The sequence below is a fragment of the Bradyrhizobium sp. USDA 4369 genome, from assembly GCF_054056435.1.
Genome location: NZ_JBSRYH010000001.1, coordinates 1 through 57,671, shown reverse-complemented (window position 1 = coordinate 57,671; position 57,671 = coordinate 1). Strand labels below are relative to the sequence as shown.

Below are 57,671 nucleotides of genomic sequence, written 5' to 3'. Positions count from 1 at the left end.
CATAGATCGCCACCGACTCCTCGAGCGGCACCTTGCCGTCCTCGAGCCGCTTCACGATCGATTCCAGCTCCTCGATCGCGCGCTCGAACGACAGCTTCTTGACGTCGGTTACGGTGTTGTCCGCCATGCGGGTTCCCTGCAGATCACTCAACTCCGGGGCCGTGCTTTTACACGCCGGTCATGGCTCTGTCAGGTCCTGCCGACGTGGATCGGCTGGAACCTGGGGATTACGCCCCGGTCAGCGCGGCAACGTGGGCGGAGACGGATTCCTTCAGTCCCTGAAGGTCATAGCCGCCCTCCAGGACCGAAACGACGCGGCCGCCGGCGCATTTGTCGGCGAGATCCATCAGCTTGCGCGTCACCCAGCCGAAATCTTCGGCCCTGAGATTCAGAGATGCGAGCGGGTCGCGATAATGGGCGTCGAAGCCGGCCGAGATGATCACGAGCTCCGGGCTGAACTTGGTGAGCTGCGGCAGGATGAGATTCTCGAACGCCGAGCGGAACTCCAGGCTGCCATCCTCGGAAGCGAGCGGCGCGTTGACGATGGTGTCATGCTCGCCGCGCTCGCCGCGGGCGCCGGTGCCCGGGAACAGCGGCATCTGGTGAGTCGAGCAGTACATCACGCTCTTGTCGGCCCAGAAGATGTCCTGGGTGCCGTTGCCGTGGTGGACGTCGAAATCGATGATGGCGGCGCGCTCGATGCCGAACGTGCGCTGGGCGTAGCGGGCGGCGATCGCGACATTGTCGAAGAAGCAGAAGCCCATCGGCTTGGCGATCTCGGCATGATGGCCGGGCGGGCGCACCGCCACGAAGGCGTTGCGGTGGCGGCCGGACATCACCGATTCGGTCGCGGCCACGGCTCCGCCGACGCCGCGCATCACCGCTTCCCAGGTGCCTGGCGACATCGAGGTGTCCCCGTCGAGATAGATGACCCCCGAGGTCGGCGCCATCTGGCGCAATTCGGTGACGTAATGCTCATTGTGGCAGAGCAGCGCGAGCGCGATGTCTGCTTCCGGGGCCTCGTCGCGATCCAGCAGGGCGAAGCGTTCCTCGGTCAGGGCCTCTTCCACGGCGCGCAGGCGGTCGGCACGTTCGGGGTGTCCGGAGGGCGTGGCATGATCGAGGCAGGCTTCGTGAGAAAGATACAGCGTCGACATTGGGCTCTGCCACTCGCGCGTTACGGGAACGCCCAATCTATGCGCTGAACGCAGCCTCGGAAAGAGCCCTGACGGCGATAGGACCCGGTTTCGCGCCGCTCCGACCGGATCTCACTGCGCCCTGTTGAGGATGCGATCGCGCGGCGGCGGAGCGAGCGGGCTGTTCGCCTTGAGATAGGCGAACAGCGCCTCGTCGTCATAGGGACCGACGACCGGATCGCGGCCGCCCTTGAAGGCGGTGAAGCCGTCGCCGCCGAGCGCAAGATAGGTGTTGAGGGTGACGCGATAGGATGAGGCGGGATCGACCGGCTTGCCGGCCAGCATCATGCTGGCGGCATCGACGCGCGCCCCGGCCGGCTGTTTGGGATCGAACGCATAGCTGAAGCCGTTCGAGATCTGCAGGATGCGCGGCCGTGCGGGATCGAGCCATTGCTGCTCCAGCGCCGCCTTGATCTCGGCGCCGGTCAGGGTGACCGTCATCAGCTGGTTGCGGAAGGGCTGGCTGGCAAACACGTCGGCATAGGTCACCGCGCCGTCGTCGCGACGGGCGAGATCGGTGCGGATGCCGCCGGGATTGGTCATCGCGATGACCGCGCCGCCCTTGGCGGTTGCGGCGAGCTGGGCATCGGCGATGACGTCGCCGAGCGTGCTTTCGCCCGCACCATTCGGCACCCGCGAGAGCGGCTGCGCGATGGATCCGGCCGGCCGATTGGCGATCGGCGCGGCGACCTTCTCGTAGGCGTCGATCAGCGCGGTCTGCGCCGGGTCCTTCGGCAGCGTGGTGTCGACCACGATATTGGTCGCGGTGGCGCTGACCACGTCGCGCGTGGTGCGGTCGAGCTTGACGTCGATCGCGGTCACCAGGGTGCCGAACTTGTCGGCCGAGGTGACGAGGCGCTTGTCGATGGTGCAGACATAGGCCTGGTGGGTGTGGCCGGAAATGATGATGTCGACCGCGCTGTCGAGGTCCTTCACGATGTCGACGATCGGCCCGGACAGGCCCGGGCACTCGTTCATGCCGCCGGACGGCCAGCCGCCCTCGTGAATCAGCACGACGATGGCCTGCACGCCCTTTGCCTTCAATTCCGGGATCAGGGCGTTGATGCTCTCGGCCTCGTTGCGGAAATCGAGCCCGGCCGCGCTCGCCGGCGAGATGATCCCGGCGGTCGCCTTCAACGTCAGCCCGATGAACGCGACCGGAATATCCTCGAAGGTGCGGATTTCGTAGGCCGGAAACACCGTCTTGTCGGTGCCGGCGACAAATGTCGACGCGGCGAGGTAGTGGAATTTGGCGCCGGTGAAGGGCTGTGGCCCGCGGCAGCCCTCGGTCGGATGACAGCCGCCATTCTGCATGCGCAGCAATTCGTCCTTGCCCTCGTCGAACTCGTGATTGCCGACCGCCGACAAAGCGAGCCCCATGTCCGACATCGCTTCGATGGTCGGCTCGTCGTGGAACATCGCCGACAGGAACGGGCTGGCGCCGATCAGGTCGCCGGCCGACACGAAGATCGTGTTCGGCTGGCCGTCGGACAGTAGCTTCACCAGGCTCGCCATATGTTCGGCGCCGCCGGCCGGGACCATGCTGGTCTTTGCCGGGTCCGCGGGATCGGCGATCCTGATTCCGGCAGGCGGCGGCTTGAGATTGCCGTGGAAGTCGTTGATGGCCAGGATGCGCAGCGACACCGGCTCGTCCTCGGCATGGACGGGCAGGGCGGCAAGGCCAGCGGCGGTGAGGGCGGCGACGAGGCAGGCGGCAAGAACGCGGCTGAGACGACTCATGGCAGGATCACGTGTGATGCAGGGCGGCGGCGAGGTGCGATTGCCCCGCCATGGCGGCAATGACATAAGATAAAACAGATAAAATCAGAACAATGATACCGGGCAATCCGGGGAGGGTGTGATGAAAAGAATGCTGCTGCTCGTGGCGACCTTGTCGCTCGCCGCCGGCTCTGCTGCAGCGCAATCGCTGCCGGACCTCATGAAGCAGATGATCGCGGCGTGGAATAAGCCGACCGAGCCGTTCAAGGTGATCGACAACATCTATTATGTCGGCACCAACGGGCTCGCCTCCTATCTGATCACGACGCCGCAGGGGCACATCCTGATCGATACGGTGATGCCGGAATCTACCGCGCAGATCGAGGCAAGCATCGCCAAGCTCGGCTTCAAGGTCGCCGACATCAAGTATATCCTCAACACCCACGCCCATATCGACCATACCGGCGGGCTCGCGCAGATCAAGCAGGAGACCGGCGCGCAGATGGTGGCGGGCGCCAAGGACGTGCCGCTGCTCGAAGGCGGCTTCTATCCGGGCCGCGAGCAGGAGAGTCATTTGAACTTCCCGCCGGTCAAGGTCGACCGCGCCGTGCATGACGGCGACACCGTCACGCTCGGCGGCGTCACCTTGACCGCGCATGAGACGCCGGGCCATTCGCCGGGCTGCACCAGCTGGACCACCGATGTGAAGGACGGCGAGGCCACCCGCGGCGTCATCTTCTTCTGCAGCGCCACCGTCGCGCTCAACCAGCTGGTGGGCCGGCCGACTTATCCCGGCATCGTCGACGACTACAAGAAGACCTATGCCTGGGCGAAGACGGTGCATCCGGACATTCTGCTCGCGCCGCATCCGGAGATGTTCGACTTGGCCGCCAAGCGGGCGAAGATCGCCGAGGGTGGGCCGAACCCGTTCGTCCGGCCGGGCGAGTTCAACGCCTATCTCGACAGGCTCGAGACGCAGTTCAACGAGGGCCTGGCCAAGCAGACAGCGGCGCTGCAAACCGGCAAATAGCACTCAGGGGGCGGCGGCCAGCCGGTCCAGCGTAAAGCCGGAGAGATCGACAAGCGGCGTCTGGCCCAGCGCCATCGCCGCGAGCGCCTCGCCGACTGCCGGCGAATGCTTGAAGCCGTGGCCCGAGCAGGCCGAGCCATAGATCACCTCGGGATCGCCGGGATCGCGGTCGATGATGAAGCGGCCGCCGCTGGCATTGGTGTAGAGACAGACCTCGCTGCGCAGGCAAGTCGGGCCGAGATCGGGCACGAATGGGCGGACATAGGTCTCGTAGGTGGCCGCGATCTCGTCCGCCGTGACCTCGCGGCCGACGTGATCGGGATCGGTCTCGCCGGTTGTGACCTCGTTGGCGAGCTTGACGCCGTTGCCGGGCGAGCCGAGCCAGGGGAAGCCGTAGATGTCGGACGCAGCGCCGGCGCGGCCGGTGACGTCCCAGATGAAGACCGGCGCGTCCGGACCGAAGCGCTGCGGGTTGGACAGGATCTCGAACCAGTACAGCACCTGGCGGGTGATGTGGACGCGGCGGCGCAACGGCGCGATCAGCTCGGTGATCCACGGCCCGGTGGTGACGATCAGCGTCGTCGCGGAGGCGGTCGTGCCGTCGTCCAGCGTGACGGTGAGCACGCCGGCCGCGCGGCGGAACGCGGTCACGCGCCGTTCGGTCACGAGCTCCGCGCCATGGCGCGCGGCGACGACAAGCTCGGTGCGCACGCAATCCTCGACCAGGAGATAGCCGCCCTCGCGATCGAGAAAGGCGCGGTCGCCCGGCGCCGTGGCGAAAGCCGGATAGTCGGCGCGGAGCCGCTCCGCGGAGAGGGTCTCGCCGTCGACGCCGTGCAGCCGCGCCGCAGTCTCGATATTGGCGAAGAACTGCCCGCTGCTGACGCCATGGACTGCGCCGCCCTGCTGGCTCGGAATGAACAGGCAGCCGCATTGCTGGAACAGGTGCGTGCCGGTCTCGCGCTCCAGTTCGCGCCAGATCTGGTGCGAACGCTGCGCCAGCGGCGTGTAGTCGACGCCCTCGCCGATCGCCGCGCGGGTGATGCGGGTCTCGCCATGGGTCGAGCCGAAGCGATGCGGCGGCTGGAAGCGGTCGATGCCGAGCACGCGCCGCCCGGCCTTCGCAAGATGCAGCACGGCGGCGCTGCCGACCGCGCCGCAGCCGATCACGATCACATCATAATGCGGCATGGACGGCTCGACCGGCTGCGCTCATTTCTTCTTGCGCGACAGGAACGCCTTGAAGGCGCCGATCGCCTCCTCGGAGGTCATGCGTTCGGCGAACAGATAGCCTTCCTGGTCGATGCGCCGGGTCAACTCGTCCGGCGCGGTGCGGATCAGCCTGCGTCCGATCGCGACCGCCTCGGCCGGCAGGCGGCAGATGTCGCGCGCGACCTTCTGCGCCTCGATCTCGGTATGCCCCGGCGCCACCACCGTATTGACGAAGCCGGCGATGTGGGCATCCGCCGCCGTCATGGTGCGGCCCATCACCAGCATCGCAAAGGCGCGCTGATAGCCCATGGTCTGCGGCATCAGCAGGCTCGAGGCGCCTTCCGGCACCAGGCCGAGATGGATGAAGGGCGTCGCGAAGGTCGCGGTCGTCGAGGCCAGCACGTAGTCGCAGTGGAACAGCATCGTGGTGCCGACGCCGATGGCGACGCCGTCGACTGCGGCGATGATCGGCTTGACGTTGTGGGCCAGCGAATAGAGAAACTTCGTCGCGGCGGACGTGCGCATGGCCTCGTTGCCGGCGTTACCCGCCTGCAGGAAATCCTCGAGGTCGTTGCCGGCGGTGAATACGCCGGAGCCTCCCGTGATGATGATGCATCGCACCAGCGGATTGTTCTGCGCGGTATCGATCGCATCGCTCATGCCAAGATACATCGCCTGCGTGATGGCGTTCTTCTTCTCCGGGCGCCTGAGCTTGATCGTCCGGGTTTCGCCTTCGTCGGTGACGATCAGATGGTCGGTCATGTGGCCCTCGTGCGTGTGCGCCGGCCGCCGCCGGTCATGTGTCGAGTCGGTTGCTGCGCCCCAGCCTACATCATCCGCAGATCACGCCAAGCGCGGAAGCGGCCGGCGCTGTGCCGCGATCGCACATCGGGGACGCACGCCCGGCCATTCCCGGCCATGGTTTACGACTGGTTTGCAACCGCATTCGGCGCGAGCTGGTCTGCTGCGTCATGCTGCGTTGTCGCGAGGACGATTTCGTGATGAAGTCTGTTGCCGTTCTGATCGCGCTCTGGTTGTGCTGCGCCGTCATCGGCCGTGCCGAGGCCGCCGACGGCGATCGCGCGCTGCTGTCGCAGTTCTGCGCGCCCGAGGCTATCGCTGGTTCGACCTGCAAGCGCGTCAAGTCCTATCCCAATGCGGAGGAGCAATCCTGTGACGTCACCCTGCAGCCGGGGCGGCAGCAGGGACGGTTCCTGGCCGCCGGCAATCTCCTGCTGCTGGTGAGCTATGGCAGCGGCTGCGAGCCGCACGCCAACAATTTCGGCGGCGTCGCCGTGTTCGAAAAAGTTGGCGGCGTCTACGAGTTTCTCGGTTTTTGGCCAGGCCTTGACGTGAGCGAATGCGTCATCGACACGAGGGATGGCGCGCATGACGTGCTCGTCTGCCTGACCGGGTGGATGGGGCAGGGGGTGATCGAGTCCGGCGTGGCGCGCATCGACTTCGCCAGCGGCAGCGACGGGTCCTTCGACATGTCCTACGACTTTCTGCTGAAGGCAGAGGACACGACCGGCGCCTTTCGGACCAACATCGTGACGTGCTCGGAGCAACTGCAATATTTCGGTCTGTCGAAACTCGCCAAAGGGCCGCGTCCCGGCACGGTCGTTGCGGGCGTGAGCTACGCCGACCGCGAGACGATCGAGACAGCCTGTGGCAAAGGCTTTCCGAAGCCGAAGGACGCGGAGGGCAGGGGCGAGCCCGCGGCGGGCGAGGGCTCGGTGCCGAAGGGTTACGCGAAGACCGGCAGCGTCCTCATCGACATTGCGAACCGCACCGTGAAGCTGCGCTGAGCTGCCGCGCGCTCAGCGCGAGCCGTCCGAGCGGGGCGGGGCAGCCGGTGCACGCGAGGCGGCGGCCGGCGGCTGCGGCCGCACGGCCTCGCGGCGCAATGCCTGCTCCAGCACCACGAGCCGCGTCGCCATGCGGGTCAGTTCGTCATGCATCGAGCTCTGAACGCCCTGCACGGCGTGCTGCACCTCGCGCAACGCGTCGCGCTGGGTCTCGGCCTTGAGCACCCTGAACTCGCTCTCGATCGCGGTCAGGCGCTGGTTGACGGCCTTGATCGCCTCGGCGATCTCCTTCTGCCCTTCCTGCAGCGCGCGAACATGATCGACCAGCCGCAGATGATCGGTCAGTTCCTCGACCGCCTTGCCGATATTGCCGCGGCTCGACATTACTTCACCGATCTCAGCAGCGTCCTGATCGTCGCCAGATGATCCTCAGGCGATCCGAGCCGCGCCGAGACGGCGTGCATCAGCTCCTTGCGGAGCTGCTGCAGCTCATCCTCCTGATCACCGCGCAGGCTCGCGGCCGCGGGAGAGTAGCTCTGATACGGATAGGTGCCGACCGGCCGCTCCATCGGCAGATAAGGCGGGCGTTCGTCCGCCCAGGCCGTCGCGGGCTCGCTGCCGGGCGGTGCCAGGCGAGGTTGACCGGCGAAGCGCGGCTGGGTGCTGCGCGGCTGCCGTTCGATGGAATCGACGATGGCCGCGAGCGCGACGTCGAAATTGCTTTCGTCGGAAATATCCAGCGCGGGTTCCACGACCGCTGTCGGCGGAAGCGGCGATGACGCCAATGACGGACGCGCCAGCGACGAACGGGGCGGCGACGAATGGTCGAACGACGAGCCGCTGAACGACGAGCGCGTGAAGGACGAACGGGCGAACGTCGTCAGGTCGCGCAGCCGCTCAACGGCGCGGCGCCATCGCGCGCCGAGCCCGGGCTTCTCCCTGGCAGGTGTTCGCATCAACATCTTTCTCTCCAGCAAGTTAGCTTAGGCGAGCGGAGAAAAGCTTAGCAAGGGTTGCGCAGCCGCTGCCAACAGCTGTGTTGCGGCCGACGCAGTGGCGGGTCTTCATCCATGCCGGCCTTGGTGGGCGTCTGGCTTAGCAATGCGCGTCTGTGTGCATAGGCCGGGGGCCCGCCGGACGGCGTTACCCCGGGCAGCCGCAGAGCAGGGCGCAAGATGTTCCAGTGAGAGGTACGGAACAACCGTGGGGCCCGGCCGTTCGGACCCTTGCTGCATCCCTGCAAACGTCCGAGGCCTTTCATGTATCACCACGTCAAGAAGCTGATGTTCACCGTCCGTGTCGACGAGCCCGATCCGCGCTTCGGCAACATGCTGCTGGAGCAGTTTGGCGGCGCCAATGGCGAGCTTGCCGCTGCCATGCAGTATTCGATCCAGGGCCTCAATTGCGAGGATCCCGATCGCAAGGATCTCCTGATGGACATCGGCACCGAGGAGCTGAGCCATCTGGAAGTGGTCGGCACGCTCGCCCGCATGCATCTGAAGCCCGCCAAGTTCGACCGCGAGGCCGCCGAGGCCGATCCGTTGATCGCGATCGCCGGCGGCGGCGGCGTCAATCTGTTCAACTCGCAGGGCAATCCCTGGACAGCGGACTATCTGAAGATCACCGGCGAACTCGACGTCGACCTGCGCAGCAACATCGCCGCCGAGGCGCGCGCCAAGATCGTCTATGAGCGGCTGATCAATTTCACCGACGACGCCGGCACCAAGGACGCGCTGCAGTTCCTGATGACGCGCGAGATCACGCATATGAAAGCGTTCGCGCTGGCGCTGGAGAGCATGAACAAGCCGGCCTTCAGCGTCGGCCGCATCGCGCCGACGCCGGGCCTCGTCGACCAGTTCTTCAACGATTCCACCGGCAACGGCGACCATGGCGAGATCGATACCCGCGGTCCCTGGAACGAGGGCGGCGATTGGGTGTTCACGGAATCGCCGGCGATCCAGGCCGAGAACGGCGCTGCCAATGCGATCGTCACCGAGAGCTCCCCGGCGGTCGATGAAGCGGGCCTTGGCGATCTCCTGATCGAGGAGCTGCGCGACATCCTCCATGCCGAGAAGCAACTGACCAAGGCGCTGCCGAAGATGGCGGAGGCCGCCCGCTTCGATCAGTTGCGCGAATTGTTCGAGCAGCATCTGGCCGAGACCGAGGCCCAGATCGAGCGCATCAACGCGTGCTTCGAGCTGCTCGGCAAGACGCCGCGCGCAAAGCCGTGCAAGGGCATGATGGGCCTGGTCGAGGAAGGCCAGGAGATCATGACCCAGTCCGAGGACAAGGAGGATGCGGCGGCGGATCTCGCGCTGATCGGCGCCGCGCAGCGCGTCGAGCATTACGAGATGTCCGGCTACACCACCGCGCGCAACCTTGCCTCCCAGCTCCGCCACAGCGCCGTCGTCGCGCTGCTGTCGAAGTCGCTGGCCGAGGAGGAGAATGCCGATCAACTGCTCAACCAGGTCGCGCGCTCCTTGATGTCGGTCGCCAAGATGCCGGCGGCGATCGAGCAGGCGTGAGGTAGGGACCTCCGCGGCGCGCCTGCGCTCCGCAGGCCGCCGTGGAGCGCAGACATTGCGCCACAACAACTGACTTCGCCCGTGCAGGCGGGCGATCCAGTACACCGCGGCCGTCGTATGCGGTCGAGAAGCCGCGGCTTGTTGATACTTCGCCTGCGTGGGCAGGGCCATCGCATTTGACGATCGGAGTGGTGCGCTCGATCGTCTTCACATCGTCATGGCCGGGACAAGCCCGGGCATGACGGAGCAACTAACTGACAGGATTGATTGTTCGCGACAGTCCCGTGTCTCCATATGCGATAGCCCGCACTCTGCGCGGGGTATGACGACCGTTTTCAGAACACCAATTGTGCCCGCCCCGGGCCCTCTGGAATGACGGTGGAACAGCGATCGAAAACGGACCAGCGGCTCTCCCGCTGCCATCTCACTCCGTGTAGTTGCGCGACCGGTCCGCCCTGCGGAAATGGTTCGTCGACAGGCAGCGTCTGGCCCGGTTGATCTGCGCATCTGTGGCGCCGCGGCTGCGCGCATACATCTCGGCCACCTCGGCGGTATATTTCTCCACGTAATAGCGCACCTCCGAGCAGGATATCCGCGTGTCCGGGCCAGCCTCGTTGGCTGCCTGCACCCCGGAACCCATCGCCAGAAGCAGAATCCCCGCGCCGATCACACCCCGCACCATCGAATTCCTCCTCCCTTGTCGCAGCTGCCCGCTAACAGGCGTGACTCGGCGCGAGGGTGCAAATTAACAAATGACGGCCACGTGACATCATCGGTGCAGTGTGGCTTCGCAGTGTCACCGAGCGTTGCGGCGGAGCACCGCCTGCAACCGCAGCCGCTCGAAATCGCCGGTCCTTGCACCCTGATATCTTCGGAGATCGAACGGTTCCTCCCGCGGAACCCGCCTCCCCTTGGCGCCCGTAGGGACGACGCGATGACGCGCCCCGTCTTTCGAAATTTCAGGTCGTCGCGGTGGAGCTCGCCGTGGCGGCGCTGCTCGAAACGCCGGTGCTTGCAGCGCCGCTGGTCGCGCCTTGCGCGTTGTAGGTCTGCGCGCCCTTGCCGCTGCCGTCCGAGCTGGCGGCCGTCTTGGTCACCTCGGTCGACCCGTCGGAATAGGTGATCGTCGTGGTGGTGACGCCGTCGAGCGTGATCGAGACCTCGCTGACGACGGACTTGCCCGACGACGCGCCGCCGCTGCCGGAGGAGCCCTCCGACGTGTCGCCGGCCGAGCTCGTGGCTGATGACGACGCGGTCGCGGACGTCGCCGAGCTGGATGAGGTGGCTGTGGTCGCCTGGGACGAGGGGGCCGCGATGGGCGTCGAAACGGAGCTGATCGACATGGACTTCTCGCATGAGGAAAGGGCAGGTGCCGCACGGCTGCGCGGCTCGCTTCTTCAACGCGGCCTGGGCGCGGAGCTGGCGCATTGACTTGCGTCTGAGTGTGTCCGGACGCGGCGGTTTTCACGCCGGGTCATCGAAGCGTGCCGCGGCCGCGCTCTCCGCGGCAAGGTCTCCCGTCGCAGGGCGGCCCACCGAGCTATTGCGGATCACCTCCGCGCCTCTCACACGCGCCCGGCGCAAGTCTAAACCCCGCTCTCTCCCCATGTCATTCCGGGGCATTCGCGCGTAGCGCGAGTGAGCCCGGAATCCATATCCCCGACTGGCAGAGATGCGGCGAAGTCCCGCCCCATCGCGCGCGCCGCACTCCCATCGTGGCGATGGATGCCAGTCTTCACAGGACGCCACCAGGTGTTCTGTAAAGCCCCGGAATGACGGCTAAGGGGCGGCAGGCGATCGCCAAGGGGCGGCGCTCCATTCTCCTGCGCGCATGAGCGTCACCTTTTCACCCCGGCAAACATCACGCGTCGCGAAGGCCTGCTGCGCTTACGCCGACGCCAACCCGATTGACTGATCTAACGATCCGCCGCCGACCTAATTGCCGAGGATCTTCTCCGCTGCGGTGACGATGCTGACCGTCGGATGCTCGGCGCAATATTTGCCGAACTTCTTGGCGTTCTCGATGAATACCTCGGTATCGAACAGGGCTTCGTCCTGATCGCCCTTGTACCAGCCGTCCAGCCAGATCAGCACCATCTTGATGCTGTCGTCGCCGCTCTCGACGAACTGCTTGCAGCTCATGGTCGACAGATCCAGCACGACGGCCGAGGCCGGTGCTGACGGCAGCATCATGGTCGCGGCGAACAGCGGGGCAGCGAGCAACTTCATAGGTCGTCTCCGAATGGATGGCGTGAAAACAATGAAAGATGCAGAGCGTTACAAATTCCTTCGCGCGCCGGCGCGAACCGCGCGATCAAGATCGTGCCGGGCCCGAATGGTTAGGATCGGTCGAATCGCGCGCAAAGGTCAGGGATGCGGCGGTAAATCAATGCCGGGGATCGAGCGCGCCCGCCGTGCGAACCGTTCTGTACCTGTCATGACTCCCGCCTGATGACTTGTTGCAGGCGGGCCTCGGCCGAGGTCCGGCCATCCTCGCGCCCCCATTCGGACCGCGTAGCGCAGCTCTGGTGATTATGCCGGGATCGACCAGGAGCGCATGAACTGCCTGACCCAGCGCAGGTCGCCCCCTAGACAGAATCTTGCGTGATAGGCGCCGTTGATATCAAACCGCAGTTTTCCGCGATGGTCTGTGGAGCTGTCCACGTCAAATGGAATACTCCAGAAGTTGAATTTCGACGGATAGAGCATTGACAGAAGCGCAATAGTATCATGCGGAAAGCAGCCGGAGATGCCCTCGGCCTTCTCGTAGCTCGCCATGTAGAACTCATGAGCTTCACTGAGCATCGGAGCCGCTGCCCCAAAAGTGCTCAAGCTCGGCAGGTCCTCCCGCCTGAATATGAGCTTTCGGCAGATATCAAGCGGGACGATTGTGATTGGAAGTCCTGAGTTGAGAATGCCAGTCAACGCGATGGGGTCGTTGTACGCGTTGAATTCGGCATCCTCGGTGATATTGCCTCTGTCAAAAATCGCACCCGTCATCATCGTGATACCGGAAATCCGGTCAGACCCGAACGTGCGCGCGATCGATGGGATATTGGTTGCTGGCCCGATGCTGAGGATATGAACGTCCTCATTGGGCCATCGCGCGCGTTCCAAGGGGTTTTCAATATACTCTGATAGAGAGTCGAATTGTTCGTCTGGCCTGACCTCGCCGATGATGTTGCCCAATCCATCGATTCCATGAATGTCCGTTGCAAAGTGCGCAAAGCCGTCTGAAGCGCGCTCGGCGCCGACGAGGATTGGTGCATCGACGCCAAGTCGTTGTAACAAGGTGCGGATGTTGTGTGCGGCTTGGCGTGCTGGGACATTTCCGAAGACGGTCGAAAAAGCGAGCTTGTGTCCTGCAACGATCCTGCATGCGACAGAGATCGCGAGCGCGTCGTCTACTCCCCCATCGCTGTCGATCCAGATCATCTATATTCTTCCATTGCTTTTCATGTGGTCGATAAGTCGCTTGAATTGATCGGGAGGCAGTCTGGTCGATTGATGGTTGATGTCTGCTGCCTTCCAATCCTCGCTGGTCACCCGCACGAGGAGGATGGATGCCGCGGTCGGCGAATCCTCATAGTCGAGATCGGATATTCGGCCCGGAAGTTGCGCCAATGGATCATTCTGGAAAGCCTCGTAATATTGCTTGGAGTACAGAACGCTCAGCACGTTACCGGTGCGGGTCGGTATCCCCGACGTGTTGATGCGGTGTGAGTCTCCTTTGAAGATCCAGAAGCCGGCATGATCATCGAGCTTGATATCCGAAGCGTCCCAGGTCGCGGCAACCTTGCCTGAAGGATCGTAGGCGTATCCCGAGTAGGTCCACCCAAATCCCGAATTCTTGGACAGATGCGACAAGCTCCAAGGGCGCTCCGCAATATCGACTTTCTGAAGCCACCATCCCTCGATGGCGCTGTGGCGGAACAGCCAGTGGCGGATCCGCGGGACGTTGATGAACCAGAATGGCACCGTTAGCAAAATCAACCAGACCGCGAAGCTCCCGGCTCCGTGCAAGGTCATTTGCACATAAGTGTAGTCGGCGGCTGATACTGAAGATGACCACTTGTTGAACACGGCCGACGATATTGCTGTGGCGACAGTCACCCAGCCGAACTCGTAAATGCGGCGAAAGGTTTCAACGTAATTCATCAGAACCTCCTAACCGAAAAAACTCCATTTCAATCAAACAATTCAAAGCTGTCGAGGCAGATGCTGGGCTGCTTTCTTTTCGGGATGTGCCGATTGATTGGGTCGATCGCCGCCAAAGGGGGCGAGACGACTATGGCGATGATATCAGGGCGCACCCGTCGGGCAAATCACGCTCATCCGAAATTGTCGTGTCAATGTGTTCGGATAAACATAAATTGCTTGGCGGCTCGCCCAAATCAGCCTTATGGTCCGCCCATCCCATTGCACGGTAGGGGACGGTTCGCGGTCGTCACGGACGTTGGCAGCGGGATGCGGTGGACGCGGGCAGGCGGCGTGCGATCAGCACGGGCGAACGCCAGCCTCGCGGACGGTCAAGGCGTGTGGTCCTGATACTCCGAAGCTAGTATCGAGCGCGATGTGCGACAGCGCATTGCGCGACATGGTGGCCAGAAAGCCGGCGCACCAGGGAGAGCGCGCTATAGCCTGTTAAAACCATCGTGCGGGGAAGGCCGGGTCGGTCCGGCTGTACCTGTGGTGACTGCCGCCTGCGTTTTTTGCTGCAGGCGGGCCACGGGCCTCAGCCGAGGTCCGGCCTTCCTCGCGCCCTCCATTCGGAGAGGGCGGGAATGAAAGGGCATAGCTCGGGCGCGCGCTGCGTCGCGAGAACGCGGATGCTCATCTCGTCACGGTGCTGTTTGTGATTGTGGATCAGGAGTTTGCCTCCTGCGTCATTGCCAGCGGAGCGACCCAATCCATGATGTTTTCGCGGAGGCCGTCTGGATTGCCTCAGCCTACGTCCGATGGATCTTGGTCCGACACGCCGGCGCAACCGCCTCGCAATGACAACGATGAAAGAGGCCGCGAGCGCAGTGTTCACCCTCCCCTGGAGGGCAGGGCGATCGCATATGATGATCCTGGCTTGAGTTCGGCTCCCTCCACACCGTCATGGCCGGGCTTCGTCCCGGCCATCCACGCCGTTCGGCATCCTGGGAAAGACGTGGATGCCCGGGACGGAGCCCGGGCATGACGATGTGGAGACAGCCTGGCAAAAAACTCGGATTGGTCATATGCGATCGCCCTGGCCCTCCAGGGGAGGGTGGAGCACCGTCATCAGTCGTTGTGCGAAGAGGTTGTCGCTTTGAGATCAGGACCGAGCCGAACTCAAGCCACAAGCACCGCCTCCGCCGCGAGCACCGCATCGGCGCCGTCGGTGACGGTCTTCTCGAGCGACGATGCCTGCACGGCAAACGTCTCGGCAAAGAACCGCGCGAGCGCCACGTGACGCGCGCCCTCGGTTTCGTTCTCGCTGCGCGCGGCGAGCGCCTCGTTGGCCAGCATGCAGCCGCCGAGCGCCGAGCCGAACAGGCGGAGATAAGGCGTGGCGCCGGCGAGCGCGTCGTTCGGTGCGGTGCCGAGCTTCTCCAACAGCCAGCGGCTGGAACGCTCGAGCGCGCTCAGCGCCTCGCGCAGCTTGGCGCCGGTGGTGCCGAAGGCCGGGTCGTTTGAGGCCTCGACACGGCGGACGATGTCGGTGAGCTCGTCCAGCAGCTTGAACACCGAGGCGCCGCCATTCGCGCCCAGTTTGCGTGTCACGAGGTCGATCGCCTGGATGCCGTTGGTGCCCTCATAGATCGCGGTGATGCGGGCGTCGCGATAATGCTGGGCGGCGCCGGTCTCCTCGATGAAGCCCATGCCGCCATGGATCTGGACGCCGAGATAGGCGACCTCGTTGCCGATGTCGGTCGAGAAGGCCTTGGCGATCGGCGTCAGCAGCGCGCCGCGCGCGGCGGCTTCCGCGCGGACGGCCGGATCCTTGGCGCGCACGGCGACATCGAGCGCCACCGCGGTCGCGTAGCAGATCGAGCGCGAGGCCGCCGTCAGCGAGCGCATCTGCATCAGCATGCGCTTGACGTCGGGATGGGCGATGATCGCGTCCGAGCCGGTGCCCTTGCTGCCGACGGCGCGGCCCTGCTTGCGGTCCTGCGCATAGGCGAGCGCCTGCTGATAGGCGCGATCGGCGACGCCGACGCCTTCGAGGCCGACGCCGAGCCGGGCCTGGTTCATCATCGTGAACATGCAGCGCATGCCGGCATTCTCTTCGCCGATGAGATAGCCGATGGCGCCGCCATTGTCGCCCATCGTCATGGTGCAGGTCGGCGAGGCGTGCATGCCGAGCTTGTGCTCGATGCCGCTCGGATAGATGTCGTTGCGGGCGCCGAGCGAGCCGTCCTTATTGACGAGGAATTTCGGAACGAGGAAGAGGGAAATGCCCTTGGTGCCGGCCGGCGCGTCCGGCAGCCGTGCGAGCACGAAATGCACGATGTTGTCGGTCATGTCGTGGTCGCCATAGGTGATGAAGATCTTGCTGCCGGTGATGCGGTAGCTGCCGTCGGCGGCGCGCTCGGCGCGGGTGCGCAAGGCACCGACGTCGGAGCCGGCCTGCGGCTCGGTCAGCTGCATGGTGCCGGTCCATTCGCCGGAGATCAGCTTGCCGAGATAGATGTCCTTCAGCTCCTGGCTGCCATGAGCGTCGAGCGCCTCGATCGCCGAGAGCGTCAGCAGCGGACACAGGCCGAAGGCGACGTTGGCTGCGCTCCAGATCTCGGTGCAGGCGGCGTTGATGGCGAGCGGCAGGCCCTGGCCGCCATGTGCCTCGGGACCGGATACCGCGTTCCAGCCGGCCTCGGTCCAGCGCTTATACGCATCCGGCCAGCCGGGGGCGGTGGTGACCTTCTTGTCGGCGAGCTTGACGCCGTTCCTGTCGCCGACCTTGTTCAGCGGGGCCAGCACGTCGGTGGCGAACTTGCCGGCCTCCTCGAGCACGGCAGCGGTGATGTCGGGGTCGAAATCGCCGTAATGACCGGCCTCGACCGCTGCCTTCAGCCCTGCGCCATGATTGAGGGCGAGCAGCATGTCGTTGAGTGGGGCGCGATAGGTCATGGCGTATCCTCGGGGGCTCGATGTGGCCGGTTTGGCCGCCGTCATCCCATGAAACCGGCCGGGCCTCAACTTTTTCGCACAGGCCCGCGGCGGGCCGCCGCGGCGACTCCGGCCGGGTCGGATAAGGGCTTGCGAGCATTGACGAATTGGCGGGGACGGCGGATCACCGGGCGGCGCTGCAAAATTCCTGCGGCGCGGCGGTTGAAAAGGGCGGGCGCGGTCGGTAGACCACGGGCGCCGACCTGGAATCGCATGGCGTCCACGCGCCAGTCCGATCCGGCAGGCCTGATGGGGCGTAGCCAAGCGGTAAGGCAGCGGATTTTGATTCCGCCATTCGGAGGTTCGATCCCTCCCGCCCCAGCCAGCGCCAACGCACTGATTTTGTTAAATAAATAGCCTTACTCGAGGCGGAATTTCCAGCGCATTTGGAAATTCAGTTTGCCCCGCATTTGGAAATTCTGTGCTGGTTTCGTTTGGTCGAAGGCCGACGGAGGACGTCGCAGGTTGAACACGCTCAATTCATCAAAAATGCGAATTGAGCGCGTGAGCGCTGCCTGCGGGTTGCAAACTTTCGATCGTTGCCATTGACGTCGTCGCGTGCGGGATCGCCAGCCGCGAGAGGCCGTCGACCCTTTGCAGCGTTCAACGAAGCGCAAAGTCTATCTTTGCGATCCGACGCTAGTCTTCGACGTTGGGGAGATCTGCTGAATTTCGTCTCGAGCTGATGCTGCTCCATCAGCATTCTGCTGATCGAGTTCCTTCTGCGCCAAGAGATGTGCATGTCGCTTACGGGTCGCAGCCAACGCTCGCATCATCGTTTCCTTGGCATAGCCGCGATAGGCCTGTGCGGTCTTGTGTCCGGAGAGCGCACGACCCTGGCCGTCCGTCAGTTCGGCTTCCTCAAGCTCGGTCATGCCGCCGTGTCGACAGGCATCAAGCGTGAACAGCTTTGACACGCCGTCGATCTTCTTGCGCATCTGCTGCACCACTTTTTCCATGCCGGGGTAGGACCACACTTTGGCGTGGCCCTTGCGCTCACCCCTTTCGATCCGACGCATGATCATCGGGACGCCAAGCTTGGGCAGATGGCTCAAGACGTCCTCTGCTTCGGCATAAAACTTGACGGTCTCGCCGTCGAGAGTCTCTTCTAGCGGATGCCAGACCAACGCCTTGTTCTTATGGTGCTCGATGCGCACGGCGTGTGGCCAATTCTTGCTGCGATAGTCGGGCCAAGTCAGAAAACCGGCCACCACATTCTCGGGCCGTTGCAGCCACTCAAAGCAGATCACTGCGACGGCCGCGGGTTCAGGCCGGCCTTCCTTAATGCAGCCCCACGCAAATTTATAGACCTCCTCGCGGGTGACCGCGTGCTTCTTGGTCTTGGTGCGGCTCTTGAGGGTGAAGTCGTCCCAGGGGTTCGGGTGTTTCTTATCGAACAGCTCCGGGTGCAGCCGACGCATGATCCGCCAGACCTTGCGACAGAGGCCGACCACTTTCTCGCCCTGCCGCAGCCTGAGTCCGTTCGGCCCGTTGATGATCTTGTCGTAGATCTTGTCAGCGGCCCGTGGCGTGACTTCCATGATCTGCCGTTCGCCGATCCGCCGTCCGCTCTTACCGACGGTATCGCAGATCATCTGCATGATCCGCTCGTAGTCAGGGCGTGACCTTGGAGAGACTTTCTCGGTATAGGCCTTCTCCGTCTTGTATTGCCGGAACAGCCAATCGATTGTGCCATAGCGCGCAATCTTTCCCTGCTCGCCCGGCTCTCCTCTGCGCTGATCGTTCCACTGATCGAACAAGGCATTGAGTGTGGCGGCGCGTCCGCCTTTTCCGTCATCGCCGCATGCGACTCCGTAGCTCGTCCCAAGTGGCTCATTCGCCATCTCGCAGCCGAGCTTGCGGTAATGGGTCGGGATCCGGAAGTAGAACGCGACCGAACCGCCGGCAAGCCGACGCACCTCCACGAAGCGTGGAAGCGGGCGCTCCAACGTCACAAATCCTCGGCGAGGTCGCCCGGCACGATGTCCGGGGCAATAGCTCGGTCCAGATCGTCTCTCAACCACAGCTGACGCCTCCCTTCCTTCACACGTGGTCGAGGATACTCCGTCCCGACTCGTTTGAGAAAGGCTTCGACAGTCGGCTCTCCGCAATAGCCTGCTGCGACTGCAGCTGGCATACGACGTGGCCAAGAACCAGCAGGAATTACGGCAAAACGTGGCATCGCAACCCGTCTAAGAAATCGGCTTCCAGTCGTATGCTGCTGAAGCATCATGCAGATCGCCGCCGACGCCTGAAACCGCGACAGTAGCGAGATCGCGCAAGAAGGTAGTAGATCGTACAAAAGGGATGCGTTGGGCGGAGCGCCGCTGGGAGGGGAGAAGCTCATAAGCTCGGCCCGCGCTTCCGCATCGTTCCGCTTTGGGGGCCAGGTTCGCACCCTGGTGCGCCCACCATAAAAATCAAGACTAGGCCTAAGCTGACGCGAGCGGGCGATCGTCAGGAATCAAGAGCTTTCCATGGCAGGGGCTGCTTGGCTAGCCGCAGCAGGAGTTTGTCGAACCGAGCTTTCCCATGTGCAGCCGGAGCTGCTCGTTGTTGGGAAGCGATGTGGTTACGATCTCGGCGAGTGCTGACGCCTTGGATGTCGCCGATGAGCGGGAATCGTCAATGGGCAGATAGTGACCTGATTTTCGCCTGCCCAGCGCGCTGTCAGTGCGGGATGAACGGTTCAAAACTAGTCGCAATGACCTAAGAAGGGCGCGCGCCGCATACAACCTTCAGCCCGGGTCGTTGTGGAAATCGATGCACTACCACCTGACCGTGTGCTAGTGTAGCGCCAGCCAAACGGAGAAGCGTCATGCACCGGCTTACAGCTTCCATAGCTGTTTTGACGTCCGCGCTGGTCTGCCATGGCCCAGCTCGCGCCGCCGAAGTGATCGTAACTAAAGCCTATGCAGCGTGCAAAGACCCCGCGACCGTCGAAAAGTTTGAGGAATTCGAGCGCAATGATAACGACCAAGGCTATAAGCGCCTCTATTTCGAGACGGGTGCTACCCGCGAATGCATCTTTCTTCGGAGCAATGAAATTTTGTCGGTCGGCGAGACGCGGGGTCGATGGATATGCATAAAGGAATCAGAACGCGCTAGCTGTTACTGGACGGCGCAGGAGGCCGTGCGACCGCGTTAGTGGGCTTTGGCCACGAGGTCTTCAAAATGGACGTCATTTTAGCGTTTATAAGGGCGATCCCTAGCGCAGCCGCAAGTCCTCTGGCGCTAATCGCCTACCTCGCAACCCTCGTCGCTTGGGCCATCATTGCGTATCGCGTGAACCGCTTTCGCGAACTGATGAAGCGCATCGAGCTACTCCCTGAAGGTGACCGGCTCGCCGCGATCAAAGCCGAAATAGGACGCGTAGATGTTCCGCGGGGGCTTACCGGCGAACAATACCTACGGATGCGAATCCACACCTTCATCTTTGTCGGTTTCCTTGCCCTCTGCGGTACCGTTGCGATGGTCGGCATTAAGGCGGCTTACGATGTCTACCAGCAGATGATCCGCGCCGATAACCTGACACGGGAGATTCTCGCTCCTCCCAACTCCGACTACATGAGCGCAATCAATACCTTGTCTAATGGCGCGCAAATAGTGGCCGAAGCGGCGGCCGAGCTACGACCGCCAATGAGCAAGGCCGAACTTGATGACCTTGTTAGCAGGCTCGCGCGGCAGCGCTTGAACGGCGAGCAGATCAGCCAGCAGCTCGCAGATCTCGCCGGAACGGGCCGTCTTAAGCGCGCCAATAGCGTTCTTGCCAGCGCTGCCGCACGGGCCGACGATGCCTACGGCAAGGTCGCTGCTTGCTTTCGGCTAGCGCAATGTCGTCCCGGCTTTGAAGCGGCCATGCTCTGCAAGGCTCTCCATGGCATGAAACGCTCGATTGACGCGATCAATGAGGCCGGCCGGAAAATTCCGGGCGTGAATTACAACATGTCGGGAACCGCACCTATGCTTGGCGGCGGCTCCATGGATGTAGATTTTTCAGCGATTGTGGCTGGCAACGTGGATTACCTCCTGTCCGCTTCGTGCGCCACGTAGCGGCAGACTGCACAGTGCGGGGACGATCTACCGCACGTTCTTTCTGCTTAGGGCGACGCAGGCCGAATATGTCGTCTACGCGTCCAAACGCGGCAACCAAGAGCAGAAGGTAAAGAAAGGGAGATGATTTATCAGCTGCGCCGAGTAATACAAGCTAGGTCGCCGAGCCGTCGAGAAGTATCCGTCGAACGCTTCAAAAATTATTTTCCTTCGATAGCAAAGCCGCAACTTTCGTGAGCTCTTTCTAGCGCGAGATACGCGGTCACGAATCCCGCGGACGCGACATCAATGTACTTATCGCTATCATGCGCTTGTATTGAAACTATCTTAGCCGGTTCGATCTGCGCAATGAGGCTCGGCCGCTTCGGAGTTCGAGGCTGGTCTAGCAGATGTGTCGGTCCGGAGTGCAGCTCAACGCGCTTGCCATCAACCAGCACATGGCCTCGATCGGCAAAGACCGAAATTATCAAGCTATGGAATGGCACATAGGGATTTCCGATGATGAAAGACAGCCTGAGCAGAGCTGCAAAATTTCCGCCGCTGACAGTCGTCCCCTGAATGTGCCAAGCGCCGGTCGCTCCGGGAAGCGGTTTCCTCAGCTCCTCAGATACACATTGATGAATAAGCTTCGAAACCTGCTCGCCAATTGCGGTTGAGCATGACAAATCTCGCGGGGAGCAAACTTCTAGAACTCTCTCTACAAAACACTGCGCTACCTTGTCGCGACTTCGGCAGTCCTTGTAGATTATTTCGGCCGAGCCGTCGGCAAATGCTGACGATGTCCAGAGCGCAGACAGGCAGATCAACAGGAGTTGTTTCATCGATTTTCGAGGGCTCCCCTCTCGACGTGTAAACAATTCCGATGTGCCGGCCACGCGCTCAGCTTGACAGAATAAACCGAAAGTTGCAACACTGTGACGTCCACTGCGGTGGCAGGTATATTATGAGGATTGTAGCGAGCGCTCTTGCCAACTGCGTTTTATTTGTTGGCTTACTTTTTTTCATGCTTCCTTCGTTAACGCGGGCCGAAAGCCCCCGCGATTGCACGCTCCCTAATGCTGAAGAGCCTGCCGTCCCGCAGACCCTGCGCGTTGCTCTTTATCCTTATACACCTGATCGGCTTGCTCTTTTTCACAAGATTGAATCGCTCTTCGAGTGTGAAAACCCTGGTGTAAACGTTGTGCTCGTTTCGTCGAGTAACGCGACTGACAAATATTACAATGATGACCCCACCAAGCAGGAAGGATTTCTCTACGTCGATGCAGATATCTATGAAATAGATACCATTCTGCTTTCGGATTTTATTGCCCGAGGCAAGATCGCGGCCATAGAGTTGCCGTTCAACGATTTCCTGCGTGAAAGTATAGAGGCGGTCACACGTAACGGTCAGACCTTTGCCGTGCCTCATTGGATGTGCGGCAACTTTCTGTTCTACCGCAAAACGGATACTGAACTAGCAGAGGTCAAGACATGGGGCGAACTCAGGACGTTATTGCACCGCCGCGGTCAATCTCTTTTTGTGGATCTAAAAGGCAAATCGACAATTGGTGAATGGTATTTCACCTCGCTTGTCTCGATTGTCGGAGTGGATGGTGCCCAAAGGCATATCGTGGAAGGTGAACCTATCAACGCTGATGCGGTTGATCGTCTACAGGATATGCTCGCCATGTGTCCCATTGGCTACTGCCGAAGCGACAAGCTGCATGACAAGGTAGGATTCTACGCGCGGGCATTCGTACGGGGGCAGGCCTCTGCATTCGTTGGCTATTCTGAGTCTATTCACTATGGATTGCGTGAGTTCGTGGACGATTGCCTCTCTTCCTCAGGGTGTGTCCCAGAAGATGAAATTGCCGTGCGCGCGTTGCCGAGCTTTCGCGTTTCTGCCCCGGAGGCCGGTGTTGGTTGGGTCGATGCCTTGGCAATCGACGCAAGATTGTCTGGATTGAAGAAAGAGTTGGCACTGAAGTTTATTCGGCGTCTTGTTTCACAGGACGTGTACTTGTCCATTCTCACCCCTGAATGGCCTTATCCATCGCGGTATTTGTTGCCTGCTCGCGGCGGTTTCCAAGTTCCTGACGCTCCGTTGTATCCGGCGTTCATTGCTGCCCATGCAGGACGAAAGACCGGGTCCTTACCCGAACTGAATAAGAAACTTCGCTCACTTGCAAACAGATTGGATTGCCAGCTCCCCATAGATCGGGATGATGAGGAGGCGAAGGAGAAATGCCGCCTGAAATAGCACAGTAAAGGAGTATCAGGGTTTGGATGGAGCGCTGCGCGGGGCTTGAACCTGCAACCAGACCGTTATGAGCGGCAGACTATCGATCGCCTTCGTTGATTTTGCTGCATTTTCGTTTGAGTTCGATCGCGTTCGTTACGCTTTGATGAGGTCGTTTCTGGTGCGAAACTGGTGCGGCCGACGACAAGCCCCTCGCTGTCAGTGTGGCCGGGCCCGCACAAGTTTTGTGCGAATCGCGATCCATCGACCCAGCGGCCTAGTCAAAGCTGGCTAGTAAGGTAGTGATCGATGTGATCTTTCGACCACCACCGCCTCATGGCTTGCACCCGGATCTGACACGATCTTTAGAGGGAACTGGCCAACAGGTCGAGCGGACTCGATCGAAACATTTCCACCTGCTTTTGCGACCAATCCCTTCAGCCGATCGAACTCGCCGCACCAAATCGTTTCCATGTCCCGGTCACGGTTGGCATCACGAGGTTCGGCCGAACTGCCAATGCCCACGGCCCTAACCTGGAGAAGATCCGATTTCGATCCGCCCGAAAGCTCCACTCCATAGCCAGGATTGGCTGCTTTACGCAGAACGATCTTACCGTTCTGTACCCAAGCGGTCGCCATTCCCTCGGACACCTCGTACCCTAGGCTGGCGAGTCCCTCGAGCACAGCACGCCTGCGCTCTTCGGCCGCCATCGCCTTGAATTCTTCCTCAATGAGAAAGTCGGCTCGCTTGACGAGTTCTTGCTCGTCACTGGCCGAAGGTATCGCAAGCGCACTATCGATTTCGGCCAGCAGCGATGCCGCCTCCGGTGACTTCATCTCCGAGAGTTCAGCGCGTCGCTCGCGAAGCTGGTTCACCAGTCGTGTACGGGCTCGGCCATCCTTGACGGCCGTAGCCAGGTCCAACAGAAGACTATCCGCGATTAGCGATCTTCTCGCCGGTGGCTCTGCTTCCAGAGCCGCAACGTGGGCCGAAAATGGGCCGGAATCGATCCCAAGCCCGCGCAGCTCGCCGAGAAGGGCATCGACGCGCGCCAAGGCCGGATCCTCCATCTCCCGCGGTTGTCGGAAGAGCCACTCTTGCAACGTTTCGCGGCGCTCCCCAGCGCTGAGCTTGGCGGCAAGCTGCCGTTGCCGATCTGTCGTGGCATCTGGTGCCTCCTGAGAAGGAAGCAACATCAGCGCCTTGGCCATGGCCGCTTCCAGGCGCTCTGAAGATGCGGTCGATCCACTGAGCTCGCTTCGGATATCGGGCGGGTATATCGACTTTCAGAACATGCAATCTATGCAGCAACGCCTCGGCTGCGGTTTTGGAACGTCTTAAATCGCGCTTCGAGCGGGCCACGATTTCGGCGGCCCTTTCGACCCGGCGTTCGGAGTCCGCTTGGAGGAAGGCGATCTCGCCCGCGACTTGTTTCTGTAATTCGACGAAGCGGTCGGCGTCGAGCAAGCGACGAAGCTCGTCCCGTCGCGCTGTGACCTTTTCGATGTCCTGCTGCTCGATCGTCCCATTGCGTCTACCGGCGGAAGCCCAGGTTTCTATCGCGGCGTCGAGCCGGGCGAGACTGCGACGACAGATGGCGATGATTTCGGCGCGGGTAACGATCCTGAATGCTTTGGGTCCGCTCATTGCAATTCTCCCCCACGGAGCGCGTTTTCTACGGCATTCTTGAGCCGCAGTCGTTCAGCGTCTCCGGCGTGAGTCCAAGCATACGACGAAACCCGGTGCACGTAAGGGACGGCTCTTCCCAACATCCTTGGGACGCCAGATCTCGCGGGCGCGAGCCCTCTCCAGCAATCGATGGCGTGGTGCATCGCATTCCACGCCTATCGCGTAGAGACCGGTCCGGGGATCGGTCACCGCAAAATCGATGCTGAATGCGCCGCCGTCGCGGGCCCTGCTGGGCTTCCAGCCATTCGCCTCCAGGAAGGCTTCGACGGATTTGGTGAAACCGTCGTCCTCGTGATTGCCCTCTTCGTGATGGGCATGCTGTTCAGTCACCATCCTCTCCAAGAGAGTCTTGCCCGACTGTCCTAAGCCATCGGAGACGGTCCTGGCATATTCGAGGTAGCCTTGCAGATAGTCGCGTGGAACCCTGGGACCGCTCCGTCTCGTCAATAAATCCGATATCTCTGATATCGGCATGGACGTGACGATGACCACCTTCTCTCGGGCACGCGTTACAGCGACGTTTAGGCGCCGTTCGCCGCCTGCGTGCCCCAGCGCGCCGAAGCTCTTGCGGAAAGTGCCATGCTCGTTGCGACCGAATGTCGTCGAGAAGACGATGACGTCACGCTCGTCGCCTTGCACGTTCTCCACGTTCTTGACGAAGAAGCCCATATCCTCGCCATTCTCGGTACGCTCGCGCTCGCGCATCAATGCGTCGCGAAATGCCTCATCGTTCTCGGCACGATCTTCCAAAGCATCTTCGATGGCATCGGCCTGCTTGCGGTTGAACGTAACGACCCCGATCGATGGAGGTGAAGGATCATCCCAAAGCTCGGAGAGGTATTCCACGACATCGGCCGCTTCCTTCTGGTTCGTCTGGCTCTTGTACGTGCCCTCCGAACGGACCACTTCGATGGGCTTGAGCTTTCGAATGGTTTCTTCGGGATGGCGTACGGGGACGCTGAGGCCATTGGCGTAGAACGATGCGTTCGAGAAGGAAATGAGCTCCCGATACTTCGATCGGTAATGAACCTGCAGAGTACGGGTCCGGAGCACCGAACGGGCAAGCTGAAGAAGGTCGGGACAATCCTTAATCTCACGTCGATTCCAGGTCTCGGCGAACGCCTCGCGCTCCTCTTCTGTCGCCCCTTCTTCGGGTTCTTCACCGTCGAAGATCGCCGCTTCGTCGTTTTCGACCTTGCTCGCGAAGAAGGAGGTTGGTGGCATCTGCTTTTCGTCGCCGCTGACGACGACAAGCTTGCTCCGGAACAGGGATGGCAGGGCATATTCCACCGGCATCTGTGAAGCCTCGTCGAAAATGACGGTATCGAAGAGCCCGGCTCGAGGTTGCAGCACGCGGCTGGCGACGTCCGGCGTCATCAGCCAGACCGGGCGGAGAGCGAGGAGACCGAGCGGAACGGAGCGATCGATGAATTCGCGCAATCGCAGTGCTCTCGGGCCGCGCAGTCTTGTGATCGCATCCCATTCGGATGTCGGACGCACTTTTCCGGCATCTATACCTTGGACGAGAAGCTCTCTGTTGTAGTGCCGGATCTGCGTGTCGGCTTCCGCCAGTGACTTTACCTTCGTCTCGACCTCATTGCCGTCGAACAGTACGTCTGGATTTTGGGATTCCATGGAAGCTTTCCATTCCAGACGAGCCTCGCGCCCTATAGTGGCGCGAATACAGGAATCTAGGTCGTCAGACGGTAATTTCGACAACTCGGATTCCCTGGACCTGAGAATGGTGAAGATGGCACGCTCCTTGTCGTCGAGGCGCGCGGATCGAAGCCGGAATTCCTGGTAGTTGGTGAGCATCGGTAAGGCCTGCACGATCTGGGCAACGGCGCTCGCGTTCGAGCGTCCATTCTCTATCGCCGAGCGTCTCGATCCGAGCCAGAGTTCGTCGAAGTAGGTCCTGAGCCGGTTCAGCGAGGCGCGGCTTTCCTCTCTCGCCTCATGCCTTCGGAGCGCTCGATCGCCTCGTTCAAAGAATGAGGCGAGTTCTTCGATTCTTCCGGTCGCGACGGCTCTTTCGAGATCGGCCAGGCTCGGACACCGATCGATGAGCGAATTGTGACCGCTTAGTCCGGCGAGAAACGAATGAATGCTTTCGGCGAAATCGGCGAGCTTTCCAGGCGACACATCAAGATTGGGGGCTCGGCCGAAAAGGATCATAAAGTATTCCGCCAGTTCGCGTCTCGGTCCGCGCACGGCCAGCTCAAGCTCGGCCGCGTAATAAAGCGAGCTGACTCCATGGATATCTTGCGGGAGCTGCAATGATGAAAGGAAGCCTTGCACACGGCGCTTTCGCATCCAATGTAGCGGGTTCATCCATCGTAGGCCGCTTCCCGGCGAACGAACTCGGTCCGCGAGTTCCGCGATGGACCGCAACTCTTCCCCGTTCAAACCGACGAGCTTTGAGGAAAAGTTCGGTTTGTAGGATGGACCGTCGAGCGACGAGAATATCTCTTTGATCTGTAGTAACCCGTCGAGCACGTGCATAGCTTGCGAAGCCCCGCCATCCGCGCTCCGGAACAGCGGACGCAATCGAGCGAGATTCGAGCATACAGAAGCGCTAATAAAAGCGCAGATCGTCCGCTTCGATGAGCCACGTCTGCAAGGCCATCGAATCCGATATTTTCAGGCAATCCGATGTCTCCACATCGGTCGCTTCGCGCCGTGCGTCCACCTCCAAAAACCCTTGCAGATGCAAGGCGAGGGCGGCTGCCGTTCCGCGATCGGGGTTGAACGGCTTGAGAGCGGAAAGGGGATTGTCCTCGAATTTGGCCGGCAGCCAGAATTTCGCCAATGGGCCGCAATTCTCTTCGATGCTCACGACGTCTGTGGGATGCAGATCCGAAAGTAAAGGTCGGAGTTCAGGAACATCGATGGGCTTCGGACTGCCTTCTTCGAGTTCCAATAGCTCGCCCAGTAGCGCCCGATATGACAATCCCGTCCGATCGTCCACGGAGTGAAGCGCAGTTTGGCGGCGATCCAGCTCTGCCTCCAGCGTCTCGATGCGCACCGCCAGTCGCTCGCGTTCTCGCTTCCAGGCCGGGGTCCTTCCGGGAGGCAGGTTGTGCAATGCTTGCACCTGCGAACGGACCGCACTGACGGTCGGCTCGCGATCGCGATTGACGTCGGTGATCATGACGAAGCGATCCGCCAGACGTTCCTTCTCTAAACGCTTCCGCACGACTTCGAGCGCGGCTTGCTTCTGGCAAACGACGAGGAGTGATTTTCCTGTGCCGATGGCGTCCGCCACCATATTGACAATCGTCTGGCTCTTGCCCGTGCCGGGCGGTCCTTCGATCACCAACCCCGGAGCCTGACGCGCTTCGATCACGGCCGCCTCCTGTGAAGGATCGCTGTCGGCAGTGAAGTATCGGTCGACCTCCTTCACTTGCGGCGATGAAGGCGTCACCTGCTGTTCGTTCAGACGCAGTGCGGCCTCGAGCGCCGTCGCCGTCGGCGGTGACCCTCGGAGCGTCTCGAGGTCTTTCATTACCGCTTGCCCCATGAACGCCAGATGGAAGAGCACGGCCGCCGGCACGAGCTGGCGCTCTTGCGAGCCCACTGTGACGTCCTTGCCAGGAAGAGCTACCAGTTCATTGCCGGCTGGCTGGGCCAACCGGCTAAAGGCATCCATTACCGCCTGGACGGACACGCTTGCATGGGTAAGAAGCTCGTTCGCCGCTTCCTGCCATCGTCTTGCTTCTGGGATACCTACAATACCTTCGAGGGCGGGATTGATGACGACGTGTTCGATCTCTGTATCGGGATTTCTTTCGCGTCCAAATCCCAGAGTGATGTGACCGCGGTTTCCCACTTCGGGATTGACGCGCATCGGCCACAGCAGCACCGGCGCGATCCGCGGTCTCGCGGTCGGCCGGCTATCGCGCATGATGAGAAATGGAAATCCCATATACAGGCCATCGATGCCGGTGTCGCGTTTGTAGAGCAACGCGTGAGAGTGCAGCGACCGCAACCTTCGCTCCAAGCCGTCGTCGTCGGCGAAGGCTGCGGGATCGACATTCACAATGCGGTTCGTCCGACCGAGCAGTTGATCGAGAATTTGCGCCGCCGGTACCCTGGAGGTGTCGAGTTCGGTGAGATCGATCCGGGCCGATTTGCCGATGAGCATCCGCGTCAGTGGTCCCCGTAGGACCCCACCCGATATGCGCTTGGCGAAGAAATCCAGGATCGTGGATACGTAGCCTTGCTTTGGAAGCGGTCTCCACCTTTCAGCCGGCACGGAGAGGAGGGCGAGAGCGCGCCCTATGGACATCCGCCTGTCGAGGCGAAACTGATCCGCCCATTCGTCGGCTTCCTTGATGCCGCATCTTGCAAAGTTCCGAATACGCTCGTCGATCGTCTCGTAGATTTCGCGACGCGGACGGGCGAGAAGAGCTGTAGCTTTCTCGGGCGAAAAATCGCCAAGTCCCGCGGTCGACGCTTCCTTTGTCGCTTCTTCGATAACCTCGGCGACGGAGCGGAACTGGTTCGACATCGCGCTGAGCAGGATGACCAGGTCTTCTTCGGCCGAAAGGCGGCGTTCGGTCAGCGCAGCTACGCCGGCATGGTCCGTGTCAGGAAAAAGCCTTCGCTTTTCCTCCCAGAGAGCGACTAGGCGGGCCATCGACGTCGACAGAAGGTGGACGCGCAGGGCATCCTCGTCGACCGCGATTTCCAGTTGGTCGAGTCGCTTTCGAACTGTGTCCGACCGGACCTTGAGACGCCAGAGCCAGTCGTCCGGATCGATCTTCCGAAGCAGGTCGGGTGCCGGACCGGTGATCAGGCTATAACCGTCGGTCGGATGATCGAGCAGCCAACCCGGCGTGACGATATTGCCTCTGACGATCAGGGGCATCGAAGCATTAAGCGTCTTCAGGGAGATGGAGAGCTTCAAGTCCTCCTGAAGATCCTCGGCTCGCAGGATTTGCCGCAGGCCCGCCGACATTGCCGGTTCGAAGCCGGCCTCGGAAGCCCAACTCGCGACTGCGCCTCTGAGAACAAGAGCTTTGGCCTGCTCCCAATTCGCCGCTTCCGCCGCCGCCAAAGCGAACATGTTTGCAGACCGATATTGCTTATCACCTAGCGAGATCGAAATGCGGCCCTCGGTAACGCCTGGCGTTTCGGCTGCGGGAGCGGATACCGTCTCACCCTGCAGCCACGCCTGAACTTCCGTCCACTGCCACCGCTGGCGTCTGTCACGTGCCAGAAGGCCGCGCAGCAAGGTGTCGATCCGTTCGTCCAGGTTTTCAGGAAGGTGTACGCCGTTGGTGAGAACGTGGATCAGAAAGGCCTGTTCGTTGACACCTTCGAAACACGCGCCTTGGGTGATCTTTTCCAGCAAGATCATTCCCACGCTCCACCAGTCGGAAGCCGGAGCGACGCCACCGGCGATCGCTTCCGGAGCCATGTAACGGGTGGTCTCGAGAGGGGACACGATGTCCAGATCGAACTCGGAAAGTCGTGCGGATCCAAACCCTCCGATGACGAGGTCCAGCGGGTCCCTCGAGCGCATGAAGATGACCGAAGGCCGCAGATCCCTGTGCCGCAATCCGGCTTCGGCGAGTGCATGAACGGCCTGCGCGAGCTCGCCGACCAGCTTCCTTATTGCCGCCTGATCGACAGGATCGATGGCGAAATCCGCCAACGTGCCGCCGCTGAATTCCTCCGCGACGTCGTAGGCACGGTCTTGCCAACGACCGGTGGCGAAGAGCTCGGAAACGTGATCTCGGGGGAGCTTCGAGAGCAGATCGTAGATCGCTTGATCCGGCTCCGAGCCGGGTGCGTAAAGTGTGAGTATTCCACGCCGTCCGTCGGAGTCGCGCGTGGCGACGAAGCGCTCGCGGACGACGCTCGATGAGACGATCCGGTCCTGTAGACGCCAACCGTCTACTATTGTTTCGGCCTCCGGCTCGGGCTCGGGCCCAGGCTCGGTGTCGATCGGTGAGGGTGTCTCGCCCGGTTCGATGATCGGCTCGCCACACACGCTGCAGATGAGATCCCCGGGAGATCCCTGATGACCGTTCCGGCATGTCGGCTGGCTCGGAGCAACCTCTGGAGGATTCGGCCTCGGTCCGGGTGCTCCAGGCGACGTTATATCGACCGCCGACAGGTCCCAGCCACAGTTTTGGCCATTCAACGTGCCTTCACAGAAGATTTCAGTGACAGGCCGTTCGGTATTGCAGTTCGGGCAAAGTCTGATCATCAGCAAAATTCTAGTGAGATGGGAATCGCTTATCTTCCGAAATTCCAAGTGTCGACCCGCCGTCTTCGAGGATATTTCGCAGGCGCCGGAAATCGCCGCGAGCGGGAATGCCCGCAAGCCAGACATCTCCGTTTTCGTCGAACATCACGTCGAAGCTGCGATCGCTTTCGTCGATAGTGCGGTCGAAGCTCTCGAACCGAGCCCGACCCAAAGGGGTCATCATGTGCAGTTGCTGATTGTCGCTGCCGCGAAGCGCCAGAGTTTGCCTCTCATCGATATCGAATGGCTCGGTGACGATCGCGTCGATCAGAGGCGGCCGGGAAGAGATCGCTTCGGAGATTGTGATCCAAGGATAGCCGGTAAAGACGAGGATGTCCGCCGCCGTTAGAGCTCGGAGCCGCGCCAGAAGCTCGAACAAAGCCTCGCGCTGGTCGAAAGGTTCCCCGCCTGAGACCGTGATTCCGTCTGCCGTCGAAAGCCAAGGTGAAATAGCGTCGACGACCTCAGCTATAGTCGTCGTCCCTCGCCCGTGTGTCCACGTATCCATGGAGATGCATCCCGGGCAGCGGATCGAACAGCCTTGAAACCATATCCCGATCCTTCGGCCGGGTCCCAAAGTCGTGACGGGGAAATGGATGCGGGACAGATTGACTGTCGTGGTCATGGAGAGTGCTCGCTCACGAGGTCGATCGTCGTCGATGCACCGGGGCGGACCCCTTCGATCCTGTATCTGCGTCCAGCTTCTGCTCCGCTGTCGAAAAGGCCCCGCGATAGCGGGTTGATGAGGTGAGATTCGACCTGATTGCGGATGCCTCGGCCGCCGTTCGAAAGGTCCGCCAAGCACAATCCTCGAAGTCCTTCGCGGGCGCCTTCTGTCAGTGTCACGTCATAGCCTAGCGATTTGACGTCGCTGAGCAGGTTGTTGACCATATGATCGAAGATCTCGTTGGCGACGTCGGGCCGGATGAAGTCGAAGACGATGACGTTCTCTCCGATGCGGTTCAGTATCTCAGGCCGATTGAGGACCTGCTTGAAGTGCTTTTCGATCTCGCTTCGGACTTTTCTCCTTACCCCTTCGAACGTCTCTTCGGGCGTCACGTTGGCGATCCTTTCGCCCGACGGCCCCGGCACGTAGATGCCCAAGTTCGACGTGAAGACAATGAAGGCTTCCGAGAAATAGACGCGATCGCCTCTTCCGGAGGTGAGAACGCCGTCGTCGAGAACCTGCAGGAATTTGTCCAGAATTCTCGGGTGAGCCTTCTCGATTTCGTCGAATAGGACGACGCTGAACGGCTTCTCGCGGATCGCGTTTGTGAGCTCGCCGCCGACGTCGTAACCGATGTAGCCGGGAGGAGCGCCGATGAGCCGCTGATCCGAATGCTCGGCGCTGAACTCCGACATGTCGAATCGGATATAGGCGCTCTCGTCACCGAACAGCAGACTTGTGATTGTCTTCGCGAGTTCCGTCTTGCCGACCCCAGTCGGCCCCGCGAGAAAGACGACACCTCTTGGTCGACCGCCTCTAGGGGATTGACCGATCCCGGTAACCGCGCGCTTGACGATGTCCAGCATATGGGTGACGGCATGCGACTGTCCCTTGACGCGCCCTCTCACAAATTCTTCACCCGAGCTGATCTTGTCGCGACTGATCTTACGCCAAGGATCCTCGGTCACACCGACCTTGAACCGTCGAACCGCATCTGCAATCCGATCAAACTGGACTCCTTCGCTGCGGGCGAGCTGCGCGACCGCGCTTAGATCTAACAGCAGAAGGCCTTCCGTCTCGTCCACGAATGCTTGGGTGCACTTGTCCAGTTCGCACTGCTCCGCCTTCTGCGCGCCTGGTAAGCCGCGCACCAGGGAGCGGATCATGCTTCTTCTCGCCACGTGATCCGGGCGTCCGATGGGTATGTGTCGTATCCTCGGGTTTCCGACCAGGAACCAGTCGGGCAGATCCCCCTCCTTGTCGACGATCCAGACGATCGTGTTGAAGTAGGGGAGGCGTCTTTCGCCGGCCGGCCGCGCGCGTGCCGAATGCGAGAGGATTAGAGCCCGAGAGAAAAGCTGGTGTTCGGCCGGCGACAGCGCCTCGTTTCGCGCGACCAGCCTCGACGCGAAATCGACGATGAGCGCCACCGGCAACCCTTCCGCGCCGACATGCCTTTCGAGGGTGGCCGATAAGAGGTCAATGCCGCCGGCGGCCGCTCCGTTGGTCGGCGTCAGACCCAACTGCGTCAGGAAGCTTCCGTCGGCCGGTTCGATCCCTCTAAATCCGTTCAGAAGGTCGAAGCTTGCGATACGCGCATAGCCAGCTTCCTTCAAGCGGTCCGGCAGGACCCTGGATAGTGGCGTTGCCGTCACCTCGCCTGGAGCAATCTCGTGCATCTGAAGGTCCCGGGTATTGCCCGAGAGGACGAATTGGCTACGGAGGGGCAGAAAACGCAGCAAATCGCGGAGCCATCTGGCTCTTTCCACCGAACTATCGCGCACCGACCAAGCCCCCTTGTACTCGTTCCGCGCGACTATAAGCTATCTTACTCGCCTTTTTCGAGTGCATTTCCTAGGAGTTCCTAGGGAATTGGGATTAAGGCGACTCGGAAAGGACGAGAAGGGCGGCTTAGCCGACACAAGTGGGCGCATGCAGAGCATCGGGGGAAGCATCAAGCTGAGCGCCTGCGATCTGGTCGGCCACCTGAACTGCCGGTATCTGACGGAACTTGATCTGAAGGTGGCCAATGGCCAGCTGCAGAAACCGAAGGTGTGGGACCCGGTGCTTGCGACGCTCGCCGAGCGCGGCGCGCTGCATGAACGAAGCTACGTTGACCATCTCAAGGGCGGCGGCTTAAGCGTAACGGTCGTGGACGGCGTCGGAGTAGACGGTGTTGCTGTGGCCGCGACCATATCAGCCATGGAGCGCGGTGATGCCGTCATCGTGCAGGGGGCTCTCGAGGCGGGAAGATGGAATGGACGTGCGGACGTCTTGCGTCGGGTCGATACGCCGAGCCGCTTCGGCGGTTGGTCGTATGAGGTGACCGACACGAAGCTCGCGCGGGAAACCAAAGGAAATACGGTCCTTCAGATTTGCCTTTACTCCGACCTGCTCGCGGAAATGCAAGCCACGCGACCGGCCATGGCCTACGTCGTCACGCCGGCAGCCGACTTCGTTCCGGTTGAGTACAGGATCGCAGACTATTCAGCCTATTATCGGCACGTCAGGAATAGTCTCGAGCGTTCCGTCGCTTCTCCGAGCACGGCCTATGCATATCCCGAACCCGTCGAGCACTGCGACATCTGCAGGTGGCGCCGGCACTGCGACGAAAGGAGACGAGCTGACGATCATATGTCGCTCGTCGCGGGAATAAGTAAATTGCAGATCGGAGAGCTCGAGCGGCACGGCGTGACGACTATGGCGGCGCTTGCCGAGTTGCCGTTGCCATTGCAGTGGCGGCCGGATCGCGGTGCTGCTCGCAGTTACGAAAACGTTCGCGAACAGGCGAGGATACAGGTCGAAGGCCGGACCCAGGGCGCAGTGCTCTACGAAGCACTCCCGCCGAAGCCGGGCTTCGGGCTCTCAAGACTTCCCGAACCCTGTCCCGGCGATATCTTTTTTGACTTCGAGGGTGATCCTTTCGTCGGAGAAGGAGGGTTGGAGTTTCTGTTCGGATACCTCTTCAATGGCGATGACGACTTACCTCGATACGTCGGTGACTGGGCATCCGCGCGACACGAAGAAAGGGTCGCGTTCGAGCGCTTCATCGACTTCGTCACAGAGCGACGCAAAATCTTTCCCGACCTTCATATCTATCACTTCGCTCCTTATGAGCCGGCCGCGTTGAAGCGATTGATGGGCCGATACGCGACGCGGGAAAGGGAACTGGACGATCTTCTTCGCTCGGAGGTCTTCGTTGACCTCTATTCGGTCGTACGCCACGCCATCCGCGCGAGCGTGGAGAGTTATTCGATCAAGAAGCTGGAGCCGCTCTATTCGTTCGCACGAAGCGTACCGTTGGAGGAGGTCGCGGCCGTGCTCGCCAGAACGCAGGCGCGGTTGGAAACGGCCGATGACGCCCACGTTCCAACGGAGCACAAAGAGGCGATCAAAGGCTACAATCGCGATGACTGCACCTCTACGGAGGCTCTCCGGAACTGGCTGGAATCCTTGCGGACCGAGCTCCTCGCGGTAGGCGAGACCATCGAACGGCCGGTACCCAAAGAGGCCGAGATCAGTCCCAAGCGTGATGCTTGGTTGGCAAGAGTGCAAGCCGTGGCCTCGCGGTTGCTCGACGGCATACCCGACGACGTAACTCAACGAAGCAAGGAGCAGCACTCAAGGTGGTTGCTCGCGTTCATGCTCGATTGGCACGGCCGCGAGGGTAAGGCCGTCTGGTGGGAATACTTCAGACTCCGCGACCTTTCGGCCGAAGATCTTGTTCATGAACGAGCAGGCATCGGCGGTTTGAAATTCGTCCGAAACGTCGGAGGGACCGCCAAAGCGCCCATCCATCGCTACGAGTTTGTGCAGCAGGACACTGACGTGCGTGCGGAAAGCAAGCTGCGGAGCGTCGGCGGAGACCACTTCGGAGAAGTGGACGCTATCGCAAGAGGACCGGACGGTCGACATAAAGAAGCGGGGCGATACCGCCGATTTGCACCCCGAAGCCGTTTTCGCCCACAAATCGTTCGACCATCCAGAGCAGGCGGGTTCTCTTCTTCGCCTCGGAGAATACGTCGCGGAGAACGGCATGGAGGGGCCGGGCAAATATCGCGCTGCGCGCGATCTGCTGCTGGGGTTGGCCCCTCGCTTGCGAGGACAGGCGCTGCTGCGGCCGGGGGAGACGACTCTGGCCGCTGCCGAGCGTATCGGCGTCTCCCTGGATGAGAGTGTCGTTCCGATTCAAGGCCCGCCGGGAGCCGGAAAAACATATACGGCCGCACGTATGATCCTTAGCCTGGTTCGCGAGGGAAAGCGGGTCGGAATAACTGCAAATAGTCACAAGGTCATCCGCAACCTCTTGACTGAGGTCATTTCCGCTGCCGCGGCCGCAGATTTGTGCCTCCAATGCGTTCACAAGATTTCCGAAAAGGAAACCAGCAGTCTTCCTTCCCTGCGATTGACGAAAAGCAACGAGGAAGCTCTGGATCTTCTTCGCGCGACATGCGCGGTCGGCGGTGGGACCTCGTTCTTTTGGTCGCGGGCAGACGCGAACCTCAGCGTAGATGTGCTTTTCATCGACGAGGCGGCCCAGATGTCGTTGGCGGATGTTCTTGCCGTGTCGCAGGCTGCCAAGAGCGTCGTGCTTCTTGGAGACCCGCGTCAGCTCGAGCAGCCGATTCAGGGATGCCACCCTGATGGGGTTGCAGTCTCGGCGCTCGATCATATCCTCGGAGCACGCGCGACCGTTCCCCCCGAGCGCGGGCTGTTCCTGGCGGAGACCTGGCGGCTGCATCCGGATATCTGCGTCTTCAACTCTGAGCTGTTCTACGAGGGACGACTCCGATCGCACGCAGGACTTGAAAAGCAAGAAATCAGGTCGACGGGTAGGCTTGGCGGAGCCGGGCTCAGATATCTGCCAATCGAGCACACCGGTAATCAGAACTCCGCAAAGGAGGAAGCCGAGGCGATTCGACACCTCGTTTCAAGCATTCTAGATGCCGGCAGCACTTGGATCGATCGGCAGGGCGTAGAGAAATCGATTGGACTTGAGGATATTCTGATCGTCGCCCCCTACAACGCTCAGGTATTCGAGCTCCAGGAGCGCATTCCTGGTGCACGCATTGGGACCGTGGATAAATTCCAGGGGCAAGAGGCGCCTATCGTCATCTACTCAATGACGACCTCAAGCCATTCCGACGCCCCGCGTGGCATGGAATTCCTTTACAGCGCGAACCGCCTGAACGTCGCCACTTCTCGAGCAAAGTGCATTTGCTTCATCGTCGCGTCCCCTCGACTTTTCGAAGCGGAGTGTCGCACGCCAAGGCAGATGCAGCTCGCCAATGCGTTCTGCAGATACCTTGAGATCGCGATCGAGTTAAGAGCTCTTTGAAGCGTAGCGCATTGTGAAATAGCGGACGGCACCAAGATGGCGCTATGCTGACGCTCGCCTTTGTTGCTGGAAAAGCTTGCGCGGTCCGTTTTGTCCACTCTCATTCAGAACGGAACGTTGAACCGTCGATGCCACCAGGCCGACGGAGCCCGATCCGGATCTGCAACCAGACCGTTTTGAGCTACAGGATATCGACTAGTTCCATTGATTTTGCTGCGTTTCCGTTCGAGATAGAGCGGCTCCGTTGTGCGCCTGACCGCGATAGATGGTCGTTGGAGTTTCGCCAACGAAGACCGGAGCTGCGGTTGATGTCTTGAGCCTGAGGAGTTCAACCTCCGAACAATTTCCGTATCGCGCGCAATATCCAATCCCAGATCTTCGCAAAAGTACCCAACTGAGACTTCTCGGCATAATAAGCTTGCCGCTGCTGCTCCTCAGCGCGACGGCCAGCTAGGATCTGCGCGTCCGCCCAGGCGCCCGCCCAGTTAATCTGGCCGTGGCTGATGATGTAGTGGGATCGGCAGGGGAGCTGCCAATTCCCGATCGACGGCCAGAGCGACGGCAGGTCGCCGTTTTCCGAGAGCGACCATTCCACGGGACCAAGAGGGGTTACCACCTTGTTGCCGCAGCCACAGGCGCACAGATGCGCGGCCACGGAATATCGCTCCGTCACATAGAGAATGCCGGGGGAGAGCTGCTTAGGGATGTACTGGACCCGCTCAAGCTTGATGGTGTTCACGGCCCCTCCTGGCGGAACAGCTTGATCTCGGCGGTGTCGAAAAGCATGTGAAAGGGCGCCTGCTTGTCGAGATAGAATCCCCGCAGCTGCTTGTAGCGCATGACCGCCAGGAAGGCGTTCATGGCATTCAGCTCGGAAATCTGGACCTGGGCGCGGTATTCATCATCAGGATGGTCCGCCAGCTCGGCGAGCTGCATGTCGCGGACTTGCGCCGCCTTGTCCGGCGGGTAGTAGGTCGCGCGCAACGTTCCGGCGAGTGGCCCTTCCTTCCGGTTCAGACCCATACCGACATCGATGAAGGGAATCCCAAGGCTGATCAGCAGCTCGAAGATCTCTGCCCGCGCCGAGCCTTTGTCGACGCAGACGAACGCAAAGGTCACACCTTGAAGGTCGGCGGCCGACGAGCGGTCGATATACTTCTTCTCCAGCTTGAGATTCTTGCGGAAGTTTTCGTACCGCCGCTGTTAAACCTCAGCCTTGGCCTTGCCGAGATCCTGCTCGTCGAGATGGCCCGGCGAGCGGTAGGCGTTATGGACGTAGTAGAAGTCGCCGTCGAAGCCGCGAATCTCCTGGACCGGCGTCTTGACCGTGAAGTCCAGGACGAAGCAGCCGGTGCCACCGAGGCCGATGATCGCAATGACCTCGTTCTTGAAAACGGCAGCGAGATCGCCGATCTCGGCGCGGCTGGTCATGGTGTCCTGAAACTTGAACACCGAATCGGCGACCACGTCGTGGTCAACCCGGAACGTGAAGGGATTGAAGCCGTGGAGGCTCATCGCCGGCCCGCCGACGAGGTTCAGGTAGTGCTCGATCTTGGCGAAGAAGTCGGGGAAGTGGCCCGGCGGCGGCTTGTTCGAGAAGCTTCGCTCGACCACGACATCGGTCTTGGTCAGTGCGAGTGACGCGGCACCGCCGCCCAGATTGGGGACGGGTTGGCCATCGAGGCCGTGTGGCGCCGACCCGGCGAAAAATACTTGGTGGTCCTGTTGCTGGACGCGCATCTTGTCGATGAACACGAGCTTGGTGACGATCGCCCCTACCTGGAGCGCCTTGTTGGCGTCCAGGTAGGGAATGTAGCGCACGACCAGATAGCCGCTGTCGAACCTCAGGGCATAGCCCTTTTCGAGGAGTCGGCGGATGTCGTCGTTATGATTGGCCAGTTCGATTAACACGGAACTCCATCCCGTCCTTGACCTCGACGCTGCCGCCCGGCGGCAGAATGCCCTCGTGGTGACCCTTGGTGTAGGTCACCGAGTAGGTGATCTCGGGGTGCTGCGGATAGTCCGGATACGCCAGCGTCACGACCTCGGCGTAGGTGATCTTCTCCTTTTTCGGCACCTCGTGCGGGGTGCCGTCCACGATGATGGTGATCGTCTTCACCTTTTCTGCAGTCTCGGACATGCCGATTCTCCTTCATGATCTGCGGGCCGGGCCGGAACCACTTCTTGTGGCTAACCGGCCTCAAAGGTGCCCAGATGTGGTACACTCCGGTTGATATGCTAGAGGTTTTGACCTATATATTAACCGTTGGTTGATAAATTGCACATAAAAAGACAAATGTCAACTACGCGAAGGGAGACACGGAATCATGGCATTTGGAGAAAGGCTTCGGCTCGCGCGGTTGCGGGCCGGACTGTCGTTGGCGGCCTTGGCGGAGAAGGCGACCCCGAAGGTGACGCCGCAGGCGATCAACAAGTACGAGCTGGGTGAAATGCTACCGAGTTCGAGCGTCCTCGTGGGGCTCGCCCAGGCGCTTGGGGTCTCGTTGGATTTCCTGATGAGCAATCAGGTGACTGCGCTCGACGGCGTCGAGTTTCGCAAGCGCTCTGGCACGTCTGAAAAAGAGCGCGCGCTGGTCGAGGCCGAAGTGATCGACCATATCGAGCGCTACCTCGCAATCGAGGACATCCTTGATCTGCCGGAAAAGCCCAGCGATTTGGATGAAATTAAGCCGGTCGACGTCGATGATCTCGACGACGCGGAGAAACGCGCCACCTGGCTCCGCGAGAAGTGGAATCTAGGCGGAGACCCGATCCCCAGCATGACCTCGCTGCTGGAGGAACGGAACGTGCGGGTTATTGAGATCGACGGTCACGACGGATTTTATGGGCTGACCTGCCATGTGAAGCGACCAGCGAAGAAGCCACCCATACGCGTCGTGGTACGCCGCAACGTCAACGTTGAACGCAACAGGTTTACCCTGGCGCACGAACTTGCGCACGCCCTGATCGGCGAATGCAAGAAAGCCAAACCTGAAAAGGCGATGGACCGGTTCGCAGGCGCGTTCTTGGTGCCAGCAGAGCACCTGAAGGAGGAAGTCGGGACCGGCCGAACCGCATTCGCCTATAAAGAGCTTGTTCGGCTCAAACACCTTTATGGTGTATCGATGTGGGCCTTGCTATATCGACTGAAGGACGTCGGAATCATTTCAGAGGCCAATTTGAAGAACCTATTCCGAACCCCGGCCCGGGCGTGGCTTAAGTCAGAGCCGGAAGAGCTAAGTACGGACGGCGAAACGGCGAGGTTGGAAAAGCCTCAGCGGTTCGAGACTCATGTTTATCGCGCGTTGGCGGAAGGCATTATCCCCTCAACCAAGGCTGCCGGCTTGTTGAGACGGCCCATTGCAGATGTCGAGCGCGCGGTCAAAGGCCAGCAGTGAACCGCGCCGCATCGTCATCAATGATGCGAGCTGCCTGATCGACCTGAATAAGGTAGGTCTGGTTGAAGTCATGCTTCAGCTGCCCTACCGTTTTGTGGTCGCCTTGCCTGTCGCGCACAATGAGCTTCTCGATTTCACTGAGAAGGACTGGCAGCGTCTTACGGGGGCTGGTCTGGAACAGATTGATCTCGATCCCGGACAAGTTGGCCGAGCCATTGCGATCCAGTCCGTCAACGCCAAGCTCAGTGCGGAGGACTGCTTCTCTTTGGTCCTTGCCGAGGACCTCAAGGAATCGATCCTGCTGACCGGTGACGGCAAATTGCGCACTGTTGCTGTCGCCAAGGGCTGCGAAGTTCGTGGCGTGCTCTGGGTCACCGATGAGATCCACAGCCGGGGCCTCGTTACGGCTCACAAGCTGATCCAATGCCTTACCGCTTGGCAGGACGACCCGCTGGTGCGGCTTCCGGCGAATCTACTGCACGCGAGACTGCGGAATCTCACCAAGAAGTAAGTGAGCTGTACCAAACAGGGGTGGGCACAGGCATGGCAGAGCACAAGGAATACAGATACCGCCGGGACTTGAGGCAGCGATGAAGGCGCTTGGCATCATTTGGGGAAAGATTTTCAATGATTGATCCCATCACAGCGCTGGCTTTCTCGGTCTACGAAAACAAAGGGGTCTATGCCCTCCTCTTGGGATCTGGTGTATCGCGTGCAGCGTATATCCCGACCGGCTGGGAAGTGACGCTGGACTTGATCAAGAGGGTTGCGGCCCTCGAAGGCGTCACCGGCCAACCCGACTGGGCCAAGTGGTACGGCGACAAATACGGCGCGGAGGCGAACTATTCGGCGCTTCTCGATCAGCTCGCTAGCACGCCAGATGAACGGCGATCGATCCTGCACTCGTATATCGAGCCGACAGAAGAAGAGATTGCGGAGGGCCGCAAGGTACCCACGCGCGCCCACCATGCCATCGCCAGGCTCGTGCGCGCTGGCTTTATTCGCGTCATCATCACGACCAATTTCGACCGGCTGATGGAAAACGCCTTGCGAGAGGCCGGCATTGAGCCCACCGTCATCAAGTCAGATGACGATCTCAAAGGCGCAGTCCCGCTGACCCACAGCAGGTGCTACCTGGTCAAGGTTCATGGAGACTATCTCGACACGCGGATTCGCAATACCGACCAGGAGTTAAGCGCTTATTCGCCGGAAACGAACGCCTTGCTTGACCGGATCATTGACGAGCACGGCCTCATCATTGCGGGCTGGTCGGGCGATTGGGATGCGGCACTCCGGGGCGGCATCACCCGGGCGCCCAACCGCCGCTATCCGCTATTCTTTGCTGCTCGCGGCAAGCCGTCTCAGATTGCGGCCGACCTGGTGCAGCATCGGGCCGGCAGAATCATCACGATCGACAATGCTGACAGCTTCTTTGAAGACCTCGAAGGCAAGCTTTCCGCCCAGGCAGAGCTACAGCGCGAAAACCCGCTCAGCATTGAGCTGATGGTCACGAGCGCGAAGAAATACCTCGGCAAGCCTGAATTTCGCATCCAGCTAGACGAGCTGATCGGTAACGAGGCCGCGCGGCTCGCCAAGGCGATAAAGGAAAAGGAATTTGAACCGAGCGGCGCATGGTCGCCGGAGCGCTACGCGCAAACCGTCGCCCGTTACGAGGCGTTGACCGAACCGCTCGCCAGGATCTTTGGAGTGCTCGGCCGTTGGGGCACCGGCACCGAATTTGCGCAAGCCGTCGAGTACATTGCGCGGTTTTCGCAGGCCGAAGTGGTTGGCGGGCTGACGGTGTTGATCAATCTGCGCACCTATCCTGCCGTGTTGCTCTTCTATGCCTATGGTATCGGGTTGCTGAAGGCCCGCCGATATGGAGACCTGTTTAAGCTGTTCGCGACGACTGTGCCACATGAACGCGAGCCTCAACCCCTTGTAAAGCGTTTACTGCTCGGCTCTTGGGAAGGAGGTGGCACTGACGCCTGGAAGACCCTGGAAGGCCTAGAGAAGCGGAAGACGCCGCTCAGCGATCACCTCCACGATGTTCTGCCCGCCTGGTGCACCGATTTCATTTTCATGAATGGCGAGTTCACCAGGTTATTTGAGGAGTTTGAGATGTTGGCGGCGCTGGCGCACCTGACGCTATCGACCTCGCTGGAGGATTTACAAGCGACCCTCAGCAAAACAGGCGGTCGCGATTTCGCCTGGAGCCCCATGGGGCGCGCGGGTTGGGACGGACAAACCAGGCGGCAGATACTCGAGGGTTGGGCTGTCCCGGAAATCAATGCCGCCATCCTCAAGGCCGGTTTTGCGAACAAGTCCGCTGATTATTACAAGCTGGCGATCGACAGTCTCAGCCGTCTTGCAGCATACATGGGCTGGCGATAGTCGTGGAATCGCGGTTTTCGCGATGGGCCAGCATCAGTCGGACTTATTAGGTTCGCCCTTGGTTTTCTTTCGGGCGAAATAGTCGATCATCGCGTTGAAGTTGAACCCAATCCCGGCGATGTTCGGCTTTAGCTCAAAGAAACTGGCAACTGTCGCCAGCCCGCCTTTGGGCGTGCTGTCTGCTTTCGCCACAGCAGACGGGGTGCCGCTGGCAAGAGTTTCCGTCACCCGGAGCAGCAGGTTCAGGCGGCGATCATTGAAGATTGGCTCGGCCGGACCTAGAGCTCGAAGAAGCGTTTTGGCCTCGGTCAGGCGGTCAGTTTTTGCCGACCAAATCGCGATTGCAGCATAAGCGAAAACAAAATCCTCGAACTCATGTCGCGGCAGGGTCTCTCGCTTTACGGTGTCGATCTCGGTAGCGGCAGCATCGATTTGCTTGCGATAGAGCAAGCATTCCGCGACGTGGACCTTATCGAGGTGAGACCCGCCAAGCGCAATTGCCTGACGATAAGCCATTTCTGCCTGATCCCACTCATCGGCATATCGGTAGCTGTCGCCTAACTCGCGTTGGATGGCGGCCCTGCCGCTTTGTGTCCAGCGATCCTCAAGCAGCAGCGCATGAAATTGCAATGCCGACTCCTTGAGCGTCGACTTGTAACGCTTCAAGCTGCCGAGCAGTTGAAGGAGCCTGCCATATAGGTGCTTCTCGTACCCCTCCAGCGGCTCATCCGCTTCGGTCTGCCGCACAAAGCCAATGACTTCGGCCAACTGTTGCGCGGCGGTTTGCGCGTCACCGATCATGAAGTATTGAACGGCTTTGGCTCCCCGATACTGCAGCTGGTTTTCGCGATCGTTATCCAGTTCGAGGATGCGGTCTAATATTTCCATTCGAGCTGCGAATGGCAGATCATCGAATTCAAGATCGACATACAGCTGCAGAAGCTCAAGGTCCTCTTCCTTTTTCGTAATCGGGCCTGCCTTCGCCAGCTCTTGCCGGGCTTTTGCGCGATCACCGCCGGGACTGAGGTAGTAGAACGAAAGGTAATACGCGATCTTCCTGTACCAGGCAGGATGCTGGATGTTGGTGCGAAGCCGATCCAGCACGGCGGGCCAGTCTTTCCAAAGCCCAAGGTGAAAATACAGTGAGGACAAGCGGCCAACGTAAGCCCCCAGTGCGTTCACGTCGATGCGAAGCAGCTGCAGTCCGACGCCGCCTGCCGCCAGCGCTGGTGCGGTGTTTGTCTTGTGCCATATCGTGTACTGCGTGACGTCGGCGCGTGTTGCAAGAAGCGCCCGGTCCAAATTCTTTTCCCGTAGGGCCGCCGTGTATGCCTTACCTATGTCAAAGTCTGGCAGGCGCCGCCAGCAGCAATCCTTGTACTTCTTCCCGGAGGCGCATGGGCATGGCTCGCTCCATTTTGGCTTCCACTTCTTGCGTATTGGCATTTTGCGGCTCTCGCTCGTCTCTCTTATGGCAGTTAAGCCGCTGTTGGAGAGTCGGAGCCTTGGCCATCATCAAGCAGCCGGAGAACTCGTTGCGAGGCGGTCACCCCGCCGACTACCCGCGTCATGGCGTCGGGCTCGGCGGCATCGCCGCTGACGCGAATGCCGCCGAACAGGTGAAAGATCCAGATCGACATCTCCGGGGAATCCACGCCTTGCGCCCCCTCGTAGACGAAGGCGCCGCCGCCGATGTCGCCCTTTACCCGAGCGCGGGCATTCTGCGCCGCGAGGAGCTTCCGGTGCATCTCCTCGCCGGGGCGGTTGAGGAAGCCCGCCCAGATCCCGTCTTTTGCCGATCGAGAATGACCTTGAAGTGGTGATAGAGCAGCCCTTGGGTGATGAACTTGAACAGTTCCCCGACACGGTCGCCGTCAAAGGGCAACGTCATGGCCGGCAAGAAAAGGCCATTCTGGAGAGTCAGCTCCTGCTGATGACCGGCTGCCAGTTGGCGCTTCAGCTTGGCGTTCTTATCCAGGCGCCGCTCCACCATCTGGGACAGCACCAGGGGCGCGTCTTGATGGTTGCTGGCGAACGGCAGCACCGTGGTCAAATAGTGCTCGTGGCCGCTCTTGACGCCGTTGCACGCGCTGCAGGTGGGCACCTTGGGCAGGTTCGCGCGGCGGCTCACCAGGAAAAATTCCCGCGCGAACACGTGATCCATCGTCTCGGCAGGCGCGGTGCCGCAGTAGACGCAGATCTTGCCAACATGCCGTTTGCTCATGGCGCCAGTATAACATGGAGTTTTGAGTCGAACGGTCCAAGGAAAAGACCCCGCATCCAATCGCGGTCTTAGCCACAGGCTAGCGCCACATCCCGCGCATGCGAGCGCCGATATCAATTCGTGGGCCTTGGGTTGGGCCACGGGCGGCCGCGCCCGGGGATGCAACCGGCCAATTCGTGCGCTCGAACAGGGCGAGCAGTTTCTCGGGAATGAAGCGGGTTCGCGATGCATAAACGTGCCGGTCACCCTGTGAGTGTTGACCGTGAGCGAAGAAGCGCTGCGGCACTACTAGATGGAGATGGTCCTTTGCACGCGTCATCGCGACGTAGAGCAGGCGGCGCTCCTCCTCGAGTTCGGCGGAGGTGCCGGCTCCCAGGTCGGATGGCATGCAGCCGTCGACCACGTTGAGGACGTACACCGACTTCCATTCCTGGCCTTTTGCCGAGTGGATGGTCGACAGGATGAGATAGTCCTCGTCTAAAAACGGCACGCCGGCCTGGTCGCTCGTCGCATCCGGCGGATCCAGGGTGAGTTCGGTGAGGAAGCGTTCGCGCGAAAGGTATCCGCCGGCTATCTGTTCAAGTTGAACGAGGTCGGCGCGACGGACTTCGGCGTCTTCGTGGATACGGTCGAGATGTGGTTCGTACCAGAGGCGGGCACGCTCCATGCCCGATGGCCATTCCGAATATCGAAGGTTTCCGATGGTTTCGACGAAATTGGCCCAACCGTCGCCAGCGCGAGGCGGGGAGGGAAGGGTACAGAGCGCGCCGAGCGGGTCGGTGGCCTCTGCCGTCTGATCGAGGATGCGCTGCGCGGAAGCAGGACCGATACCCGGCAACAGGTGCAACACGCGGAACCCAGCGACCCTATCGCGGGGATTCTCGACGAACCGCAGCAGTGCGAGCAGGTCCTTGACGTGCGCCGCGTCGAGAAACTTCAGACCGCCGAACTTCACGAACGGGATGTTGCGACGGGTGAGTTCGACCTCCAGCGCCCCGCTGTGCGAGGACGTACGGAAAAGCACCGCCTGTTGTTTGAGGAGAGCCCCTTCCTCGCGGGTTTCGAGAATGCGCTCGACGATGTACCGCGCCTGGTCCGCCTCGTCCCGCACCGCGATGAGGCGAGGTTTTTCCGACGAGGTCCGCTCCGTCCACAGGTTCTTGGTGAAGCGCTCCCTCGCGAGATCGATGACGCCATTTGCCGCGGAAAGGATCGGCTGCGTCGAACGATAGTTGCGGTCCAGGGTGATGATCTCCGCCATTGGACTGAACTGGTCGGGGAAGTCCAGGATGTTACGGACAGTCGCGGCGCGGAAGGAATAGATCGATTGCGCATCGTCGCCGACCACGGTGAGGCCACGGCCTCCCGGCTTCAAAGCGAGCAGAACCGATGACTGCAGACGGTTCGTGTCCTGATATTCGTCGACGAGGACATGATCGAAGCGGCCGCCGACATCGTCGGCGATGCCGGCATCGGACATCATCTGTGCCCAGTAGAGCAGGAGATCATCGTAATCGAGAACGTTGTGCTTCTGCTTGGCCTCGACGTACGCCGCGAAAAGTTCCTTGAGTTCATTGGCCCAGCCGGCGCACCACAGGTAAGACGCTCCGAGCACCTGGTCCAGCTCGGCCTCGGCGTTGACGCAGCGTGAATAGATCGAAAGGCACGTGCCTTTCGTAGGAAAGCGGCTTTCGGTCTTCGAGAGCCCGCGCTCGTGCCTGACCAGATTCATCAGATCGGCCGAGTCCTCACGATCGTGAATGGTAAATGCAGGGTTGAGGCCGATCTGGTCGGCATATTCGCGAAGCAGCCGGGCACCGATACCATGGAACGTGCCGGCCCAACTGAGCGCGTCCGTCATGATCCCGGCATCAGCGCCAAGCACCTTACGAGCGATCCGCTCGACGCGCCTTGACATCTCGGATGCAGCGCGCCGCGAGAACGTCATCAGCAAGATCCGACGCGGGTCGGCGCCGCTGACGATGAGGTGGGCAACACGGTGGGCAAGGGTATTCGTCTTGCCGGATCCGGCGCCAGCGATGACCAGCAGGGGAGCTCCGACATGACTGTCAGCGGTGACCCCGTGCTCGACGGCTCGACGCTGTTCCGGGTTGAGCGTCTCAAGATATGATGCGGCCGTCGACGCGAGCACGATCGTCCCCCTGTTAGAACTGCACGCTCGATGATTCTCGCTCAAATCGCAATGAGATCATCCACGCTGCGACCCCAGTAGAGAGCGTCCTTGTCGCTCCCTGTGTTCCGGCGCTCCATGCATACGGGCCTACGCCGCCGCCTTGTCTTCCTTGTCTTCGCCGCGCAGGACGATCTTTAGCGCCTCGTCAGGTAAAGGACGCTGCTGCGCCTTCGCCTCATCCCACGGAGCGCGCATCCAGACGTCGCGTTCCTCCTCGGTCGTCAGGATCACCGGCATTGCCTTCGGATGGATCGGCGCGACGATCGCGTTCGGTGATGTCGTTAAGAAACCATAGACGAGGTGAGGGCCGGGGATCGGCTTCGACTTCGTGCCGCGATCGCCCTTGAACTCGGTCCAGATGCCGGCGAACATGAACAGCGGTCGGCTGTCGTCGAGCGCAAACCAGACGACGTCTTTCTTCTTGGTCTCCGGGTTCATTTCGGGCGCGTACTCGGCGAAGCTGTTCGCCGGCACAAGGCAGCGGTTCTCTGGCTTTAGCCAGCCGCGCCAGTGGGGAGAGGACGTGTTGCGAATATTAGTTACCGGCGGACCGCCGGTCCTTGGTGGCGGCGGCATGCCCCACCGCATCGACACCATCTCTTCAGCATCGCCGAAATTGCGGACCACCGGTGCCGGATAGTCCGGAAAAACACCGGGCATCGCCGGCAGGTTGCCTACGTACTGGTTCATGCGTCTGAACAGGCCGGCAATCGCCGCCTGGTTGGTCGTGATTGAATATAAATTGCACATTTCAGCGGTCGCTCACGACGGACAACGACATTGCCAGGCCGCGGCGCTCTGCGTGACCGAACATCGCTTGGTCTGCATGTCCAGCCGTCACGATGACTTCCTCACCCCGTTCTGTTCAAATGATCGCATCATGATGCCGTCGAGAATCTTGCAGGCGGCAGCTCGAACCTTTCGCTCAGTATCCCCTGGCATCGGTGGCAGCTTATAGCTCGCCACGAGATCGGTAAGTTCCCTATGTACATCCATACGGAAGCCACGCGGGTCATCCGCCATTTCCGACAGGAGCTGAAACAGTGTCGCGAGCATGAACTGGATCGCCATGTCGGCTCCCATCTGCTCGGCCTGATCGTCCGTGATGAAGGAAAGCCTGTCCTGATGTTTCATCGCTGCGTCACCACACTCTGACTCTATCCTGTGTAGGTCCGAAAGCGTCCGCGTGTGTAAGCATGCGATACGGCCTTCCTCAACTCCGCTATCTCCGATTCCAAGAGATTGTTCGCAATGATTAGCGCGCGAACAGCCGCACGCGGATCGCCGTCGCAGACGGCGATTGCCTGGTCAACGGCGGCTTCAAGACCATCGTCCTGTTCGTTCGGCTGAGAGACCGAGAACATGGCTCTGTTCCAGGTTGACCGTCGATGGCGTATGTTCCTATTTTGTTCTCATGGAGTCAAGCCGCCGTTTCAAGCCGCCCTGGACGCTGATCCGGGAAAATTCGGAGTGCTACGTGGTCAAGGACGCCAACGGCGTGACCTTGGCATGGCTCTATTGCCGTGATGACGCGCAGCGCTACAGCTTCGGCGTCAGCAAGCTATCCGCCGATGAGGCCCGCCGCATCGGTAAGGCGATCGCACGCATTCCCGAATTCATGATGCCGCGCCAGGGCTTCTATCCGCGGGGCGGCGGACCGCGCTGGCGCGAAGACCGGCCATACCACGTCGCGCTCGAAGACCGTTACATCCGCGAGCACTGGGATGAAATCTACGCGCTCTGCAGGTTGAACAGCCTGCCGCTCAATGCGACCGGCGAGGTGATTGAGAATGACGGCGTTTGGAGAGTCTACGAGTTTACCTGGCAGATGGATGCCATCCTGTTCTGGGAGCGGTTCGAGGGGCGCTGGCTGCGCGGCACGGAGTTTCACTATCCCGAGCGGCCAGTGAACCTGCCTGCATTGAAGCCGCCTAAGAACTGGCCGAAATCCAATCTCCGCGATCTACGCTAATCGATGGTAGCGAACATCATGAGCAAACGCCGAGTCCTTGTATCGATGCTCCTGCTGCTGTCGAGCGCGGTGGTGGCCGACGAATTCGTGGGGCAGGCCAGCGTCATTGACGGCGACACGCTGGAAATTCATGGGACGCGCATCCGGCTCTGGGGAGTCGATGCCCCTGAGAGCAGCCAGCTATGCCGAGATTCGGACAGCAACCTGTATCGCTGCGGCGCGAACGCAGCCAATGATCTCGACACCTTCATCGCACGGCGGCCGGTCAATTGTACACGCGTATCCGAGGATCAATACGGACGGAGTGTAGCGACCTGTTCGGTTGGCGGCACCGATCTCGGGGAATGGCTTGTTCGCAATGATCTCGCGCTGGATTGGCCGCAATATTCGAAAGGGAGGTATGCCGCTGCCGAGCGCGATGCCGATCGTGCGGGCCGCGGCATGTGGGCAGGCAGCTACGTGGCCCCATGGTTGTTCCGCGTGTGCATCAGGGCGGGCGGCACCCCTTCCAACTGCTCGGATGATGCGAACGCACATCCCTGAATGCGCCTTCATGCAGCGAATCGGAGTTTCAAGAGTTAAGAGGGCCAAATCAACATCGGAGTGAGCTGGTGCGATTTGTGCGACTCGCGCTAAGCAGTTGCCATCACCTCCTCACTGCGCAAAGGGAATGAGATGGTTGCTGCTGCCCGTGAATTACCGGCGTCAGGTTATGCGCTGGAAGTTGATGGTCGACTCAAGGCCGAATTTGCGACCAGGGACGGAGCCAAGATGGGCGCGGAAGAACTGAAAAAGCGTTTTCCCATGCTCAGAATCAGAATCTATGACGCGCAGACGCAGACGCGCGAGGACGTCGAGCTGACCTGAGTCTGGCATCGGCTTGGAGGGGCAACCGCTGTGACGATACCTGTTGCTGAAATCCACATGCGGATGCTCGTGGGCACGCAGAATCGTATGGCTTGAGAAAAGCGCAATAGGTTCATCGTCAGACTTTGCTGATCGGCAGCCCAGTGGTTTGCCGTCTCCCTGCGGGACCGGGCTGTCGGCTGACGCTAAAACCCGGCTTGAGCCGGGTTTTCACCCTTCGGGCTTCCATCCCTGACGGAAGATGCGGCGGGAGCGGAATTTCGTCGGCGTCGGCGATAGACGATGCAGGAGAGAGGAAGAGTGGGGCGGCGCTTGCCGTGACGGGTTGAGGACCGGAGGAGAGTCTTCCGGCGCCCGTCATGGAGATTGCTCCCATGAATACGCAGGTTCTTGATGCCCGCCGCGACGCCGACGGCGGTTACAGAGTGGATGTGAGTCGCGGAGAGCGCGTCGGTCGGGTGTCCTCGGAGTGGTTTTCCCGTCCGGCGGATCAGCGTTATCTGTCGCTCAACGAACTGGCCCGCACGGTACGTGATCGCACGGACCGCAGCCGGACGCGCGTCGTGGAAAGCGCGCTCATCCATGTGGAGGCAAGCCGCGAGGACCCGGAGCGCTTGGCGCTGATGTTGCCCGGCTCGGACAGGCCAGTCGCGCCGACCCACTGGAGCTTCGGCCAGCTTGCAAGCCAGGTTGGCGCGCCGGCCGCTTACCTGCGGCAACTTCCCGCGGCACTCGCAGGGATCAACCTGCAATATGGCCTGACCGCCAATCGGGCCGAACAGATCAAGACGCTCGAAACTGACGATGGCCGAGTCGAGCTTCGCGCCGTCACGAGCCCAGACTACGTCATTTATCTAAACAGTCAAGCTGTCTCACCGGCTTTTCACTGATCCCATTCCACCGACGTTGAGCCCGACGCCGTCCGCAAGTGGCGGCGATCCCGTGTGCTTGCGTCGCTCCCAAGGAGCTTTCACGATGTCGTCCAGGATACAGTCCGGAGCGCGTGCCGACGTTTACACGCGCATCACCGCCGAGATCATTGCAGCAATCGAAGAAGGTGCAGGTGATTGGCGTGCGCCGTGGTTCCACAACGGAACCAGCGCCGCCCGTCCAACCAACGTCGCATCGAACAAGCGCTATCGCGGCATCAACACGCTGGCGCTTTGGGTCGCAGCCATGGCCAACGGTTACAGCGATGGCCTGTGGGGCACCTATCGGCAATGGCAGGACGCCGGAGCGCAGGTGCGCAAGGGCGAACGCTCGACCACCGTCGTGTTGTGGAAGCAGATTGCTTCGTCCGACTCGGCGGATGACGCTGATGGCGACGACAGCGGCCGCGTTCGGATGTTCGCCCGGGCCTTCTCGGTGTTTAACATCGTGCAGGTGGATGGATACGAACGTCAGCCGACGAGCATCCTGCCAGAGGAAGAGCGTCTGGCCCACGCCGAGGCCTTCATCGCCAACCTCGGGATCAAGACCGTGTTCGGTGGTTCGGAAGCCTGCTACGTTCCTTCGTCGGACACGGTGTTCATGCCGGACTTCGCTTCTTTCCGGGATGCCGCGTCGTTTTATGGGGTCTGGCTGCATGAGAACGGCCACGCCTGCGGGGCAAAGCACAGGCTTGACCGCGATCTCTCGGGCCGGTTCGGCTCGGCTGCCTACGCGGCCGAGGAGTGCTGTGTGGAGATTCTCAGCGGGCTTGTGCTGGCCGATCTCGGCATCGCCCACCATCCGCGCCCTGATCATGCCGCGTACATTGCCTCGTGGATCAAGGTATTGAAGGACGACCCCCGCGCCATCTTCACGGCTGCCGGCAAGGCACAGCAGGCAGCCGATTGGATGCACGAACAGCAACCTGCGCCCGCGTCATCCAGCGTCACCGATGAGACGGAGGCGGACAACCTTGCTTCTCCTGTTCTCGTCGGCGCGTTGTAGCAAAGCGCGAACCTGGGCGTGCTGAGCGATCACGTTCTCCCGATCACGCCGCTGCCGCTCCACGTCAACTTGCGGGGGACGGGGCTCATCACGCCGAGATAGCTTTGCCGTCTCGGCCGCCTCCCGCAGTTCCGCGAGTATGGCCGGAGTACGGTTCGCGGTTGCGCGGCTGACACCGGCTTCCCGTGCCAGATCGGCAACCGTCAGGCGGCCCTCTGACCTGAACGCATTCCCTGAGACAAGACGGGTGAGCGCTTCGCGAAGCGCTCCCTTGGTCGAGGTGCTGACAGGCTTCACGAGCGTTCCTCCAAGAGCGGCGCTATCAGTTTGCGCATTCGATCCCGATCCTGTCGGATCGCGGTCCGCTGCACGCTCGACAATCGCTTCTCTTCCAGCATCGCCTCGGCATGTGCGATCGCGGCCTGCCATGGCGGCAGATGACGACGGGCAATGCAGGAGTTCGGACAGCGGTCAGGGGCGCAGTTCGACAGGATGGGCTGGCTTTCCGAACCTGTCGACGGGCCAAGGCAAAGTGCGGTCGCTGGCTCGAAGAAGCAGTCGTTCAGATAGCCGACGTGCAGCGTCCGCGCGAGGTGGGCGAGCATCGCCTTCACGCGCTTGCCGTCGGCGATCACGCCCGGCAGGGAGCTGATCTCCTGCGGGACACGGTCGATCTCGTGCTTGACGCGGGAAGCGCCGGGGCCGGCCAGTCGCTCGCCGCGATGCGCCGCCTCGTAATGCGCAACGATGTCGTCGAGCTGTCCCAGATGATGTTCCTGCTCCACCTCTTGACGGAAGCCGGAAGCGGACGATCCGGCATAGCCGTCGAACATTGCGACAGAGGCATGCTTGTACTGGATCTTGCCGGCGACCACGCCGAACGGCCGATTGGCGATGTACCAGGCCACGGTTCGCCGGAACTGCCGTGTGTTGAAGACCCAGTGCCGTCCTTCGGCAAGCGGGATTGTCGGCTCGTCTGGGGCGCCGAAGCGCTCGTCCAGATGCTCTCGATACCGATTGATCTGCCGCACCACATGGGGCACGCCACGATCGAGCGCAACGGCGCGATGCAAAACGATCCAGATGCCGTCGTCCTTGCGCCGCGGCCTGTGCCTTGCCGCCAGCCGTTCGGCGATCTCCACGGCGCGGCCGACCGGCTCGATCGTCACCCATTCCTCCGGGTCCCCGCGCTCCTGCCGACCCTTGTAGACGACGCTGCGTATTGTCAGCCGTTCGATCATGCCGTCGGCGCTACGCTTGCGCTGAAGGCAACCGGGCTGCATGGCCTGAACTTCACTGTCGCGCATGCCGGTCAGATAGGCGCACAGGATGTAGGCGGCGGTCTGAAGCTGGCGTTCCTCGTGCGCCAGCACAAAAGCATCGAAGCGCGACCGCCATGGTTGGCCGCTGTCAGGATCGTTGGAGGTCGGCGTGTCCATGCCGCCTTGCTCGACACCGAGTTCGTTCACAGCGTCGAGAAGCAGGCCATAGGCCGTCTTGTTCTGGATGAGGTTGGTGGGATGCACGCCGCTCTGCAACGAGATCAATCGGATGTTCAAGACATGGCCGTCGAGCCGCTGGTCGAGCGCGATCGCACCACAGATACCGCCCATGCGCTCGGGCTCGTTCCAGACAGGAATGCCTCGCCCCGCTTGCCGTCGCCGCTCGATCCAGTTGGCGAGCCGGCCTTCAACGCTGCCGCGGCGGGCATAGCGTGGGCGCGCTGCATAGGCGGCCTCAAGGGAATCGAGCTCGTCGCGAGCAGCGAGGATATCGGTCGAGAACAGCTCGACATAGCGCAGCGACCAGCGCAGCAATCCGCCGATCACCGGCTCGGGAATGCGGGGTGTCATGTTCTCATATGGCCGGCCGCCGCAGCCGGCTACCTTGAAGATCGGCGTTCCGTTCCAAGGCACGAAGTCGAGACCACCATGGGTCAGGAAGCGCGCGAGCCGGTGAAGCTGGGCGGCCGGTCTGAGGCAGGCGCCGACACGTGTCGGCAACACGGAACGGTTCTTCTGGAGAGCGAGGTAGGCGTCGAGCAGATCCTGATCGATGAGCGTGGCGTCGAACCGGCCCTCTCGTTCCCGCACGAACGCCATGAACTGGCGCAGGGTGGCAAGCGCTGCCCGCGCGCTCAACGGCCGCAGCCGTCCCGTGCGATCCGGAAGGCGTTCGTTGAGCCAGGCGAAGATGTATTCCTTGGCCGTCAATCTCTCCACCGGACAGGCGATGTCGGTGAAGTCGATCGTGCGGAATGCATTGCGCGCCGTGACATGGAAGATTACCGGATCGAGATCCCACACGTCGTCGCCGAAGCGCGAGAGCGTCTTCCGATCGGTCCCGTCCTTGAGCTTCATCGAGCAGAGCACGATGTCGCTGGGGCTGCGTATCGCCGACGAGCCTGTAGCCTGCGCGCTGTTGATCGCCGTCATCGTGCCGTCGCCTCCACCGGTAGATAGAGGACCGTCGGCTCTTGCTCCGCGATCCGTGCCGCTTCAACGGCCTGCGGCGTAAAGGCGGGCAGGATCTGCTTCGTGATGCGATGCCAGGGGCGGCCGAACTTGATCGACCACTCGGCGGCGTCGAGGACGGCGCGCTGATCGGTCATGAAGGACTGGAATGCAATGAGGGCCGGAAGCTTGCGTTCTGTGATCACGGCATTCTCGCATTCGAGGCAGCCCCAGAACGGGGTCGGGCAGGGTTTGCCGGCTTCCGTGAACGGGCTCTCGTAAAAGCCGCCGCATCGCGCGAGCCAGACATCCTGTTCCTCCGTCGACGGAGGCGGTTCTTGCCGCTCCACGACAAGGTCGTCCCGCTCGCTCGTGGCAATCGTCGGCTTCAGCGCAGCGTCGAGGGCATCGTGGAACGCATCAGCAAGGGTCTGCTCGTGAACATGACGCAGAGCTGGAATGTCCGCGTAGTGACGGGCCGCGACGCCAATCGAGTGACCGACGGCGAACTGCTCGAGTTGGCCGTTCGTGCGTCGATACCATTCGGCCTTGTGGGTCTTGCGCAACCGCGACAGTCGCAGCCGCAGCGGCGCGCCGTCGTCATCAACGAGGTGGTAGCGATCGACGAAGGTGGCGATGCCCTGGCCGCCTTCTTCGTTGGCCGGGCGCAGGCCGTCGATAGTCCAGAGTACCCACAGACGATCCGACCCGGTGTGACGCCGAGCACGTTCGGTGAGCGCGATCGCCATTCTGACCAGCCCGCCGGGCGTGGCGCTCGACCCGTCCCGAACTCGCAGACGCTTCCATTCCGAGCCCCGTGCCCGGCGCTTGTAATACTCGATCTCGACATAGCCCCTGGTGGGATTGCGCAGGCAGTCGGCCTTCAGGCGGATCAGGCATTCCATCTCCATGCCTGTCTCCAGCGATAGCAGGGTCATGAACGCCGCAAGGTCGATCGGCGTGAGGTGGAACCCGCGATGCGGCACTTCGATTCTGCGATCGACCTTGCGATAGGCAGCGAGATTGACGAAGCGCTTGAAGGCAGGGTGCCGCGTCTCGATCTGCCCGGATCGCACGATCTCGGCGATGACGGCGTCATGATGAACGCGCAGCCGCGCGCATGAATCCACTCCCGGCGGAGGCGGCGGAACATCGTCACCGAGCGCAATGCGCTGGCGAGCTTCAGCGATTTGAGCCCGTGCCGCGGCTCGCAGTGCATCGGCGATGCCGCCGCTATAGGCGTCGCGGGGCCGGCTGCCGCCGCTGTCGCCATGACCGAGATAGCGCAGGCGGGATATCACTTCGGGCGTCAGCGTGTCGGCACGATCCTCGGCCGCGATGCGGAGCACGCTGATCAGCGCCGCGAGAAGATGCCGCTGGAAAAGTCGGCTTCCGGCATTCTGGTCGAGCCATGACTCATAATCGTTGATCAACTCGACGGTGATGTCGCCCAGTCCGCGCAGGAAGATCTTCCGATCATCCAGGAACGACCAGAACCGGCGGAGATTGAGCACCTTGCGCTGCACCGAGCGCCCGATCGGCGTCGGCCCCATCTGACGGATGCGTTCCCGCACCAGCGGGGCGATCTCGGCAACGAAGGACGGGTTCGACCAGGAACTGAGATCCACGACCTGCTTATCGCCCGTGTCGATGCGCACTGCGAAGCGGCGTGGATCGGCAACGATCACGCCGGTAACGGTGCTCTCGTCCGGCGCGTCGGGCCGGGGCGGGAATGTCGCCCATCGCCCCCGGCTCATGGCGCCAGTTCCCCGGAGGTTGCGTCGAGGCCGAGATTGCCCGCCGCCGCATCAACGATCTCCTGGCTGTCCGCGAGGTGATCGAGATAGATGTAGGTGCTCTCGATCCTGCTATGCCCCATCAATCTTTGCAGCTTCAGCAGAGGATCGCCGATCATCCGGCGATAGGCGGAACCAAGATGCCGCGATCGCTCGCTGACCACCCAGGAGACCTGCTCGCGCAGAAGCAGCGTCAGCATGTGGACGGCAAAGCTGTGGCGCAGCATGTGAGGGGTGACGTGCATGTCCGCGAAGCCGAAGCGACGGCATCTCTCGCTGGCACGCCCGAACACGGCTTCCCATGATGCCATCGGCATCGGCTCGCCGTCTTCCGTCAGCCAGAGCGCCAGCGGCACGCCCGTCCCCGCGTCGACAAGGCGCGTCCGCTCCAAAGGCGTCACCTGATCGACGCTTACCCTCACCGTGCGATCGCCGGCGGCCAGCCGAAGAGCACGGTGCTCATATCCGGCCACCGGAATAGCGCGATCGATCCAGCAGATGCGACCTCTTCGCCGCGCACGCGCAAAGGCGTTCTCCCGTTCGATGCGGGCGTAATCCTGCAATCGCCCGATCAGGCGGATCGGCATGCGGATATCCCGGCCGCGGGAACCCTTCGCAGTAGCAGCAGCCAGTCGGAAGGACAGAGATCGGGAAGTGGAAACAGGGTGGGTGTCCAGTTCCGGTAGTTCGCTCAGCAATAGGCTCGACGCTTCCTGCAGCCGCAGGCCGGTCGTGATCAGCAGTTCCGCAAACAGCGCATTGCGCTCTCCGTTGCGGCCTCGCCATGTCGGGTCTTCCCGGCCGTCTGGAAGCCTGCCGCGCAGCCCGACCTCGCGGAACACCAGATAGCTCGGCATGTCGAGGAAGCGCATGTCGCCCTTGCGGGCACCGCTTTCCTTGGCGCAGTTTACCGCCATGGCGACGACCGCACCTGACGCCGCCGCCGCGCGTGACCAGAGCTGCCGATAGGTGAACGGAGCGGCGGCAATGATCTTCTCGTCGACTGCCCAGCGATAAAGCTTGTCGAGCGCCGCGATCATCCGGTTCCAGGATGAGGCCGATATCCGGAACGGCGGTTCAGACATGCGCCGGGCTTCGTGGAATGCGGCGATGTCATCGCGATCGGCTGACCAGAGAGACTTGCCGTTCCGCCGCTCTTCGAGGAAGCGCATCCAGACGACGATGTCCCGCGCATAGGCGCGAAGGCTGTTCATCGAGCGCACGCCCATGGTCGGGCAGGATCGGAGGAAACGGTTGAGGTTGTGATCGTAGCCACCGTCGCTTCCCAGAATGAACGGCATGCCCTCGATGAGGCCAACGTTGTCCGCGGCCGCTATCTCGTCTGAGGACAACTCGTATGTCGTGCCGTGGACCGTCACGGAGCGGTGCATGGCGGAAAGATCGGTGAAGAATAACTGCGGCAAAGGACCTCCCAACGGCGCCGAAGTTTTTGCCGGGGACGGGCTCGAGCCCGCCCCCGGCAAAAACTTCGCACCGGCATCACTCGACGATTCTGTGTGTCTGACCATCGGCGATACTAATCGCCAACCCTGACGTCTGTGAGACAGGTACACAGAGTCTGGATAACG

The 57,671-nt window shown here is 61.3% G+C and carries 49 protein-coding genes, 1 tRNA gene and 1 pseudogene (1 of these 51 running past the window's edge); 17 read left to right on the top strand and 34 right to left on the bottom strand.

The window, feature by feature from the left end:
* From ACVIJ6_RS00255 to ACVIJ6_RS00245, 3 genes are all read right to left on the bottom strand, one after another.
* Positions 1-127, bottom strand: partial view of an exodeoxyribonuclease VII small subunit gene (locus tag ACVIJ6_RS00255; RefSeq protein WP_456770969.1) — the 5' portion only. The gene continues 125 nt to the left of window position 1, outside the view; 127 of the gene's 252 nt are visible here — the first part of the coding sequence; its start codon is at positions 125-127; its stop codon lies beyond the left edge, outside the window.
* Between the two features lie 100 nt (positions 128-227).
* Positions 228-1,157 (bottom strand): histone deacetylase family protein, encoded by a 930-nt coding sequence (locus ACVIJ6_RS00250; protein WP_456770968.1) that lies wholly within the window; start codon positions 1,155-1,157, stop codon positions 228-230.
* A 111-nt stretch (positions 1,158-1,268) separates the two neighbouring features.
* Positions 1,269-2,936: a bifunctional metallophosphatase/5'-nucleotidase gene (locus tag ACVIJ6_RS00245; RefSeq protein ID WP_456770967.1), complete on the bottom strand. Its 1,668-nt coding sequence runs from the start codon at positions 2,934-2,936 to the stop codon at positions 1,269-1,271.
* A 121-nt stretch (positions 2,937-3,057) separates the two neighbouring features.
* Between ACVIJ6_RS00245 and bla the strand changes: the two genes are divergently transcribed.
* Entirely contained in the window at positions 3,058-3,945 is an 888-nt protein-coding gene (gene bla / locus ACVIJ6_RS00240; RefSeq protein WP_456770966.1) for a subclass B3 metallo-beta-lactamase, read from the top strand.
* Positions 3,946-3,948: 3 nt separating this feature from the next.
* On the opposite strand, the gene solA is transcribed toward bla, so the two are convergent.
* Together solA and ACVIJ6_RS00230 are read right to left on the bottom strand one after the other, a co-directional pair.
* Complete coding sequence (solA, locus tag ACVIJ6_RS00235) at positions 3,949-5,136, bottom strand: N-methyl-L-tryptophan oxidase (protein WP_456770965.1); 1,188 nt, start codon at positions 5,134-5,136, stop codon at positions 3,949-3,951.
* 21 nt (positions 5,137-5,157) lie between these two features.
* Positions 5,158-5,919 carry an enoyl-CoA hydratase-related protein gene (locus ACVIJ6_RS00230; protein WP_456770964.1) on the bottom strand — a complete coding sequence of 254 codons (762 nt, stop codon included), beginning with the start codon at positions 5,917-5,919 and terminating at the stop codon, positions 5,158-5,160.
* A gap of 239 nt (positions 5,920-6,158) precedes the next feature.
* Between ACVIJ6_RS00230 and ACVIJ6_RS00225 the strand changes: the two genes are divergently transcribed.
* Positions 6,159-6,965 carry a hypothetical protein gene (locus ACVIJ6_RS00225; RefSeq protein WP_456770963.1) on the top strand — a complete coding sequence of 269 codons (807 nt, stop codon included), beginning with the start codon at positions 6,159-6,161 and terminating at the stop codon, positions 6,963-6,965.
* Between the two features lie 12 nt (positions 6,966-6,977).
* Here ACVIJ6_RS00225 and ACVIJ6_RS00220 read toward each other — a convergent pair whose 3' ends face one another.
* Together ACVIJ6_RS00220 and ACVIJ6_RS00215 are read right to left on the bottom strand one after the other, a co-directional pair.
* On the bottom strand, positions 6,978-7,349 hold the full coding sequence (locus tag ACVIJ6_RS00220) for a hypothetical protein (RefSeq protein ID WP_456770962.1): 372 nt from the start codon (positions 7,347-7,349) through the stop codon (positions 6,978-6,980).
* Positions 7,349-7,927 (bottom strand): hypothetical protein, encoded by a 579-nt coding sequence (locus tag ACVIJ6_RS00215; protein WP_456770961.1) that lies wholly within the window; start codon positions 7,925-7,927, stop codon positions 7,349-7,351. The genes ACVIJ6_RS00220 and ACVIJ6_RS00215 overlap by 1 nt, the downstream gene beginning before the upstream one ends.
* 297 nt (positions 7,928-8,224) lie before the next feature.
* On the opposite strand from ACVIJ6_RS00215, the gene ACVIJ6_RS00210 reads away from it, so the two are divergent.
* The gene (locus ACVIJ6_RS00210; protein WP_456770960.1) at positions 8,225-9,490 is read left to right on the top strand and encodes a DUF892 family protein; all 1,266 of its coding nucleotides are present in this window, start codon (positions 8,225-8,227) and stop codon (positions 9,488-9,490) included.
* Between the two features lie 424 nt (positions 9,491-9,914).
* On the opposite strand, the gene ACVIJ6_RS00205 is transcribed toward ACVIJ6_RS00210, so the two are convergent.
* Both ACVIJ6_RS00205 and ACVIJ6_RS00200 read right to left on the bottom strand, forming a co-directional pair.
* Positions 9,915-10,172 (bottom strand): hypothetical protein, encoded by a 258-nt coding sequence (locus tag ACVIJ6_RS00205; RefSeq protein WP_456770959.1) that lies wholly within the window; start codon positions 10,170-10,172, stop codon positions 9,915-9,917.
* A 277-nt stretch (positions 10,173-10,449) separates the two neighbouring features.
* On the bottom strand, positions 10,450-10,587 hold the full coding sequence (locus ACVIJ6_RS00200) for a hypothetical protein (protein WP_456770958.1): 138 nt from the start codon (positions 10,585-10,587) through the stop codon (positions 10,450-10,452).
* 22 nt (positions 10,588-10,609) lie between these two features.
* Here ACVIJ6_RS00200 and ACVIJ6_RS00195 point away from each other — a divergent pair, with 22 nt between their 5' ends.
* Positions 10,610-10,921, top strand: a complete 312-nt coding sequence (locus tag ACVIJ6_RS00195) for a hypothetical protein (protein WP_456770957.1) — start codon at positions 10,610-10,612, stop codon at positions 10,919-10,921.
* Positions 10,922-11,425: 504 nt separating this feature from the next.
* On the opposite strand, the gene ACVIJ6_RS00190 is transcribed toward ACVIJ6_RS00195, so the two are convergent.
* From ACVIJ6_RS00190 to ACVIJ6_RS00175, 4 genes are all read right to left on the bottom strand, one after another.
* The gene (locus tag ACVIJ6_RS00190; RefSeq protein WP_456770956.1) at positions 11,426-11,719 is read right to left on the bottom strand and encodes an HdeA/HdeB family chaperone; all 294 of its coding nucleotides are present in this window, start codon (positions 11,717-11,719) and stop codon (positions 11,426-11,428) included.
* Positions 11,720-12,022: 303 nt separating this feature from the next.
* On the bottom strand, positions 12,023-12,925 hold the full coding sequence (locus tag ACVIJ6_RS00185; RefSeq protein WP_456770955.1) for a nucleoside hydrolase: 903 nt from the start codon (positions 12,923-12,925) through the stop codon (positions 12,023-12,025).
* Positions 12,926-13,648: a hypothetical protein gene (locus tag ACVIJ6_RS00180; RefSeq protein WP_456770954.1), complete on the bottom strand. Its 723-nt coding sequence runs from the start codon at positions 13,646-13,648 to the stop codon at positions 12,926-12,928. It abuts the gene before it with no gap.
* Positions 13,649-14,809: 1,161 nt separating this feature from the next.
* The gene (locus ACVIJ6_RS00175) at positions 14,810-16,588 is read right to left on the bottom strand and encodes an acyl-CoA dehydrogenase (RefSeq protein WP_456770953.1); all 1,779 of its coding nucleotides are present in this window, start codon (positions 16,586-16,588) and stop codon (positions 14,810-14,812) included.
* A gap of 289 nt (positions 16,589-16,877) precedes the next feature.
* On the opposite strand from ACVIJ6_RS00175, the gene ACVIJ6_RS00170 reads away from it, so the two are divergent.
* Positions 16,878-16,952: transfer RNA gene (locus ACVIJ6_RS00170), tRNA-Gln, on the top strand.
* A 295-nt stretch (positions 16,953-17,247) separates the two neighbouring features.
* Here ACVIJ6_RS00170 and ACVIJ6_RS00165 read toward each other — a convergent pair.
* Entirely contained in the window at positions 17,248-18,576 is a 1,329-nt protein-coding gene (locus tag ACVIJ6_RS00165) for a hypothetical protein (RefSeq protein WP_444837262.1), read from the bottom strand.
* Positions 18,577-19,801: 1,225 nt separating this feature from the next.
* On the opposite strand from ACVIJ6_RS00165, the gene ACVIJ6_RS00160 reads away from it, so the two are divergent.
* The gene (locus tag ACVIJ6_RS00160) at positions 19,802-20,680 is read left to right on the top strand and encodes a hypothetical protein (RefSeq protein ID WP_444837260.1); all 879 of its coding nucleotides are present in this window, start codon (positions 19,802-19,804) and stop codon (positions 20,678-20,680) included.
* A 200-nt stretch (positions 20,681-20,880) separates the two neighbouring features.
* Here ACVIJ6_RS00160 and ACVIJ6_RS00155 read toward each other — a convergent pair whose 3' ends face one another.
* Positions 20,881-21,501: a hypothetical protein gene (locus tag ACVIJ6_RS00155; RefSeq protein ID WP_444837259.1), complete on the bottom strand. Its 621-nt coding sequence runs from the start codon at positions 21,499-21,501 to the stop codon at positions 20,881-20,883.
* A 122-nt stretch (positions 21,502-21,623) separates the two neighbouring features.
* On the opposite strand from ACVIJ6_RS00155, the gene ACVIJ6_RS00150 reads away from it, so the two are divergent.
* Entirely contained in the window at positions 21,624-22,919 is a 1,296-nt protein-coding gene (locus ACVIJ6_RS00150; RefSeq protein ID WP_444837258.1) for a hypothetical protein, read from the top strand.
* A gap of 270 nt (positions 22,920-23,189) precedes the next feature.
* On the opposite strand, the gene ACVIJ6_RS00145 is transcribed toward ACVIJ6_RS00150, so the two are convergent.
* From ACVIJ6_RS00145 to ACVIJ6_RS00125, 5 genes are all read right to left on the bottom strand, one after another.
* Entirely contained in the window at positions 23,190-24,110 is a 921-nt protein-coding gene (locus tag ACVIJ6_RS00145) for a hypothetical protein (RefSeq protein WP_456770952.1), read from the bottom strand.
* A gap of 490 nt (positions 24,111-24,600) precedes the next feature.
* Entirely contained in the window at positions 24,601-27,135 is a 2,535-nt protein-coding gene (locus ACVIJ6_RS00140; RefSeq protein ID WP_456770951.1) for an AAA domain-containing protein, read from the bottom strand.
* A 28-nt stretch (positions 27,136-27,163) separates the two neighbouring features.
* On the bottom strand, positions 27,164-30,586 hold the full coding sequence (locus ACVIJ6_RS00135; RefSeq protein WP_456770950.1) for a protein kinase domain-containing protein: 3,423 nt from the start codon (positions 30,584-30,586) through the stop codon (positions 27,164-27,166).
* 229 nt (positions 30,587-30,815) lie between these two features.
* Positions 30,816-31,469 carry a 4Fe-4S single cluster domain-containing protein gene (locus ACVIJ6_RS00130; protein ID WP_444837255.1) on the bottom strand — a complete coding sequence of 218 codons (654 nt, stop codon included), beginning with the start codon at positions 31,467-31,469 and terminating at the stop codon, positions 30,816-30,818.
* The gene (locus ACVIJ6_RS00125) at positions 31,466-33,190 is read right to left on the bottom strand and encodes an AAA family ATPase (RefSeq protein WP_444837254.1); all 1,725 of its coding nucleotides are present in this window, start codon (positions 33,188-33,190) and stop codon (positions 31,466-31,468) included. The genes ACVIJ6_RS00130 and ACVIJ6_RS00125 overlap by 4 nt, the downstream gene beginning before the upstream one ends.
* Positions 33,191-33,443: 253 nt before the next feature.
* Here ACVIJ6_RS00125 and ACVIJ6_RS00120 point away from each other — a divergent pair, with 253 nt between their 5' ends.
* Positions 33,444-35,684 carry a TM0106 family RecB-like putative nuclease gene (locus tag ACVIJ6_RS00120; RefSeq protein WP_444837253.1) on the top strand — a complete coding sequence of 747 codons (2,241 nt, stop codon included), beginning with the start codon at positions 33,444-33,446 and terminating at the stop codon, positions 35,682-35,684.
* Positions 35,596-36,849 carry an AAA domain-containing protein gene (locus ACVIJ6_RS00115; protein WP_444837357.1) on the top strand — a complete coding sequence of 418 codons (1,254 nt, stop codon included), beginning with the start codon at positions 35,596-35,598 and terminating at the stop codon, positions 36,847-36,849. Before ACVIJ6_RS00120 ends, ACVIJ6_RS00115 begins: the two co-directional genes overlap by 89 nt.
* A gap of 328 nt (positions 36,850-37,177) precedes the next feature.
* On the opposite strand, the gene ACVIJ6_RS00110 is transcribed toward ACVIJ6_RS00115, so the two are convergent.
* The 4 genes from ACVIJ6_RS00110 to ACVIJ6_RS00095 form a co-directional block, all read right to left on the bottom strand.
* Entirely contained in the window at positions 37,178-37,588 is a 411-nt protein-coding gene (locus ACVIJ6_RS00110; protein ID WP_444837252.1) for a DUF6527 family protein, read from the bottom strand.
* On the bottom strand, positions 37,585-37,968 hold the full coding sequence (locus ACVIJ6_RS00105) for a hypothetical protein (RefSeq protein WP_444837251.1): 384 nt from the start codon (positions 37,966-37,968) through the stop codon (positions 37,585-37,587). Before ACVIJ6_RS00105 ends, ACVIJ6_RS00110 begins: the two co-directional genes overlap by 4 nt.
* Before the next feature lie 84 nt (positions 37,969-38,052).
* On the bottom strand, positions 38,053-38,760 hold the full coding sequence (locus ACVIJ6_RS00100; RefSeq protein ID WP_444837250.1) for a DUF6791 domain-containing protein: 708 nt from the start codon (positions 38,758-38,760) through the stop codon (positions 38,053-38,055).
* On the bottom strand, positions 38,735-38,989 hold the full coding sequence (locus tag ACVIJ6_RS00095; RefSeq protein ID WP_212101781.1) for a multiubiquitin domain-containing protein: 255 nt from the start codon (positions 38,987-38,989) through the stop codon (positions 38,735-38,737). The genes ACVIJ6_RS00100 and ACVIJ6_RS00095 overlap by 26 nt, the downstream gene beginning before the upstream one ends.
* A gap of 187 nt (positions 38,990-39,176) precedes the next feature.
* On the opposite strand from ACVIJ6_RS00095, the gene ACVIJ6_RS00090 reads away from it, so the two are divergent.
* The 3 genes from ACVIJ6_RS00090 (at position 39,177) to ACVIJ6_RS00080 (ending at position 42,641) form a co-directional block, all read left to right on the top strand.
* Entirely contained in the window at positions 39,177-40,247 is a 1,071-nt protein-coding gene (locus ACVIJ6_RS00090) for a helix-turn-helix domain-containing protein (RefSeq protein ID WP_444837249.1), read from the top strand.
* The gene (locus ACVIJ6_RS00085; RefSeq protein ID WP_444837248.1) at positions 40,210-40,758 is read left to right on the top strand and encodes a type II toxin-antitoxin system VapC family toxin; all 549 of its coding nucleotides are present in this window, start codon (positions 40,210-40,212) and stop codon (positions 40,756-40,758) included. Before ACVIJ6_RS00090 ends, ACVIJ6_RS00085 begins: the two co-directional genes overlap by 38 nt.
* A 116-nt stretch (positions 40,759-40,874) precedes the next feature.
* Positions 40,875-42,641: an SIR2 family protein gene (locus ACVIJ6_RS00080; protein WP_444837247.1), complete on the top strand. Its 1,767-nt coding sequence runs from the start codon at positions 40,875-40,877 to the stop codon at positions 42,639-42,641.
* A 33-nt stretch (positions 42,642-42,674) separates the two neighbouring features.
* Here the strand turns inward: ACVIJ6_RS00080 and ACVIJ6_RS00075 are convergent, their stop codons facing one another.
* The 7 genes from ACVIJ6_RS00075 to ACVIJ6_RS00045 all read right to left on the bottom strand — a co-directional run bounded on the left by ACVIJ6_RS00075 (position 42,675) and on the right by ACVIJ6_RS00045 (position 48,423).
* A complete protein-coding gene (locus ACVIJ6_RS00075) occupies positions 42,675-44,087 on the bottom strand; it encodes an SEC-C metal-binding domain-containing protein (RefSeq protein WP_444837246.1) in 1,413 nt (470 codons plus the stop codon).
* Positions 44,088-44,119: 32 nt separating this feature from the next.
* Positions 44,120-44,281, bottom strand: coding sequence for a hypothetical protein (locus ACVIJ6_RS00070; RefSeq protein ID WP_456770949.1), 162 nt, complete (start codon positions 44,279-44,281; stop codon positions 44,120-44,122).
* Positions 44,282-44,343: 62 nt separating this feature from the next.
* Entirely contained in the window at positions 44,344-44,865 is a 522-nt protein-coding gene (locus tag ACVIJ6_RS00065) for a hypothetical protein (protein ID WP_444837244.1), read from the bottom strand.
* A 79-nt stretch (positions 44,866-44,944) separates the two neighbouring features.
* Positions 44,945-47,017 carry an ATP-dependent helicase gene (locus tag ACVIJ6_RS00060; RefSeq protein WP_444837243.1) on the bottom strand — a complete coding sequence of 691 codons (2,073 nt, stop codon included), beginning with the start codon at positions 47,015-47,017 and terminating at the stop codon, positions 44,945-44,947.
* Positions 47,018-47,146: 129 nt separating this feature from the next.
* A complete protein-coding gene (locus tag ACVIJ6_RS00055; RefSeq protein WP_444837242.1) occupies positions 47,147-47,809 on the bottom strand; it encodes an SOS response-associated peptidase in 663 nt (220 codons plus the stop codon).
* Between the two features lie 87 nt (positions 47,810-47,896).
* Complete coding sequence (locus ACVIJ6_RS00050) at positions 47,897-48,193, bottom strand: hypothetical protein (protein ID WP_444837241.1); 297 nt, start codon at positions 48,191-48,193, stop codon at positions 47,897-47,899.
* 23 nt (positions 48,194-48,216) lie between these two features.
* Positions 48,217-48,423, bottom strand: coding sequence for a hypothetical protein (locus ACVIJ6_RS00045; RefSeq protein ID WP_444837240.1), 207 nt, complete (start codon positions 48,421-48,423; stop codon positions 48,217-48,219).
* 113 nt (positions 48,424-48,536) lie between these two features.
* Between ACVIJ6_RS00045 and ACVIJ6_RS00040 the strand changes: the two genes are divergently transcribed.
* The 5 genes and pseudogenes from ACVIJ6_RS00040 (at position 48,537) to ACVIJ6_RS00020 (ending at position 51,833) form a co-directional block, all read left to right on the top strand.
* Positions 48,537-49,031: a hypothetical protein gene (locus tag ACVIJ6_RS00040; protein ID WP_444837239.1), complete on the top strand. Its 495-nt coding sequence runs from the start codon at positions 48,537-48,539 to the stop codon at positions 49,029-49,031.
* Positions 49,032-49,076: 45 nt separating this feature from the next.
* Entirely contained in the window at positions 49,077-49,574 is a 498-nt protein-coding gene (locus tag ACVIJ6_RS00035) for a thermonuclease family protein (protein WP_444837238.1), read from the top strand.
* Between the two features lie 132 nt (positions 49,575-49,706).
* Positions 49,707-49,898 (top strand): hypothetical protein, encoded by a 192-nt coding sequence (locus tag ACVIJ6_RS00030; RefSeq protein ID WP_444837237.1) that lies wholly within the window; start codon positions 49,707-49,709, stop codon positions 49,896-49,898.
* A gap of 374 nt (positions 49,899-50,272) precedes the next feature.
* Positions 50,273-50,743 (top strand): annotated as a pseudogene (locus ACVIJ6_RS00025) (DUF932 domain-containing protein); the annotation flags it as partial.
* Positions 50,744-50,873: 130 nt separating this feature from the next.
* On the top strand, positions 50,874-51,833 hold the full coding sequence (locus ACVIJ6_RS00020; RefSeq protein WP_456770948.1) for an ArdC family protein: 960 nt from the start codon (positions 50,874-50,876) through the stop codon (positions 51,831-51,833).
* Between the two features lie 293 nt (positions 51,834-52,126).
* On the opposite strand, the gene ACVIJ6_RS00015 is transcribed toward ACVIJ6_RS00020, so the two are convergent.
* The 3 genes from ACVIJ6_RS00015 to ACVIJ6_RS00005 are packed head-to-tail and all read right to left on the bottom strand — an operon-like array spanning position 52,127 to position 57,506.
* Positions 52,127-54,268 (bottom strand): hypothetical protein, encoded by a 2,142-nt coding sequence (locus ACVIJ6_RS00015; RefSeq protein WP_456770947.1) that lies wholly within the window; start codon positions 54,266-54,268, stop codon positions 52,127-52,129.
* On the bottom strand, positions 54,265-56,043 hold the full coding sequence (locus ACVIJ6_RS00010; RefSeq protein WP_456770946.1) for a hypothetical protein: 1,779 nt from the start codon (positions 56,041-56,043) through the stop codon (positions 54,265-54,267). Before ACVIJ6_RS00010 ends, ACVIJ6_RS00015 begins: the two co-directional genes overlap by 4 nt.
* Entirely contained in the window at positions 56,040-57,506 is a 1,467-nt protein-coding gene (locus ACVIJ6_RS00005) for a tyrosine-type recombinase/integrase (RefSeq protein WP_456770945.1), read from the bottom strand. Before ACVIJ6_RS00005 ends, ACVIJ6_RS00010 begins: the two co-directional genes overlap by 4 nt.
* Between the last annotated feature and the right edge of the window lie 165 nt (positions 57,507-57,671).

Coding starts and splice junctions, on each gene's coding strand:
- ACVIJ6_RS00250 (WP_456770968.1), bottom strand. CDS start 1,157: ATGTCGACGCTGTATCTTTCTCACGAAGCCTGCCTCGATCATGCCACG.
- ACVIJ6_RS00245 (WP_456770967.1), bottom strand. CDS start 2,936: ATGAGTCGTCTCAGCCGCGTTCTTGCCGCCTGCCTCGTCGCCGCCCTC.
- bla (WP_456770966.1), top strand. CDS start 3,058: ATGAAAAGAATGCTGCTGCTCGTGGCGACCTTGTCGCTCGCCGCCGGC.
- solA (WP_456770965.1), bottom strand. CDS start 5,136: ATGCCGCATTATGATGTGATCGTGATCGGCTGCGGCGCGGTCGGCAGC.
- ACVIJ6_RS00230 (WP_456770964.1), bottom strand. CDS start 5,919: ATGACCGACCATCTGATCGTCACCGACGAAGGCGAAACCCGGACGATC.
- ACVIJ6_RS00225 (WP_456770963.1), top strand. CDS start 6,159: ATGAAGTCTGTTGCCGTTCTGATCGCGCTCTGGTTGTGCTGCGCCGTC.
- ACVIJ6_RS00220 (WP_456770962.1), bottom strand. CDS start 7,349: ATGTCGAGCCGCGGCAATATCGGCAAGGCGGTCGAGGAACTGACCGAT.
- ACVIJ6_RS00215 (WP_456770961.1), bottom strand. CDS start 7,927: ATGTTGATGCGAACACCTGCCAGGGAGAAGCCCGGGCTCGGCGCGCGA.
- ACVIJ6_RS00210 (WP_456770960.1), top strand. CDS start 8,225: ATGTATCACCACGTCAAGAAGCTGATGTTCACCGTCCGTGTCGACGAG.
- ACVIJ6_RS00205 (WP_456770959.1), bottom strand. CDS start 10,172: ATGGTGCGGGGTGTGATCGGCGCGGGGATTCTGCTTCTGGCGATGGGT.
- ACVIJ6_RS00190 (WP_456770956.1), bottom strand. CDS start 11,719: ATGAAGTTGCTCGCTGCCCCGCTGTTCGCCGCGACCATGATGCTGCCG.
- ACVIJ6_RS00185 (WP_456770955.1), bottom strand. CDS start 12,925: ATGATCTGGATCGACAGCGATGGGGGAGTAGACGACGCGCTCGCGATC.
- ACVIJ6_RS00180 (WP_456770954.1), bottom strand. CDS start 13,648: ATGAATTACGTTGAAACCTTTCGCCGCATTTACGAGTTCGGCTGGGTG.
- ACVIJ6_RS00175 (WP_456770953.1), bottom strand. CDS start 16,588: ATGACCTATCGCGCCCCACTCAACGACATGCTGCTCGCCCTCAATCAT.
- ACVIJ6_RS00160 (WP_444837260.1), top strand. CDS start 19,802: ATGGACGTCATTTTAGCGTTTATAAGGGCGATCCCTAGCGCAGCCGCA.
- ACVIJ6_RS00155 (WP_444837259.1), bottom strand. CDS start 21,501: ATGAAACAACTCCTGTTGATCTGCCTGTCTGCGCTCTGGACATCGTCA.
- ACVIJ6_RS00150 (WP_444837258.1), top strand. CDS start 21,624: ATGAGGATTGTAGCGAGCGCTCTTGCCAACTGCGTTTTATTTGTTGGC.
- ACVIJ6_RS00145 (WP_456770952.1), bottom strand. CDS start 24,110: ATGGCCAAGGCGCTGATGTTGCTTCCTTCTCAGGAGGCACCAGATGCC.
- ACVIJ6_RS00130 (WP_444837255.1), bottom strand. CDS start 31,469: ATGACCACGACAGTCAATCTGTCCCGCATCCATTTCCCCGTCACGACT.
- ACVIJ6_RS00125 (WP_444837254.1), bottom strand. CDS start 33,190: ATGCACGAGATTGCTCCAGGCGAGGTGACGGCAACGCCACTATCCAGG.
- ACVIJ6_RS00120 (WP_444837253.1), top strand. CDS start 33,444: ATGCAGAGCATCGGGGGAAGCATCAAGCTGAGCGCCTGCGATCTGGTC.
- ACVIJ6_RS00095 (WP_212101781.1), bottom strand. CDS start 38,989: ATGTCCGAGACTGCAGAAAAGGTGAAGACGATCACCATCATCGTGGAC.
- ACVIJ6_RS00090 (WP_444837249.1), top strand. CDS start 39,177: ATGGCATTTGGAGAAAGGCTTCGGCTCGCGCGGTTGCGGGCCGGACTG.
- ACVIJ6_RS00080 (WP_444837247.1), top strand. CDS start 40,875: ATGATTGATCCCATCACAGCGCTGGCTTTCTCGGTCTACGAAAACAAA.
- ACVIJ6_RS00075 (WP_444837246.1), bottom strand. CDS start 44,087: ATGCCAATACGCAAGAAGTGGAAGCCAAAATGGAGCGAGCCATGCCCA.
- ACVIJ6_RS00070 (WP_456770949.1), bottom strand. CDS start 44,281: ATGTCGATCTGGATCTTTCACCTGTTCGGCGGCATTCGCGTCAGCGGC.
- ACVIJ6_RS00065 (WP_444837244.1), bottom strand. CDS start 44,865: ATGAGCAAACGGCATGTTGGCAAGATCTGCGTCTACTGCGGCACCGCG.
- ACVIJ6_RS00055 (WP_444837242.1), bottom strand. CDS start 47,809: ATGTGCAATTTATATTCAATCACGACCAACCAGGCGGCGATTGCCGGC.
- ACVIJ6_RS00050 (WP_444837241.1), bottom strand. CDS start 48,193: ATGAAACATCAGGACAGGCTTTCCTTCATCACGGACGATCAGGCCGAG.
- ACVIJ6_RS00045 (WP_444837240.1), bottom strand. CDS start 48,423: ATGTTCTCGGTCTCTCAGCCGAACGAACAGGACGATGGTCTTGAAGCC.
- ACVIJ6_RS00035 (WP_444837238.1), top strand. CDS start 49,077: ATGCTCCTGCTGCTGTCGAGCGCGGTGGTGGCCGACGAATTCGTGGGG.
- ACVIJ6_RS00030 (WP_444837237.1), top strand. CDS start 49,707: ATGGTTGCTGCTGCCCGTGAATTACCGGCGTCAGGTTATGCGCTGGAA.
- ACVIJ6_RS00020 (WP_456770948.1), top strand. CDS start 50,874: ATGTCGTCCAGGATACAGTCCGGAGCGCGTGCCGACGTTTACACGCGC.
- ACVIJ6_RS00015 (WP_456770947.1), bottom strand. CDS start 54,268: ATGACGGCGATCAACAGCGCGCAGGCTACAGGCTCGTCGGCGATACGC.
- ACVIJ6_RS00010 (WP_456770946.1), bottom strand. CDS start 56,043: ATGAGCCGGGGGCGATGGGCGACATTCCCGCCCCGGCCCGACGCGCCG.